The following is a 57,671-nucleotide window of genomic DNA, read 5'->3' on the forward strand; positions in this document are numbered from 1 at the left end:
TTTTCGCGACAGTAAGCGGATTGGGAGAGTCCGCTGTTTCGCCAGTTATCAAGATGCTGCTGTTTTTGCTGTTTGGTATATGGCATGGTTTATTCTCAAGCAGAGGATGTGATGGCGAGAATAATGAAAGGCTTTATTCGCTGCGGCAAGGTGAGGCTACCGGACGCTTACAAATTTGCTGAACGACCATCCCAAAATTGTGTATTGTTAAAAACGGCATTAAACACGGTTGGGGCGTTTATTAGCCCTCGTTGGTTATTGATCCCAATAGAGGCGATTCGACCATCGTCACCACCGGCATCAAGTTGATGGCAACTGGCACAAGAGAGAGTATTGTCTTTCGATAAGCGAGGGTCATGATAAAGGCGCTCTCCCAAAGCTACTTTTCTAGCATCGGTGGATAGCGACTCTGGCACTGGACGCAGGGCAGCTGTACGCAGATGAATCGGTGTTTCAGAATGTGCATAGTTTTCTGCACGTTGCTGTTGGATCCATTTCATCAGCACTGCTCGATCAGCTTCGCTGATATTGGCCGCCCAGTGCATCACTTTGTACAGTTTAGGTGGCATCTCATTATTCTGTAGAACAGCTTCCAGTTTTGCCAGATCAACTTCAGGCACCGGTTGATCATTCTGTAGCGCTGTACGTGTTGCTGCCAAATCAAAATGGCGCATACCTTGTGTGATATCGTGCTCGATGAATTGATCGACTAATGGCAACTGAGTATAGAAGGGCAGTTGTGCTGATCGGGTATGACAATAATCGCAGCCATATTGGGTTAACAGGGTATCAATTCGATTATTAGCAACAGCAGGTAAACGTTGTTGATCATAGTGGTAGACATAACCAACAGTCCCTAGATAGCCAAGTACTGCAATAGTAGAAAACCCCAAAATTATCTTTTTTATCATGCTCTAGCTCCAATGAGTCTATTTATTTATAGCGCAAAGCTATAGTTCCATTACTGCATGAGGTTATCTATCATTTAAATAAACGTTATGAAAAATAGTAGGATAGATAACAAGCGCCTAAGATAACAATTTGACCTGATTAAAATCAATAGAATAAAGCGCAAGAGTGCATATTCAGTCCGAGCATCTGTGACAATGTCACGTCAGCAGGTTAGAGAAAAAAAGCAGTTGCAGTGTGTTGAAGAGATTGACGTGTTGGGTCATAAATCGTGATATGGCAGGGGGAAAACCTGCCAGTAATTTTATGCTTTGGCGCTAATATACTGTCTGATTATTTAGCCGCGCGATGTACATTCAAACCAGCAAAAGATTGGCTGACAGGCATCAGTTCCAATGTATTGACGTTGATCCTGGTTGGCAGTGTGGCGACCCAAAATACCGTTTCCGCGATATCCTCTGGTGTCAGTGCTTCGGTATCGGCATAGACTTTTCCGGCGCGATCGTTATCACCTTTGAAACGCACTTGTGAGAACTCGGTACCACCGGCTAGCCCTGGCTCAATATCGGTAACACGAACCTGTGTGCCATGCAGATCTGCACGTAATCCCAAGCTAAACTGCTTCACAAACGCTTTAGTAGCACCGTAGACATTACCACCGGCATAAGGCCAGTTAGCTGCCGTCGAGCCAATATTAATCACATGACCGACATCACGCTCAACCATCGCTGGTAGTAATGCGCGCGTCATATTTACCAACCCCTTTGTATTGGTATCAATCATGGTTTCCCAATCGTCGGGATTGGCTTTGTGTGCCGGTTCAAGGCCTAATGCTAATCCTGCGTTATTCACCAACACATCAATCTGACGCAGTGCTGTCGGTAACTCTGCAATCGCTTGTTGGATTGCAGCACGGTTACGTACATCGAGCCGTACGATGTGCAGCGCAGTGCCCAACTCCTGCTTTAATGCTTCCATACGTTCAACCCGGCGACCAGCAGCAATCACTTGATGGCCGGCATGAATGAACTTACGTGCGATAGCCTCACCAAAACCGGAAGTAGCACCGGTAACGAAAATGATCATCTTTACCTCAATATTTGCGGATTGTCAGGCTTGGTACTGTAACGCGCTTTGTAAATTGAAGCCAGTTTAGCCCTGGGTCTATCAAGTTACGAAATTCAGTCAGATTCTACTTATCACTACATGAGTGCGCATAATATATATTATGTTAAATTGAAAAATCAGCAGAGATGACAGATTCGCAATAGCTTACCAAGCCAATCTAGACCGAATAGCGCTGGCAACATGGCGTTTTGGTAACAACACGACTCGCAACAGAGTTGTTGTTGCTAAGGCTTGCAATACCCTACCCTGCGTTGTTTACTGACTACATTTATCATTAGCGATTTATTGACTGTAACAACCAGGATAGAACATGCAAAAGATGATCAATGCGATACAGAACTACGCATGGGGCAGCGTCGATGCTCTTAGCAAAATGTACGGCATAGCGAACCCTACAGCACAGCCAATGGCTGAATTGTGGATGGGTGCACACCCCAAAAGTAGTTCATCGGTTGTTGATCTAGAGGGTAATCAGCGCTCTTTGCGAGAGGTGATCAATGCTGATCCGCTTAATCAGTTGGGTGCTGAAGTGGCGCGGCAGTTTGGTGAGTTGCCATTTCTATTTAAAGTATTATGTGCCGATCAGCCATTATCTATTCAGGTACATCCCAATAAGCGCTCTGCTGAAGTCGGTTTTGCCAAAGAGAATGCAGCCGGAATTCCGCTTGATGCGCCACATCGTAACTATAAGGATGCTAACCACAAGCCCGAGCTGGTTTTTGCGCTGACCCCGTTCCGCGCGATGAATGGTTTTCGAGAGTTGACCGAAATAGTGGCACTGTTACAGCCGGTTGCTGATGCACACCAGGATATCGCTGCCTTCTTACAACAACCGGATCTCACTCATCTAGCGACGTTGTTTGCCGCACTGCTGGCAATGAGTGAACAGCAGAAAACTCATGCGCTCAGTCAGTTAAAAAAGGCATTGGTCACTCAATCTGGTGAGCCTTGGGATACCATACGTTTCATTGCCGATTTTTATCCTGATGATAGCGGCCTGTTCTCTCCGCTGCTGCTCAATGTTGTGACACTGTCACCTGGTCAGGCGATGTTTCTTGCGGCTGAAACCCCTCATGCTTATCTGCATGGTGTTGCATTAGAGGTCATGGCTAATTCAGATAATGTGTTGCGTGCTGGGTTGACGCCTAAATTTATTGATATTGATGAATTGTTAGCTAATGTGCAGTTTGATCCACAGCCTGCGTCTGGGTTATTAACTCAACCAGAGCAACGAGGCAATGAACTCTACTTCCCAATTGCGGTAAATGATTTTGCTTTTTCTTTATATACGCTCTCTACCAGTGAATATTTTTTGGCGCAACCCGGCGCCGCAATAGTGTTCTGTCTAGAAGGAAAAGCCGTGTTAGAAACATCTGGGCAGAAGCTAGAATTAACACCAGGCGGATCCTGCTTTATCCCTGCTTGTGAAGTCCCGATTCAGGTAACAGGAAGTGGTCGGATAGCGCGTGTTGGTACCGGCAAGATTTAACTGGTCTGTGTACGATACAGATATCGTCTGCTAGATATATTTTGAAAAAGAAACAGGCAGCTCTATAATCCGTTCACTTACTTATGGCAAGATGTTTCAGTCGGTAGTCTCAGCCAGTCAAGAGGACAGCGGACAGCTGCATCACAAGGCTTAACAAAAAAGGACAGATCAAATCATGAAAAAATCACTAGTTGCTGTTGGCGTCATCGCTGCTCTTGGCGTAATTTGGACAGGCGCAGCTTGGTATACCGGTAAGCAACTCCAGCAACGGCTTCCTTCCAGCTTGCAACAACTTAATCAACAGCTCACAGCGCAATTCCCTGGGGCTAATCTAGCCATCACCGTTGAAGACTATCAGCGTGGTGTTTTTAGCAGCAAGATGCGCCATGTGCTGCATATTTCTTCTGCCGGGCGGTCAGATAAGCAGACTGTCTCTTTTCTGACAACAGTTGACCATGGCCCTTTCCCACAGTCGGAGTTAAAAAGATTCAACTTGTTGCCTAGTATGGCTGCTGCTCATTCTACATTGGAAAATACACCTTATTCTGCTGGCGTATTTAGGATTACTAAAGGGGAATCGCCCTTTACTCTCGATAGCCGTTTCTCGTATGGCCAGACCATGGCTGTGAGGCTGAATATTATTCCTTTAAATTTGGGAGTGGTTAATTTCAGTGGTACAAAAATTAATGTCGACGGCCATTTTGCAAAGAAAACGGGTGAGCTTAAATTCAATCTCAACACGGCTGGATTTGAGCTGCGTGTCAGCAATGGTGAAGATGTGTCAGAACAGATCCTACTGAAAGGGTTAGAGATCAGTAACAACACAGTGAACGGCGCGTTTGGCCTGCCAGTAGGTAAGCAGAGTATTGCGCTGAAACAACTGTCTGTGACTAGAGACGGGGCGGAAAAAGTCGCCATTGATAATTTGAATGTAACAGGCGTAAGCCGAGAAACCGGCGATACGTTGAGCACCTCTGTCGACTACAATATTGCTGCTCTGAAAGTGGATAAGTTAAATGTAGGTGCGATGAAGTTAGCATTGCAGTTTGATAATTTGGATGGCAGCGTTCTAAAAACGGTGCTTGCTGCAATTGATGAATATAAACAAGATGAAATGATGGATGAAGTTTCACTTGGAGCGGTGCTGTCGGAACAGATCAACGCCAACCTTCCTCAACTGTTAAAAAGACACCCTTCTATCAGCATTAAGCCGTTTAACTGGAAGAATAGCCAGGGTGAGAGTAGCTTTAACATGAATCTGGTGTTTCAGCCGGTAGCCGAAGGTGATACCTCTCCGGTCGCATTTATTAAGCAGATTGATTCTAATCTTGCCATCTCAATGCCAATGGCCAAAGAGGCGATGGCGCAGATTACTCAATTACAAGGCCATACTGCTGAAGACTCGCGTCGCTTTGCAGAACATCAGGTTGATCTCTGGACAGGAACGGCTCAAGTACTACAAATGATTCAGTTTGATACTCAAAAACAGAAAATCACCAGCCAACTGAATTACAAAGATGGTGTGGCGAATCTGAATGGTTCAGAAATGACTTTGGAAGAGTTGACCAAGTTGTTCAGCAAGTAATCGCGCAGTAATACTGACAGTAGAAGAGCGCACATAGGGTTTATTTCCCTTGCTGCGCTCTTGTCATTCTGGCGTTACCGCATCAATGTTATTCTGTTACGTTGTCACGCAGAACCGCGATTAATCAGTGTTGGTTGCAGAATAATGCTCTGTATTGGTAGTGTTGTCTGATTGATACGCTGTAATAACCGAGCGGCGGCGCTGTGCCCTACAGCACGTGCTGAGTCGGAGACAAAAGTGAGCGGCGGCTCAGTCATTTCTGAATCTATGGTATCACCAAAACCGATGAGTGCTGCTTGTTGCCCTAAAAAGCTATCCACTCCACCGGAACCGATAGTGCGGCCACTACGCAAAATGCCAAAATAGGCACCCAGGGCAACCGATGCCTTATGGCAAACAATCGCGCTGACATTCGGGTATTGGCGTAACAACTCTTGAACTGCCAGTGCTGCGGCATACTGCTGACAATCACACTCAATAATCCATTCGCTACGAAATGGCAAACCATACTGCATCAGCGTGGCACAGAAGCCGCCGAGTCGCTCAGCGCGAGTGAGCGAATCGCTTCTGCCGCCCAAGTAGGCGATCTGGCTGTGGCCGCGTTTGATCAAAAACTCTGTTGCTATTTTTGCTGCTTGGACATTATCTGGGCGAACTAAATCAACACTCTCGATCCAATTTGAGCGAGCTGCACAAACTAACGGCACCCCCTGCTCTTCTGCACGATTTTTTAACTGATCGATATTGCGTAACCCGCCAGCCAGGATGATGCCGTCAACGCCATGCTCGAGCAGCGTTTCAAGACAACGCATCGCGCCTTTACCGCTACTGCCGCTTTGCGTTAAAAACAGCACATTACCATGTTGATCAAGCAGTTCACTTAATCCTGAGGTCATTTGTGCATAAAAGGGTTCGCAGACATCACGTAAGATCAACCCCACCACACCTGAAGCACTACCACGCAGTGTCGCTGCTTGACGGTTGCGGACATAGCCCAACTGTTCAATCGCCTGATTGACTCGCTTGACAGTAGTCGGCGATATACGCCCTTTGCCGCTAAGCACCAGCGAAACTGTGGTTACTGAGACCTCAGCCTTTCTGGCGACATCATTAATGGTGATTTTTTTGATACTCATCGATTCTGTAAACTACTATTTAGCGTGTTTCTGACCCAATCAAGGGTATACCGAAAATCTTTATCAAGTAAAACGATTTACCTGGTAAGTGAGTTGTTAGCATGACTTTTGTCCTTAATCTGTGACATTGACCGCATTTTTAGTTGGTAAAACGTTTTATCATTTATTTACCTGGACGGGCATAAACCACCATTAATTTATTGTTAGGAGTCATCTGTTATGCCAGCATCTCACAAACAAAAAGTGACGCTTTGGGAGTTTTTCCAGAGCTTGGGCAAGACGTTTATGCTGCCCGTTGCACTGCTCTCATTTTGCGGCATTATGCTAGGGATTGGCAGCTCACTAAGTAGCCGCGATGTGATCACACTGATGCCGTTTCTTGGTCATTCAAGCTTTCAGTTACTGTTTACCTGGATGAGCAAGATCGGTTCTTTTGCTTTTAGTTTTCTACCGGTGATGTTTGCCATTGCAATCCCGTTGGGCATGGCGCGCGAAAACAAAGGCGTGGCAGCCTTCTCTGGTTTTGTTGGTTTTGCCGTTCTCAATTTGGCCACCAACTTCTACCTGACAACTGCTGGGATCCTGCCCAGTAGTGATCCATTGGTGCTGAAGAGCAACAACATTCAAAACATTCTCGGTATTCAATCGATCGACACCGGCATTTTGGGTGCAGTGATCGTGGGCATTATCGTTTATCTGCTACACGAACGTTTTAGTACTATCCGCCTGCCTGACGCATTAGCTTTCTTTGGTGGAACACGGTTTGTCCCGATTATCACTACCGTCGTGCTTGGGTTGTGTGGCCTGCTAATCCCACTTATCTGGCCGTTCTTTGCTGCTGGCATCAATGGATTAGGCCGTATAATCAACAGTGCCGGTGCTTTTGGCCCGATGATCTTTGGTTCTGGGGAACGTCTGTTACTGCCTTTCGGGTTACACCATATTTTGGTAGCACTGATCCGTTTTACTGAAGCGGGCGGTACACTGGATGTCTGTGGCCGTGAAGTCAGCGGCGCACTGACCATTTTCCAGGCCCAGCTCTCCTGTCCAACCACGCAAGGTTTTGCTGAAAGCGCCACTCGTTTCTTATCGCAGGGCAAAATGCCGGCTTTCTTGGGCGGATTACCAGGCGCTGCTCTGGCAATCTATCACTGTGCGAAACCAGAAAACAGACATAAAATTAAAGGATTATTGATTTCTGGCGTGGTTGCGTGCGTAGTCGGTGGCACCACTGAACCGATCGAGTTTCTGTTCCTGTTCGTTGCGCCCTATCTCTATCTGATCCATGCAGTATTAACCGGCCTTGGTTTTACCGTGATGGCACTGCTTGGTGTTACCATCGGCAATACTGATGGTAACGTTATCGACTTCGTGGTGTTTGGTATTTTGCACGGCACAGCGACCAAGTGGTATTGGGTACCGGTGATTGCAGGCCTCTGGTTTGCGGTTTACTACGCGATCTTCCGTTTTTCAATCCAGCGCTTCAACATCAAAACGCCGGGAAGAGAGAGTGAAAGTGCTGCCGCAATGGCGACTACAGCAAGCAGCAATGTTGGTAAGTCTGGTTATGATGTGGTGGCGATATTGGCCGCGCTGGGCGGTAAAGAGAACATCGTCTCTCTGGATAACTGCATTACCCGCTTGCGCTTGTCGGTCAATGAGATGAGCAAAGTGGATGATGCATTGCTGAAAGCCAACCGTGCCATTGGTGTGGTACATCTGAATGAGCATAACTTACAGGTGGTGATCGGCCCACAGGTGCAATCAGTCAAAGATGAATTAGAATCATTGATAGCCAATTCATAATTTCCTCTCTGGGCGTAGCCTGCTACGCCCTTGTTTGGAGTTTCGCATGTTTGATTTTTCCACCACGGTTGACCGCCACGGCACTTGGTGTACTCAATGGGACTACATTGCCGATCGTTTTGGTCGTGCGGATCTGTTGCCTTTCACTATCTCCGATATGGATTTTGTCACTGCCCCCTGTATTGTGAATGCGTTGCAACAACGGATAGCACATGGTGTATTTGGTTATAGCCGCTGGCAGCATGAAGATTTTCTTGGCGCAGTACGGCACTGGTATCAACAGCGATTTCACCACACGATTGACACCTCAATGGCGGTATACGGCCCCTCCGTGATGTACATGGTGGCGCAATTGATCCGTATCTGGTCTTCACGTGGTGAATTTGTGGTTACACATACCCCGACCTATGATGCTTTTTATAAGGTGATTAGCAGTAATCAACGTCAACTGCTGCCATGCCCACTGCATAAGGTCAACAATCACTGGCAGTGTGATATGGCACATTTAGAAGCGCTATTAGCGCGGCCACAGACCCGCATTCTGCTACTGTGCAGCCCACAAAACCCGACCGGTAAAGTGTGGAGTCAGCAGGAACTGATACAGATGGCTGAGCTCTGTGAGCGCCATAACGTGAAAGTGATCAGTGATGAGATCCACATGGACATGGTATGGCAGCAGCATCGTCATACGCCGTGGAGCAAAGTGGCGACCACACCTTGGGCGCTATTTACCTCAGCGTCAAAAAGTTTCAATATACCTGCCTTAACGGGTGCTTACGGTCTGATTAGTGATCAGCATGCGCGTGATATCTATCTGCAAGCATTGAAAAATCGTGATTGCCTTTCCTCGCCTGCCGTGCTTGCCGTGGCGGCACATATTGCCGCTTACCGGCAAGGTGAGCCGTGGTTGGATGCGTTGCGCAGCTATCTGCAAGCTAACTTGGCTTATGTCGCAGAGCAACTCAACCGGGCTTTCCCGATATTGAACTGGCAACCGCCAGAAGCCACCTATTTGGCATGGATTGATCTGCGAGCACTGGAACTTGATGACCATCAATTGCAGCAAGTGCTGATAGAGCGTGAGCAAGTGGCGATTATGCCTGGTTTTACTTATGGTGAAGAGGGGCGTGGTTTTGTCCGTTTAAATGTCGGTTGCCCTCGCAGTAAGGTTGAGACGGGCGTCGCGAAATTAATTTCGGCACTGAAGTTTATGCGCGCAAAACGCGAGTAAGTGTGGTGACGGCTATTAAACTGCCAGTCAGTAGGCTTTGCCCATCTTGGCTCACTGAGTATTCTGGAGCTGCGGTGTTTACCGCAGCTCCTTTTTACTTAACGTGAAAACAGCATTAGAAAGACCAGTTAAAGATGCCTGTCACGCTGTTATCATGACCACTGTTACCCAACATACCCTGATAGGAGACGCTGAGTTTCATATCAGGATGCAGTTCCAATTCCGCAGCAGCCCCGATAATCGCCGCATTCTTTATCTGAGAAACGCCGGTGATCATAAAATCAGTGCTGCCGTTAAAGCGATGCACCGATTGTGGAGTGACCTTGCCATAGGTATGTTGCCAGCCGAGTTGTGCTGACAGAGTTGCAGGTAACACAACTTCACTCAAGCGGTACTCGAAACGTCCACCCAGCGTACTGAAGCTGTTGTTGCTGCTCTGACGACCACCGCTCAATGCAGCCTGTTTACCCTTCTCTGCAAAGCTACCGGTATTGAGATAAACATAGGAAACATTGGCATACGGTTCGATACCGAACCCGTCAAACTGTTGCGGTAAGGCTAGCTCGGCAAAACCATGAACGGCATGTGCGCTTACATCGCTATATAGCTGATCAATGTAACCTTCGAAATTGACTGTACGCTCAACCGTATTGTCGTAATGGCCATACATCACACCAGAGCGAAGTGACAACGAACCAAACTGACGTCCGGCATAAGCACCCACATGGAACGTGTCTCCTGTGCTGCTTGATGCACGCAGTTCAACATCGGCCGAAGTGTGGGCATAACCCGCCAGACCACCAACACGCCACTCACCCAGTTGGGTGTCGCTACCGATGATTAATCCAGCAACATCATGATCTAACGTGGCACCTGTTGTTGCTTTGCCTTCCAGTTTTCCCCATGAACCCCAAGCTTGCATCCAGAAAGCAGAATCAGGAGTTACTGCTTCATCCTGGGTATTGAACCCATTCACTGCCACGGAATCGAAGGCACTGCGTAAGCGATCATTGGCAGCATCGCGAACAAAGCGCGTTTCTTTGGTCATTGAGGATTTTAACGAGGCATAAATTTCGCCAGAGGTTTGATCGAGCGCATTGTCAATTGCGTCAACGCTTGGTAGCAACACCAGTGCCGCATTCAATGGGTTTTCTGCGGTAAACTGATCAAATGCGGTACCTGTGCTCTTCTGGTTTGGTGTGATACCCAGACCACTGATCGATTGGTCGTTACGACGAATTGACAAGTAGAGATCATTCTTCTGGTACTCAGGCGTCATTGACAACAGCGGATTTGAAATCGAGTGCTGTGCAAACTGGCCATTGATGCCCTGTTCAGCATTCAATATGCGATAACGCGTTGCCGTTTTGCTGTAGACGCCCTCTTTGGCTCTGACCTGAAGCTGACCACCATCAAGGTAAGCACTACCAGAAATTGACAGTAGATCTGCTGAATTTTCGGTGATGGTCGGGGAATAAATACCACCATTGGTAAAGCGGGCATTTCCCTTCACCTGAAAGTTATTGTGTGACGCTACAGGGCTATCCATTGCTGCGCCCGCAGGCGTAACTGACGGGGTTTGTAACATCAAACGAGCGCCTTGGCTCAGGGTTAGATCCCCTGCCAACGATGCTGCCGATATATTCAGAATACTGTCATTGGTCGCGCTTAATGAACCGGCTAACGAGGTAGTTAGATTCAATGTCCCCTCGGTGATAGCGAGTTCACCGGTGTAGTCATCTGCTGAGGCGGAGAGGGTTAAGGTACCTTCACCACTTTTCTCTAACTTGCCATTGCCGCTTAACTTACCTTGTAACAACAGGTCGCCCTGTACTACGTCAAGCTCACCGCCCTGTTCTGTAACTTCAATTTCACGTTCAGAGGCGAAGCCCTCATCCACCTGCAAGGTACCGCCATTAAACGTCAGTTTGCCACTGGCAGCACCGAGGTTCTCATCACGCGAAACCTGAATAATGCCATCATTCAGCGTGGTGCCACCGGTGTAACCATTGCTGGCTGAAAGCCGTAACCGCCCTGCTCCATTTTTGGTTAAGCTCTTACCATCCCAACCGGTGCCGGTAAACTTGATGCCCAAATTGTCCTGATCGTTTAACGCAACATCGACATCGAAGGCGCTATTTTCATCGAGCGTGAAGGTACCGGTCGATTCTTGGCTGCTACCTGCGGTCCAAGCCAAACGGGTTCCCAAGATCAGGTCACGGTCACCGTTACCCAGGCTGCGCTGGAACAGCATGAAGTCAGGGCGTTGTACGTTGACTTTTTCAAAACCTTGGATGCCATTTTCTGTCTCTAAAACAGTGTAGGTTTTCCCTTCCATATCACTGGCACGTGTTGGCATATTATCTGGGCCATACAGATCAGTAAACCCGCTAAAATCGAGCGTACTGCCGGTTAAATCAGCACTTTTTGCTTTGATGCCACTGCCATCTCCAACGCTAACACGTAGCGTTGAGTCTGCCTGCTGGGTTAACGCGCCCTTAATGTCGAGATGGCTACCACGATTGAGTACGGTCGTTGCATTCGATTGGGTGACATAGTCACCATTCAGTTGCACATTGTTGGTGTTAGACCAGACCAGTGTGCCTTCTTCAACATTAACATCTCCGCTCAGATCATGATCATTACCTGACAGTGTCAACTGTTGGTTACCGCGTTTGTTCAGCTCGCTGGCCTTAATTGAACCGCTGTAGATCGTCTCTTCACTGTTGTTAAGCACCAATGCCGAGTTACCTACGATTTGTCCACTACCGTTGAGGTTATTGAGCGTCTGTCTTTCAGTATCAAACTCAAGCTTAGCATCGCTATCAATAGTCACTTTATCACTGCTTGCGATGGTGTCTTCAACGGTTAGCTTTAAGGTGCCGGCTTGGATCACCGTCTCACCTTGATAAGTGACCTTTTTATACAACGTTAACAGATCATTACTGGCTTTGATCAGTTTATTGATGCCGGCGATACTGCCGGTAAAATCTTGGCTACCATTAATGGTGAGCTCACCATTACCGACTAGATCACCGCCACCCGTCAATTGATTGATCAATTGATTAAAGTCACCAAAATTCAGTTTTGCACCTTCTTCAACAGTGACTTTATTGCTGTTGGCGATGGCATTTTCCACACTTAAACGTAGTTCACCCTCTTCAACACGGGTTTCTCCGTTGTAGTCAGCCTGCTGAGTCAACTCAAGTGTACCGCTACCGGTTTTGATTAAATCGGCGTCATCAGACAAACTCAGTTCACCATCAAAACGGCTATCTACACTGTTGTTAACGGTCAAATTTGATTGGCCGGTCACCTTCCCGTTGCCTGAAAGGTTATTTAGTTGCTGCTGGTCGGTGCCCAGATCGAGGGTCGCATCCTGGCTGACTTTGACGCTGCTGCTGTTGGCGATAGCATTCTCTGAATTCAGCGTCAGGGTGCCTTGCTGAACATCAGTGACACCGCTATAGTCAGCCGCCCTATTCAGTTGCAAATTACCATCACCAGTTTTGGTTAACCCCGCTCCGTCAGTTAACTTCAACTCGCCGGCGAAACTGGTATCTTCAGTGTTATGCGCGGTTAACGTGGCACTACCGGTGAGGTTACCGGCACCCGTCAGATTATTGATGGTCTGATCGTCTTCGCCAAGATTAAGTGTGGCGTTCTCATCAACGGTCACTTTACTGCTGTTGGCAAGGGTATCTTCAACACCTAAACGCAGTTCTCCCTCTGTAACTCGGGTTTCTCCTTTGTAGTCAGCCTGCTGAGCCAACTCAAGTGTACCGCTACCGGTTTTGATTAAATCGGCGTCATCAGACAAACTCAGTTGACCATCAAAACGGCTATCTGCACTGTTGTTAACGGTCAAGGTTGATTGGCCGGTTACCTTCCCGTTGCCTGAAAGGTTATTCAGTCGCTGCTGGTCGCTGCCCAGATCGAGTGTTGCATCCTGACTGACTTTGACGCTGCTGCTGCTGGCGATAGAATTCTCTGCCTTCAGTGTCAGGGTGCCTTGCTGAATATCGGTGACACCGGTGTAATCAGACGCCATATCGAGTTGCAAATTACCATCACCAGTTTTGGTTAACCCCGCTCCGTCAGTTAACTTCAACTCGCCGGCGAAACTGGTATCTTCAGTGTTATGCGTGGTTAACGTGGCACTGCCGGTGAGGTTACCTGCACCAGTAAGGTTGTTTATTGTCTGCTGCTTGTCGCCCAGATTAAGCGTGGCATCCTCATTGACCGTCACTTTTTTGCTGTTAGCGATCGCATTTGCAGCGTTTAAACGCAATTCCCCCTTTTCAACCAGTGTTTCGCCGTGGTAGTCAGATTGATTTGCCAGTGTCAGTGATGACGTTCCACTTTTAATCAGTTTGGAAATTTGATCGATGATGCCAGAGAAGGTAGTGTCTTGATTGTTATTTAGGGTTAACTCACCGTTACCTGTCAGTTTGCCTTCGCCAGTGAGGTTATTGATTGTTTGCTCTTCGTCGCCTAAATCAAGGGTGCCTGCTGCACTGACGCTAACATTTTTGCTGTTGGCAATCGCATTAGCGGCTTTCAGCTTCAAGGTGCCTGCTTTAATTTCGCTATCGCCGGTATAGTCAGTTGCTTTGTCCAGTTGCAAACTGGCATCGCCCTCTTTGATTAAACCCGCACCTTCGGTTAACGTTAAGTCACCCGAGAAAATGGTGTCTTTAGTGTTATTCACGGTTAAGGTGGCGCTGCCTTCTACGGTACCTGCACCTGATAAGTTATTAAGTTTTTGTTCTTTATCCTCTAAACTCAGTGTCGCAGCTTCATCAACCACCACTTGCTTGGCATTGGCGATCGCGTTAGCGACTTTTAAACGCAAAGTGCCTTCTTTAACTGACCAGTTCGCTGCTTGATTAGCCACTTCGGTGAGTGACCAGGTGCTGCTGCCGATTTTTTGGTACTCTGAAAATCCGGTAAATTTGGAGTTGGTTTCTTTACCAAAATCGAAGTCGCTATCTTCATCACCGGCCAATACCAACGTATCCTGTCCGGTGCCAACCACATTGCCTTCAATTCTTGAACCGTGGTGTAGCTCTAGGCGGTTGCTACCAGAGGTAAAGCGAATCGCATTACCTGTACCGCTGGAAATAGAGCTTGTTCCTCCTTTGATTAACCCATGGTTAATAATGTTAAGATTTTCGCCAGAGATACCATTGCCACCGCTGCTATAATAGCCCGGATCTTCTCCAGCGCCATCACCGCCTTTTATTTCGCCATTGTTGATTAATTTCAGGTCGTTACCTTTAACACCATCGCCGCCTTTTCCTCCTAGGCGCCCGTTACCCGAACCTCCGTTACCTCCCTGGATCGTATGTTGGTTGATAATATCGACAGAGTCACTGATCAGCCCACTACCACCGGCTCCACCATAACCACCGGCACCGCCAGATGTTCCCGTGCCACCACGGCCTCCGTTGCCGCCAGTAATATTTGCTTGGGTGGTAGCACTTTCACCACCAGAGAGATAGGCACCTGCGCCACCACCGCCACCGCTGCCACCATCAGCCGAGATACCATCTTGGTTGGTGAGACTACCACCATTCCCCCCGTTGCCACCGACGATATCATTTGGCATATCTGCAAGGTCTTGGCCATGAAAACCATCACCACCACCACCACCACCGCCAGCCCCTTGTTCTACGCAATCCTCTTTACAGATGTAGGAAGCGCCATTTTTGCCAGATCCTCCCTTGCCATTACTGCCAACGGCGCCACCGGCACCGCCAGCGGTGCCACCTGTTTTATCGGTGGGGTTGGCACCTGCCGCACCTTGGCCACCATTGCCAGCATTATTGCCACTGGAACCCGCCAAGGTACTTGAACTGGCAGCACCACCTTGACTAAGGATCCCGCCACCACCGCCAGCACCGCCTTTGCTGCCATTCTCATTCGGATATACACCCGCACTGGCACCGCCATTACCATCAGCAAAAACACAAGTGGAGAAAACCAGCAGCGCAACTTTAGTGAGCGGAATAATCTTCGGAAATAATGAAGATTTTTGTTTTTTTACTATAGATTTTTCATCAAATGAACTTAAGAAAGTCATTTTCTTTTCCTTAACAAAATGAGCGAGAAATAATCGATAAATAAACGCGAAAACTATACCGTTGTTTATGTTGTATTACAAATGAATACAATAAATTTCGATATATTTTTTTATGTATATGAATGACTCAGCTATAGCGGTAGTGATGATTTGCAAAACAATAAAATTCATACTGTTATGAATAACAAAGGTTTTGTGCATTTATCTTTTATTTTTATCTTTTTTGATATTTTTTTATAGATCAAATATCTTTAAGGTAAGTTTTATTGTGGGTGAGGTGCCAAATAATAAAAAATAGCAGTTAGGTAATGAATAAAGTGGTGGTTATTAGCATGCGATTAATTAAGCTTGTGACAGAATGGCGACGCTACAGATGAGTAAGATTATTCTATTCACCGGTTAGCGTCGTCGGTGGTGTTTGATTATCTGTCAAACGGCGGGTAGTGCGATAGCAGCGCTATTATGTTGTCTAAATGGCCCCATTATTTGTGCTTTATTTCGAGCCTATCCCGCCAGGTTTTGATTGGAGCAGTGAGGTTGGAAAGTCGCCCCCCAGAAAGTACCGTAGTGATATTGCGTACTGACCAGGGAGAACAAAATGGCGCGCAATCTATGAGAGCTACACTGCGTATGGCCGTTGCTGTTTGGCGGAGTAAATACCTAGTTCGAGCAGTTTCATCACGGCAATTGCCTGTTCTACCGTTACCGGATTTGTACCTCGCCCATGAAGTGTGTTAGCAATCGCTGTGTAATAGGCCAAGTAGTTACCCGGTAAGTTGGTGTACGGGCTTTGAGTTAATTGACCATTTTGTGACAACGTCACGATCCCCTGCTGTGGATCGTGACCAAATTGTGCCATAGCCGGAGAGCGAGCCATTTTTAATTGTGCTTCCTGTGGATCAAAACCGTACTTGATGTAACTCCCGTGTGTTCCATGCACAAGATAACGTGGTGTTTCAGCCGCAGCTAACAATGTGCTGTGCAGCACCACTCGGGATTGAGGGTATTTGAGCAGTGCATGAAAGTAGTCAGTGGCGCTTGAAGCTTGGCGTAAACAGCCGAAATCAACAAACAGTGTTTCAGGCATCCCAAATAGTTGCAGTGCTTGATCAAGCAAATGCGGTGCAAGATCGTACCAGATCCCACTGCCATCTCCTGCTTGCTCACGCCAGCGGGTACGTACTTCCGGTCGGTAGCGATCAAAATGGGATTCAAAATAGACCACCTCCCCCAGCGTACCTTGTGCTAATAGCGTTTTGAGGGTCAAAAAATCACTATCCCAACGGCGATTATGAAACACCGAAAGCAGTTTCCCTTCCCGTTCCGCGAGTTGTTTTAGCTGTTCAGCCTGTGACAGTGTCACCGTAAAGGGTTTGTCCACCACCACATGTTTGCCGGCCGCCAGTGCTTGTTGTGCTAAAGCAAAATGGCTATCGTTTGGTGTCGCAATCACAATCAGGTCAATACGACGATCATCGAACAGCCAACGTACATCATTGACTACCTGAATTGCCGGCCAATCGCTATGTACTTTGTCGGCTGAGCTGCTGGCAATAGCGGTTAATTCCATGCCGGGCGTGGCAGCAATCAGCGGTGCGTGAAAAGTTTTACCTGCATTTCCATAACCAAGCAGGGCTACACGGATTTTGTCAACCATCACATCTCCTTAAGAACCTTGACGGTTCAAATTTGTAACCGGTTTCAGAAACCGGTTGCAATCGCATTTCAAGCCACCATAAACTAGACTTAATGTTTTTCATATAGCGAGAGAATAGTCATGTCTGCTTTCCCGAAATCTTTCCTCTGGGGTGCCGCTACTGCCGCCTATCAGGTTGAAGGCGCGCACAATGTAGATGGAAAAGGCCCCTCAATCTGGGATACTTTTTCTCATTTACCAGGTACCACCTATCAGGGTACTAACGGTGACGTTGCCGTTGATCACTATCACCGTTTTCGTGAAGATGTTGCGCTAATGGCAGAAATGGGACTGCAGAGCTACCGTTTTTCTATCTCCTGGCCACGTCTGCTGCCACAGGGGCGCGGAGCCATCAACGAAGCGGGAGTAAAATTCTACAGTGATCTAATAGACGCATTATTGGAACACAATATTGAGCCGATGATAACGCTCTATCACTGGGATTTGCCACAGGCGCTGCAAGATGAAGGCGGTTGGGAAGCGCGTAGCACGGCTGAAGCTTTTGAAGAGTATGCCAGCCTCTGTTATCAGCGTTATGGGGATCGCGTTAAACTCTGGTCAACCTTCAATGAGACAGTCTGTTTTATCGGTTTTGGCTACATCACTGGTGGGCATCCACCAGGTCTGCAAAACCCGGCGCGGGCGATCCAGGCTTGCCATCATGTGTTTGTTGCACATGCCAAAGCGGTGGCAGCTTTCCGTCGCAGTGGCATTGATGGGCAAATTGGTTTCGTCAATGTGTTGCAGACGCACACACCGCTCAGCCAGTCTGCTGAAGATATGGCGGCCTATCACCTGGCTGAAGGTATTTTCACCCATTGGCTCTATGATCCAGTGCTGAAAGGAGAGTATCCGGCCGAGCTGCTTGCTCAGGCACAGGCATTGTGGGGAGTTCCGCAGTTCGCTGACGGCGATCAACAGTTGTTGCGTGACAATATCTGTGATTTTATCGGCTTAAATTACTATAAACGTGAAACTATCGCCGCTAACAACCAAGACTCACACCTGACCATGAACACGTCTGGTGAAAAAGGTCTCGGTCACCAGCAAGGCAATGAGTTTGGCTTCAAAGGCGTGTTCAAATTTGTGCGCAATCCGAACGGGGTCTATACCGATTGGGATTGGGAGATCTACCCGCAAGGGTTGACTGAAGGCATTATGAACATCAAAGCACGTTATGGTGATATCCCGATGTATATCACCGAAAATGGCTTAGGTGCCAAAGATCCGATTGTTGATGGTGAAGTGCTTGATGATGCTCGCATTGACTATTTGCGCCAGCACATTGGTGCGGTAGAGGCGGCAATCGAACAAGGCGCTGATGTGCGTGGCTATTACCCGTGGTCGTTTATCGATCTGTTAAGCTGGCTAAATGGTTTTCAAAAACAGTATGGCTTTGTCTACGTTGATCATGCCAACGGTTTGGCGCGTCAGCGTAAAAAGAGCTTTTTCTGGTATCAGAAACTTATCGCCAGCAATGCTGCTGAGCGCTAACACGCTGCGCGTGCGCCGGTTGCCAGGGGTGTTTGCCACACTTTTTCATCAGATTAGTTAAAAAAGAGCAATATCCCTGCAATTCATAGGTTGTCGTTAAGCCGCCAATTCCCGATAATGGGCGGCTTTTATTTCCGTAGGCATCGCGATGACCGAATATCTGCTGTTGTTTGTAGCCACTGTGCTGGTCAATAACTTCGTCCTAGTGAAGTTTTTAGGGCTATGTCCGTTTATGGGGGTTTCCAAGAAATTGGAAAGCGCCATTGGTATGGGTATGGCAACCACCTTTGTTATGACACTGGCCTCCACTTTTTCTTGGCTTATCAACAGTTTTATTCTTGTTCCTCTCGATTTGGTTTACCTGCGTACCCTCTCGTTTATTTTGGTGATCGCGGTCGCGGTACAGTTTACCGAGATGATGGTACGCAAAACCAGCCCGGCGCTCTACCGTTTGCTCGGTATCTTTCTGCCACTGATCACCTCTAACTGTGCGGTGCTAGGTGTGGCACTGCTGAATGTCAATCTTGGGTATAACTTCCTGCAATCGGTGATTTACGGTTTTAGTGCTGCCACCGGTTTTTCACTGGTGATGGTGCTGTTTGCTGCGATACGTGAACGACTGGCTATGGCCGATGTCCCTGCCCCATTTCGTGGTTCTGCCATCGCGCTGATCACTGCTGGATTGATGTCATTGGCGTTCATGGGCTTTTCTGGTTTGGTGAAACTGCCATGAGCAACCTTTTGATTGCGATCGCTGCATTAGCGTTATTGGGGTTGGTGTTTGGTCTGTTGTTGGGGTTCGCAGCGCGCCGCTTTAAAGTGGAAGAAGATCCGCTAGCTGAGCAGATAGATAAAATTTTGCCACAGAGTCAATGTGGACAATGTGGCTATCCAGGATGTCGCCCATATGCTGAGGCCGTTGCTAACGGTGATCAGATCAATAAGTGTGCTCCCGGTGGTGAACAGGTGATGTTGGCGTTGGCGGATCTGCTTAATGTTGAACCCCAACCGCTGGATGGCGGCGAAGCCGCAGCCAAACCACTGCGCAAAATTGCCTTTATCGATGAGGCGAACTGTATTGGCTGCACCAAATGTATTCAGGCTTGCCCGGTTGATGCGATTGTTGGTGCCACCAGAGCCATGCATACCGTGATTGTTGATCTCTGTACCGGCTGTGATCTCTGTGTCGCCCCCTGCCCGACCGACTGTATTGAGATGAGACCGATCGCGACTACCACCGCTAACTGGCAGTGGGATCTAAAAACCATCCCAGTACACGTTATTGATGTGAAAAACCATGTTTAATCTGTTTCGTTCGAGCAAAAAAGATCGGCTATGGGATTTCGCCGGTGGCATTCATCCCCCAGAGATGAAAACCCAATCGAGCACCGTTCCCCTGCGTCATGTGCCATTGGCTGAGACGTTTGTCGTTCCGTTGCAGCAGCATTTAGGCCCAGCAGGTGAGTTGGTGGTTCAAACGGGTGATCGGGTATTGAAAGGTACACCGTTGACTGTTGGCCAAGGGCGTAGCTTACCCGTACATGCGCCCACCTCTGGCACCATTATTGCCATTGAGCCACGGCCCGTGGCTCACCCTTCGGGTTTGGCTGAACTGTGTGCGATTATCCAGCCCGATGGTGAAGATCGTTGGTGTGATCGTGCGCCAGTGGCTGATTATCGCCAACTGGAAGCGGCGGAGTTACTGAAGCGCATTCAGCTCGCAGGGATTGCTGGTCTTGGCGGAGCAGGATTTCCGACGGCAACCAAGTTAGACACCGGCAAACAGATTGATACCTTAATCATCAATGCCGCCGAGTGTGAACCCTATATCACCGCAGATGATCGCCTGATGCAGGAGTGTGCTGATCAGATTGTCAGCGGTATTTTGATCTTATGTCATTTGTTGACACCACATCGGACACTGATCGGCATTGAAGATAATAAGCCTGAAGCGATCCGTGCATTAACGCACGCGATTAGCGGAGTGACTGAGGTTGATCTGCAACTGCGAGTTATTCCGACCAAATACCCGTCAGGCGGCGCTAAACAACTGACCCGTATTCTGACTGGCAAGGAGGTGCCACACGGCAAACACTCCTCTGCCATCGGTGTATTAATGCAAAATGTCGGTACGGCATTTGCCATCAAACGCGCGATTATCGATGGTGAACCGCTGATTGAACGGGTGATTACCCTCACCGGCAACGCGATCACACAGCCGGGCAATGTTTGGGCCAGACTCGGAACGCCGGTTGAACATCTGCTCAATGTCGCTGGTTATCAACGGCAAACACCCCAGCAGGTGATTATGGGCGGCCCATTGATGGGCTTTACGCTGGCGCAGCTTAATGTACCAGTGGTGAAAACCAGCAACTGTCTACTCGCTCCGACAGCCAGTGAAATTGCCCCGATGCCGGAAGAACAGGCTTGCATCCGTTGTGGCCAGTGCGCGGATGTCTGTCCAGTGCAATTGTTGCCACAACAACTCTACTGGTTTAGTCGCGGCAAAGAACATCAAAAAGCGCGCGAACATAACTTGTTTGATTGCATCGAGTGTGGCGCTTGTGCTTATGTCTGCCCGAGCCACATTCCGCTGGTGCATTACTATCGTCAGGAGAAAGCTGAAATTAATGCGCTGGAACAACAGGCGAATCAAGCAGCCGAAGCAAAAGCACGTTATGAGGCTAGACTCGCCCGTTTGGCGCGCGACAAGCAGGCACGCGAAGAGCGGCATAAAAAGGCTGCGGTAGTGTTACCTGCCACTGATCAGAATGCAGTCCAAGCGGCGTTGGCACGGGTTCGCAGTAAACGGGCTGAGGCCGCAACGGGTTCTGTGATTAGCATCACCGGTTCAGAACCAGACAACCAAGCAGCTATTGCCGCACGTGCCGCGCTGAAAGCAGAGATTAGGCAGCGCAAAATGGCACAAAGCAGTGCAGGCAGTGATAATCAGCCAGCGCAGCCGATTGTCGAGCCGACGGCAGAAACTGCCAGTAGCACCGAGCCAGATGCACGCAAAGCGGCAGTGGCCGCTGCCATTGCACGTGCTAAAGCGAAGCAGAGTGCGCAACTGTCGAAGGCGGCACCAGCAGCAACACAGCCATTAGCGCCGCACGCATCAGCGATACAATCTGATGCCGAACAAACCCATCGTGTCAGTACTGTGAACCAGAGCGCTACACCTGTCGTTGATAATACCGAGCCAGATGCACGCAAAGCGGCAGTGGCTGCGGCGATTGCACGCGTTAAAGCGAAGCAGAGTGCGCAACTGTCGAAGGCGGCACCAGCAGCAACACAGCCATTAGCACCGCACGCATCAGCGATACAATCTGATGCCGAACAAACTCATCGCGTCAGTGCCGTGAACCAGAGCGCTACACCTGTCGTTGACAATGCCGAGCCAGATGCACGCAAAGCGGCAGTGGCTGCGGCGATTGCACGCGTTAAAGCGAAGAAAAGCGCTCAGCAAATTGAATCGCAATCAGTAACGCCCAATGAATCCGAACAGCGCTGATACCTTGCCAGTCTCTTTTAACCAAAGGGGTTATTTATGACCTTCAGGCCCGTGACACCACCAAGCGCCTCTGGCCTACACATTGCCAGCTCGCCGTTTAGCCATAATCGACAAACTACACGCCATATTATGTTATTGGTGATACTGGCCTGTGTGCCTGGTATTGCGGTGCAGGTTCTCTGGTTTGGCTACGGCAGTCTGATCCAACTGGGTTTAGCTATCGTAACTGCCTGGTTGGCCGAGGCAGCGATGTTGGCTTTGCGCAAGCAACCGGTTGTTGCCCATTTACGCGATCACTCGGCGTTGTTGACCGGTTTGCTGCTGGCGATCAGTCTGCCCTCCCTCGCGCCTTGGTGGCTAGTGGTGATAGGCACACTATTTGCGATAGTTATTGCTAAACATCTCTACGGTGGATTGGGACAAAATCTCTTTAACCCCGCGATGGTTGGCTATGTGGTGTTATTGATCTCGTTTCCTGTACAGATGACCCACTGGCTGCCACCGGAGACATTGCGCACGACCACACTGTCGTTTTATGACAGTTGGCAACTGATTTTCACTGGTCACACTTTGCAGGGTAGCACACTGCATCAGTTATCATTGGCGGTCGATGGTATTAGCCAGGCGACGCCGCTCGATAGCATTCGCACTGGCCTGCGTAGTGGCAACACACTTGACCAGATAGTACAGCAACCGATATTTGCTGCACCACTGGCAGGGGTTGGTTGGCAGTGGGTTAATCTCGCTTTCCTATTGGGGGGGCTATTTCTGCTCGCACAGCGCATTATTCGCTGGCAGATCCCGATCAGTATCATCGTCACGCTCACTCTCTGCTCAGGGATTGCTTTTTGGCTGGATCCACAACATCAGGCATCACCGCTGCTGCATCTGTTCTCAGGGGCAACCATGCTCGGGGCATTTTTCATCGCTACCGATCCGGTTAGTGCCGCGACAACACCGCGAGGACAACTGATTTATGGTGTTTTGATTGGGCTGTTGCTGTGGTTGATCCGCCAGTATGGTGGCTATCCGGACGCGCTGGCATTTGCCGTTTTGTTGGCTAACATGAGTGTTCCTCTGCTCGATTACTATACTCAGCCGCGTGTCTATGGGCACAATTAAGGAGCATAGATGCTTGCTGCAATGAGAAAACATGGTATTACGTTGGCACTGTTTGCTGGCATAACCACCGGTCTGACCGCGCTGGTCTATCAATTAACGAAAACTACCATTGCACATCAAACAGCATTACAGCGCCAAGCGCTACTGAATCAGGTACTGCCGGCGGAGTATTACGACAATGACTTACTGGCTTCCTGTTTTATTGTGCGAGATGAGCGCTTGGGTAGCCGAGGAGATCATCGGCTTTACTTGGCGCGTAGACAGGGAGTGCCGGTTGCCGCCGTGGTAGAAGCGATTGCGCCTGATGGTTACTCAGGTGCGATCCATCTGCTGGTCGCCAGTGATTTTCAAGCTACCGTGTTAGGCACTCGGGTGATTGAGCATCGTGAAACGCCGGGCCTGGGTGACAAAATTGAGTTGCGCCATTCATACTGGATCACCCAGTTTAGTGGGCAGCATGTCGATAGCCCTTCAGATCCACGCTGGGCGGTAAAAAAAGAGGGAGGCATGTTTGATCAATTTACCGGGGCGACCATCACCCCACGCGCAGTCATTAATGCAGTCCGCCGCAGCACCCTACTGATCCAGGAGTTGCCAGGCCAATTAACCACGTTGCCAACTTGTGGAGCGCGATGATGAGTGAAGTGAAAGCAACATTAATCGATGGTTTGTGGAAAAATAACCCCGCGTTGGTGCAACTACTCGGATTGTGCCCACTCCTGGCAGTTACCTCTAATGCGACTAATGCACTTGGTTTGGGTTTGGCGACTACGCTGGTGTTGATGATCACCAACGGTTCGGTTTCTGCTTTGCGCCGCTTGATCCCGAGTGAAATCCGTATTCCTATCTATGTGATGATTATTGCTGCTGCAGTCAGCATGGTGCAGATGCTGATTAATGCCTACGCCTTTGGTTTATACCAATCGCTTGGCATCTTTATTCCGCTGATTGTCACCAACTGCATCGTGATTGGACGAGCAGAGGCAGTCGCATCAAGAAAACCGGTAACGCTAGCGCTGATTGACGGTTTGGCAATTGGCATTGGTGCCACGGCGGTGATGTTTGTGCTTGGCGCGCTACGTGAATTGCTCGGCAATGGCACGCTGTTTGACGGTGCTGATAGTCTGCTCGGGAGTTGGGCCAGCGTGCTACGGCTGGAAGTGGTCGCGTTTGATAATGCCTTTTTGCTAGCGATGTTACCGCCGGGTGCTTTTATTGGCCTTGGGCTGCTATTGGCAGCCAAGTTTGTGCTGGATAAAAAAATAGCCGCCTACCGCAGCAAGTTACAGCCAGCAACCGCACAGGCAACCGGTCACCAGAATGCCAATAATCAGAACAGTGGCAAAGGGAGCAGTAATGAACCAACAGAAACGCATTGAGATCTTAACCCGCCTGAAGGCAACTAACCCACAACCTACCACTGAACTGGTCTACAACTCACCGTTTGAATTGTTGATCTCGGTGCTGCTTTCGGCACAGGCCACGGACGTCAGCGTCAATAAAGCGACGGCTAGGCTTTATCCGGTCGCTAACACGCCACAAGCGATGTTGGCATTAGGTGTTGAGGGGGTGAAAAGCTACATCAAGACCATCGGCCTGTTCAACAGCAAAGCCGAGAACATCATCAAAACCTGTAAGCTACTGATCGAACAACATGCTGGTGAAGTACCCGAAGATCGCCAAGCGCTGGAGGCGTTGCCTGGTGTTGGCCGAAAGACCGCCAATGTGGTACTTAACACGGCTTTCGGCTGGCCGACGATTGCTGTTGATACCCACATTTTTCGTGTTTGTAACCGCAGTGGTTTTGCGGTTGGCAAAAATGTGCTACAGGTGGAGGAGAAACTGCTTAAGGTTGTGCCGGCGGAGTTTAAAGTCGATTGCCACCACTGGTTGATTCTGCATGGCCGCTACACCTGCATTGCGCGCAAACCGCGTTGTGGCTCATGTGTTATCGAAGATCTGTGTGAGTTTAGCCAGAAAATCTACCCGTCTGACTAGCCGCTCTTGGCCAGGTGTGTTGCGGCAGAATAGCGATCAATCACCACTATTTCACTATCATCACTAAGGAGTGATCCGTGTCCAGCTCAGCGACTCTCTCATCGTTACTGTCCCATTTTTCTGCGCATCAATCGTTGGCGGCAGCCTTGTTGCCTATTGTGATGCAGAGTGATGATGGCGCTCACGATGTTGCCCATCTACTGCGTGTTTGGAAGAGTGTGCAGCAGATTAGTCAACATGAAGGTGGAGATTTAACCCTGCTGTGTGCCGCAGTGCTGTTGCATGATTGTGTTGCAGTCGAAAAAAACTCGCCACAACGCCATTTGGCATCACAACTGGCTGCCGAGAAAGCAGGCGACATCCTGGCCTCTCTTGATTGGCCAAATGACCAGATTGAAGCGGTTTGTCACGCCATTGCAGCACATAGCTTTTCAGCCGGTTTACAACCGCAAACGCTAGAGGCAAAAATTTTGCAGGATGCTGACCGACTTGATGCGATTGGTATGGTTGGTGTCGCGCGCTGCTTTTATGTTGCCGGACGAATGCACAGCGCGTTGTATGACGTCGTCGATCCCCAGGCTGAGCGACGTGATTACGATGATAAACAGTTTGCGTTAGATCACTTCCCAGCCAAACTGTTTAAATTGCAGCAAGGTTTTCAAACGAGCACCGGTCAACAGCTCGCCGCCAAGCGTAGCGAACAAATGCGCCACTTCGTTGATGCGTTTATGGATGAGATCTGATCTTCAGTGGTGATAGCATTACTGACCATTTAAACCACGGATCGGTTTTACTGAAGCCCAAGAGCGGCAGGAAGGACAGTGCCAGTAGAGCGAATGGGCAGTAAAACCACATTTATGGCAGCGATAACGCGGTTTGGTGCGGATCTGCTCACCGACCATGTCTCGCAGCAGTAGCAGGCTTTCTTTCGCGCGCCCATCTTCTGCATCCGCCAGATGGTAGTTCATTAAGCGATAGAACGCGCGCATGGTTGGGTGACGTCTTAGCTGGCGGTTTAAATAGAGCTGGACTGCATCACGCCCATCACGCTGTTCGATCACATCAGCCAGCATCAACTCAGCACTTACGCCAGCCTGTTCATCAACACAGCGCTGTAGAAAGGTGATCCACTCCTGCCGCTGTTCTGGCAGGTGCTGATAACACTCGGCTAGCATCGGTATAATTTCACTCACTAGCGCTTTATCCTGCTTGAGGACGCGCATCATCATGGTTGCAGCTTTCGTGTACTCTTGTTGAGCGATAAAAATACGGCCCAACATGATCGAAACTCGCGCACACTGTTTGTCTGCCGCAGCCGCACGTTTTAGCAGACTCAATGCTTTATCGAGATCATCACAGCCCATCGCTTGCAGTGCTAACTCACAGTAAAAGTGGGCAATTTCGGCACGCTGTTTATCTTTGCCCAGTTTTACCAGTTTCTCAGCCACTTCGATGGCCTTCTGCCAGTCACTGGTTGCCTGATAGATGACGAGTTGTTGTTGGAGTGCAAACACCCGAAACTCATCTTCATCAATCAGTTGGTTGAACATGTCTTCTGCGCGGTCGTACAAACCAGCGGCCATGTAATCCCTACCAAGCTGCTGGATTGCCAGTAAACGCTGCTCAAAATTAAGCGCAGCACTTTCCATTAACGCCTGATGGATGCGAATGGCGCGATCGACTTCACCACGGGAACGAAACAGATTGCCTAATGTCAGGTGTGCTTCTACCGTGCCGCTGTCATCCTTTAGCATATCAAGAAACAGATCGACAGCTTTATCTTGCTGATTGGACAACAGGAAATTGACGCCTGCCACATACTCACGTGACAGGCGATTGGCTTCCTGCTGTTTATCCTGCTGAGCGCTTCTGCGCCCCATATACCAGCCGTAAGCAGCTGCTACTGGCAGCAGGAGAAACAACAGTTCTAACATGCAGCACTATTCCTTGCTAACCGTAGAGGCGCTAACAGATTCATTAGGGGTGGCAAGCTGTGCTTCAAGTCGTTTGATTTTGCGTTTGGCACGGCCAAGTGCAATGCGGGTGCGCAGATAAAACAGGCCACAAATCAGCCAACCGAGCACAAAACCACAACCAAACAGGATTGCCAACAGTGTCGAAACACGATAATCACCCTGGGCAATCAGGTAGTTAAAAGTCACCACTTGATCATTATTGGAACCCAGTGTGATAGCAATCACGAAGATCATCAGAACTAATAGAAAAAGCAGCAGGTATCTCACATTTTTTCTCGCAATGCCGAGTAAATTGATTAGGTGCTTCCCGAATTGCATCTGCCGTCAAAACAGCCGCTGCAGGCAGGCGTTCAGGAATTATCCGCGAGCGAATTAAACCGCCCTCACCCTGTTTCACAATTGCTCGGCTATAGTAGCATTGTCAGCAACAAGAACAACCACTAATCACCCTTTTAATCGGTGGTTACCGATTTAGCGTGGCCTGTTTTTTGCCGCTGAACCAGGGGCAGAGAGCAGCCAGCGTTGTGCAATCCAATAGGCGAAAGTGACTAATATTCCGCTAATTATTACTGAAGCGACCAAATCTCTCGGCCAGTGCATTCCCAACAACAACCGGCTGGCCATCACACCATTGGCCCAGATCATCAGTACGCTGATCGTTTTGTAGTGTCTGCCTGGCAAGAGTAATAAACTTAACAAAGCCCAACAGGCGGCAAAAACAGTATGACCAGAGGGAAAAGCAAAACTTGTTTCAGCCTGCCAATGTCCCGTTAACCAACTTGGAACCAAGGGGTGAGCCTGTAGTTCGGTTTTCACCAACAGGCTGCGCTGCTGTTTGGGCAGTGCGTAGAACTGCTGCTGATCAATTGCCAGATTGTTGCTCAGCCAAACGACAAACGGACGCGGTTCTCTGACCACCTCTTTCATTACGGATTTAATGCCCAAGCTGGTAGCAACCACAGAAAACAGCAGTATGAGCAGCAGCATTCTTTTCAACAATGAGTCCACTCTATGCCGTAAGCAGTAGAGCAACCAGACCGCGACTAATAGGCTGGTGAGGATCCCCCAAGGGGCTGACACCGTTTCTGTCACCCAATAGAGCAATTTCAATAGCGGGCTCTCTCCGCTGGGCTGCCACCGCCAGCCAGAAAACCAGACGGTTAATGGCAACAATAACAGCAACACGGTACCGAATGTAGTACGCTTTAGTATCTCTAACATGGAATGACCTTTTATAACGCTATGAAAAAATTTAACATCCGTGCTAAAGGAGCCTTGAGGGTGGTAGACGGCTCGCTCGACTGCGCATTACATGGTAAGAACTTCGAGGGCTGATCACCAATAATTATTCGTGCGATTTTCGCCAATCAGTACGGCTTGCTGACCAGGTTGCATCTGCAAACTAACAAGTAGAGTAGTAGAAGTTTATCCGTGTGAATTTTAGTACTGGTCAGTTTCCTGTTCCAGACGTAGGATGCACACAGCAATTTGAGTTGATCTGTTTTTGGGAGAGTTAAATGCAGCTTAAACGTGTGGCCGAAGCCCAGTTACCAACACAGTGGGGTAACTTCCTAATGGTTGGCTTTGAAGAAATAGCAACAGGGCATGACCACGTAGCACTGGTGTTTGGTGATGTTTCCGGTGAAACACCCGTACTTGCACGGGTACATTCCGAATGTTTGACCGGTGATGCTTTTTCCAGTCTGCGCTGTGATTGCGGTTCTCAACTGCAGAGCGCATTGAAGCGGATCGTTGAAGAAGGCAGAGGTGTGTTACTTTATCACCGTCAAGAGGGGCGTAACATTGGGCTGCTGAACAAAATCCGCGCTTATGCGTTACAAGACAAAGGTGCCGACACAGTAGAAGCCAATCATCAGTTAGGATTTGCTGCTGATGAGCGTGACTTTACTCTCTGTGCCGATATGTTCAAGTTACTCGGTATCAACGCAGTTCGGCTACTCACTAACAACCCGAAAAAGGTTGAGATACTGAGTAGCGCAGGGATAAATATTACAGAACGGGTTGCTTTGATTGTCGGGAAAAATCCAAATAACGAGCACTACCTAGCGACCAAAGCGGCCAAAATGGGGCATCTATTAGAACCGAAGTAGCCAACAAATGGCAGATTGCGCAGATATTTTCTGCGCAATCACGATTATTTGACCGGTAACTCCACTTCACGCAACATAGCGTCAACCTCCTCGTTGTTTTTCATCATCACCGCCCTATCCACCACATCACGCGTTAAGTGAGGGGAGAAACGATAGATAAAATCATACATATAGCTGCGAATAAAGGTCGAGCGGCGGAAACCGAGCTTGGTGGTACTACAGGAGAAGATATTACGTGCATCGATACTCACCAAATCACTGTCGACGACAGGATCTACGGCCATACTGGCAATAACCCCCACGCCTAGCCCAAGGCGGACATAGGTTTTAATCACATCAGCATCTGTTGCGGTAAAGACGATATGTGGTATCAGGCCTGCACGATTAAAGGCCATATCCAGTTCAGAACGACCGGTAAAACCAAACGTATAAGTCACCAATGGATACGACGCTAACTCTTCAATGCTGATCTCATCTTTACCTGCCAACGGGTGATCAGGACGCACTACAACAGCGCGGTTCCAGTGGTAACACGGCAACATAACCAGATCTTCATACAGATGCAGCGCTTCGGTAGCAATCGCAATATCGGCAGCGCCCTTCGCTACGGCCTCCGCGATCTGAGTAGGTGAACCTTGGTGCATATGCAACGAGACGCGCGGGTAACGATCAATAAAGCCTTTGATCACAGAGGGAAGTGCATAGCGCGCCTGTGTATGTGTGGTAGCAACATACAACGAACCTTTATCTGGATAGGTGTGTTCACTGGCAACTGCTTTGATAGCATCAACTTTCGACAATACTTCGCGCGCAATGCGCACCACCTCCTGGCCAGCCGAGGTGACTTGGGTAAGATGCTTGCCACTACGGGCAAAAATCTGAATTCCCAGTTCGTCTTCCAACATTCTTACCTGCTTACTGATCCCCGGCTGTGAGGTGTAGAGGCCCTCAGCGGTAGAAGAGACATTCAGGTTATGGTTTACCACTTCAACAATATAACGAAGCTGCTGTAATTTCATATCACCATCCCAGGTTAGACTTCATGATACATCGTTACCAATTTCAAGCTATTCGGGTAAATCAACCACTACCAGCATGGTCGAAAAATTGTGTTAACCGCAATAATGAGCCAATCTGTTGATTAAATAGCTCCTGTATCACACTGCTGTGACAGCATATACAATTTAAGTTTCAATTGTTCACTCTGTTGCAGAGAGATGTTCTAAATTTAAACTTAGTTGATAGCAAAAATACATGTATTTTTTCATTCAATCGATATCATTAACAGAAAATACTCTCTGTTTTAGATTGTCGACAGAGACGCAGAGCGCGAGTAACAGTAATTGCTGGTTATTACTGCTACTATTCTTAGGAGATTTCGCTGAGTAAAACAAGAGATTGTCACTGATCATTTGCTGGTCTTCTGACAAACTTTTACCGTGATTTTGCTATAACATCATAACCAGCCTAACAGCTCACGGAGCAGCCACAGCGGCAAGTTGTGACTTAACCCGTCACAACCCTCTGAAAGTGGCACGATGTCGCCACGTGAGAAACCGTTGCAATCTACCTTTAACCCAAAGGAGTTTGAGTATGTTTCCAGAATATCGTGAGTTAATATCGAAACTTAAATCGAGTCATCCCCGCTTTCAGTCACTGTTCGAGCGTCACAACCAGCTCGACCATCAAATTGTCCGCTTAGAGGGGCCATCGGGTGCCGGTTATTCCGAAGAGGTGGTACGGTTGAAAAAGGAGAAATTACATATCAAGGATGAACTCTATAAAATTCTGAAAAGTGAAGATAAGCCATACAAATAACGGCGTGACAGTGCTGGAGTTAACGCATCACTGGCTGTGGCATCAATCACGTCGGCTTTATGGTTACCGTGGTTTGTGACACGGTAACCATAAAATTGCTAGGTAAGCGACCCATCCTCGCCCTCCCCGCTTACCTAGAAAACAGAGCGGTTGTTTAGATAACGAGCAATTGCACTGAACAGTGAAATTTTGCGTTGACAGCCTCGGAGTAGCCGGATATTATGCGCCCCGTTAACGCAATTCCTCTGTAGTTCAGTCGGTAGAACGGCGGACTGTTAATCCGTATGTCACTGGTTCGAGTCCAGTCAGAGGAGCCAAATTCAGCGCCATCAGCTTAGCAATAAGCTGGTGGCGTTTCTGTTTTCGTGTTTCGACTGCGGTTTTAACGGTTGTTGCCAAGCCATCCCTGTCTAACTGATGCAGCCAATAATGTGCTGCTCAGCGTGGATATGGTGGGCGGTCGAATCCTGTCTCGGGTGGTAAATCATCAAGCCGCGTTGCCAAGGTTACGCGCTAAATCTGCTATCCTGCAACAGAGGGAGTTTAAAACCCTGCTATCAAGATCCGAATGAGGCCCGAATGAGAAAGATCCTACTCAGTATTGTCCTATTACTGATTGCTGCACTACTTGCTGGTTACTATCTGCTTAGCCAGTACGGCATCAGTGAACAGGCTATCAACGCCTATCTACAGCGACACAACGAATACCAACGGCAAATTGGCGTACCGGGCGTGGTCGATACTACTGTCGTGTTGACTAATTTGCGGACAGAAATTGGTCGCAGTGAACCGGATAAAGTGACACTTTCCGCCAATGCCAAGATCAATATCAACTCGTTGCTTGGCCCTCAGAGCAGTGAGATGCAACTGACACTGAAAGCACAGCCGTTTTATGATCGCGAAAAAGGCGCCATCTTTCTTAGAGAGATGACGTTGGTTGATTACCAGCTACAGTCAGAAAAAATGGACGTGATGATGAAAGCATTACTGCCTTATCTGAATCAGTCGCTGAAAGCCTACTTCAACCAAAAACCGGCTTATGTACTCAACCGCGAACAGAGCAAACTACAGGCACTGGCCCACAAGATGGCGAAAGGGCTTGAGGTCAAACCAGGCAAACTGGTTATTCTGCTCACCGATTAACACGTTGCCGTAGATAACCGGTTTATCAGCCGCCATAGCCTAATGATTGGTTTTGGCGGCTCGGTACGGCTTACTCACCATCGGCGGAAGGTTCTGTCAGCTCGGCATACATCGCTGCAATGGCATCGCGGGTGATGATTGCCAGCGTGCGATAAAAAGCCGTGTTGGCATGCGCTTCCACTTTGCCAAGAAAACGGTCACACCAAGGTAACAGAAACTGATCAAAGAGTGTGATTTGCGCTGTATCACTGGCTGTTTGATGATCCTCCAACCAAGAAGCCGCGAGCAGTAGCGCGCCAAAGTGATCGCTGGGCCCTTCAGCCAACGGCATCCCCTGTTGCTGGAGAAAATCGCGCAATAACGCTTCACTCTCCTGCTGATCATACTCGGAACGCACGGGTGGCACACGGCACTCACTACCGATAAACAGTGCATTAAAATCATTGGCAAGTGCAGGCATATCCTGCTGTTTTAGCTTACCTAATAACTGATCTTGCTCCAATGGCCAATGCTGCACAATTTGCCCGCTATTAATCAGCTCAAACAGCGGCGCTAATAGAGGATCTTGTGGGTGACGGTAAAACAGAGAACCTAACACCCGACATACAACAGAAAACTCATTCATGGTTACACCCTATACGGCATAGTTTGCTGATCATTCAATCGCTACAACTGTGCGAACTCTGCGATAGCCGGTCTACCGCGTTGTTCAAGAAAGTTCAATAGACGCCTTGGGCTACCATTTAAAATCCGCTCGGCGGGAAACTGCACCGCATCAATAATCGCTTCACAATGTTCAAACTCCCCCATCGCGAATGCCACATGCGCATCTGAACCCAACGACAGCCAACCGCCGGCATCACGCACCGCAGCCGCCACCTGGCGACAATTCTCTTCGCTGCCTTTGCGTGAATGGGTTAATGAGGAGTTGTTCAGTTCCAGTGCCACCTGATATTTTGCTGCTGCCGCCGCAACTGCCGGAATATCTATCGGATAGCGAGGATTACCAGGATGGCTGATAATATGCACATTACCCTGTGCCATAGCGGCGATCACCGCTTGAGTATTGGTGGCCTGATCTTGTGCTGCAAACACCGCCTCATGAAAACCGGCGATCACCAGATCCATCTCATCCAGCATCATCCCCGTGCAATCAATGTCGCCAGCCACATTTTTAATATTGGCTTCAATACCGCGCAGAATAGCGATGCCATCAACCATTCGCGGCCAAACACGCATATTGATGAAATGCCAGTGATGTGGTGCATCAGTCATATCCGGGCCATGATCCGTAATGGCAAATAACTTGATATTTTTGCGTTTAGCTTCGGCGATATAGTCATGCAACGTGCTGTAAGCATGGGTACTTGCTACAGTGTGCATGTGTAAATCAACAGGATACATCGTTATTTCCTTTTTAAGGTGCCTGGCAAGAGTTTAAGAGAATCAACAGTACAATGGCAACTCACCGCGATCGGTTTATCACAGGCTCAGACAACACCACAGCCACAACCCAATTTCTATTAACGCTATAGGGATAAAAAGCACAGCTTAGGCTTGCCCGCTATGGGGTATTTGCGGGAAAATGCGCGCCAACTGTTGCCACACTCAACCTAACCCATCTGTTGGACAATATGTTTCAAGATAACCCGCTGCTGGCGCAGCTTAAACAGCAACTTCACTCTCAAACTCCACGCGCTGAAGGCGTCGTCAAGGGCACTGAGAAAGGTTTTGGCTTTTTGGACGTCGATGGACAAAAAAGCTATTTTATCCCACCGCCCTACATGAAAAAGGTGATGCATGGCGATCGTATCGTCGCGACATTGCACACAGAAAAAGAGCGTGAAGTGGCGCAACCGGAAACCCTGGTTGAACCGTTCCTGTCACGCTTTGTCGGGCGAGTACAGAAGAAAGATGAACGGCTATTTATTGTGCCCGATCATCCATCGATTAAAGAGGCTGTCGCCTGCCGACCAATACGCGGCCTGGAGCACGATTTTCAGGCGGGTGACTGGGCGGTTGCTGAGATGCGCCGTCATCCACTGAAAGACGGTGACCGTGCTTTCTATGCGGATCTGACCCAATTCATTACCCATGCGGACGATAATCTGGTGCCTTGGTGGGTAACGTTGGCACAACATAATCTCGAGCGTGCGGCGCCCGAGATGGTTGCCGTCACACGCCAGGACGGCTCACTCACACGGGAAGACCTCACTGCATTGGATTTTGTCACCATTGACAGTGCCAGCACCGAAGATATGGATGACGCGCTTCATGTGCAGCAGCATGAAGATGGAACAATCCAGTTAACGATCGCAATTGCTGATCCGACAGCTTATGTCACACCAGGCAGTACTCTGGACAATATTGCACGCCAGCGTGCCTTCACCAACTATCTTCCGGGCTTCAATATTCCGATGTTGCCGCGAGAGTTATCTGATGATCTCTGCTCGCTGCGCCCACATCAACGCCGGCCAGTATTGGCTTGCCGCGTCACCGTTGCCAGCGATGGTTCTTTGGCCGACGATATTGATTTTTTTAGTGCCGAAATCGAGTCAAAAGCCAAACTGGTTTACGATCAACTGTCTGACTGGTTAGAGCAGGGTAGCGGTTGGCAGCCGCCTTCAGAGGCGATCAAACAGCAAGTGTTGTTACTCAAACAACTGGCTGATCGGCTGAGCGCCTGGCGCCAGCAGAATGCACTGGTATTTAAAGATCGCCCCGACTATCGCTTTGTACTTGGTGAGCAGGGAGAGGTGCTGGATATTGTGCAGGAACAGCGCCGCACTGCCAACCGGATTGTGGAAGAGTGCATGATTGCCGCCAACATCTGTGCTGCCACAGTGCTGCGTGAACGGTTAGGTTTCGGGATCTACAATGTCCACACCGGCTTTGATCCACAACTGGTAGCACAAGCAGTCACGCTACTACAGGCTAACAACATCAGCGCAGATGCCGAGCAGTTGTTAACACTGGAAGGCTTTTGCCAGCTACGCCGCCAGTTAGATGCCCAATCCAATCCATTTCTTGATAGCCGTATCCGCCGTTTACAAACCTTTGTCGAAATCAGCACCACACCGGGCCCACATTTTGGCTTGGGGCTGGCTGCTTATGCCACCTGGACTTCACCGATCCGAAAATATGGTGACATGGTTAACCATCGGCTGTTGAAAAGCGTTATCGCCAACCAGCCGGCAGTAAAACCGGGTGATGATGTGATCAGCCAGTTAGTCGAACGGCGCCGTTTAAACCGTCTGGCTGAACGTGATGTCGGTGATTGGTTATATGCACGTTTCTTGCAGACAAAATCTGCCGAACAACAGAGTTTTCATGCTGAAATTATTGATGTTTCGCGTGGTGGCTTACGTGTTCGTTTACAGGAAAATGGCGCTGTTGCCTTTATCCCTGCTTCTCATCTGCATCCAGTGCGTGACGAAATTGTCTGTAGTCAGGAGACTGGCAGCGTACAAGTAAAAGGTGAGGTGATCTATCGCCAAGGCGACAGCCTACAAGTGAAAATTGCCGAAGTACGCATGGAGACACGCAGTGTGATCGCCAAACCGCTACCTTGATGGTGTGCTGTGGCTATTGAACAGCAGTAAACATGCCGATAAGCAACAGGCTGGAGCGAGATTGACCCATCGTTGTCATCTGCTCCAGCCTGTTTGTCTATCTGGTGTGCGGCTTGAAAACAACACCACAGAACAGCATCACGATAATCATACCGACTAGCGTGTGCAGTTAGCTGCCAATGCTGAGATTAACAGCGGCGATCATAGTTCCAGTCGTTCTGCTCCAGTTGCTGGATATTTTCCACCACAATGTCGACCAGAGCCGCCAACATTTTCTGCCCTTTCTCAATACTCGCGAAAGTGGGATCGCCAGTCGCTCCGGTAGCGGAAACTTCTGAAATATCCCAAATCAACTGGATATGCTTGCTGTAGCGTAGTGAGTCTTCTGGCATTTGACGTACTGCTTTAGAGAGATCACACAGTTGTGGACAAACTGCTGCGGTAATAGAAGACTCCCCTTCCCCACCATGGCCCAGACCATTCCAGCCAGCGAAGAAATCAGGCCCGAGACGATCGCCCAAAATTGCCCACCAGGCAGGCAAAAAGGCAAACACCACCTCTTTATGACGCGCCTTAACCTTACGCTGAGCGATCTCCAATGGCGCGATATTGCCATCGTGACCGTTGAGCACAAAAATGTGTTTGATACCGTACTGGATCAGGCTCTCAAACATATCTTCAGCCAGCGCGATCACCGTCTCAAAACGCAGCGTGATAGCCATTGGATTCGCGTTGTAGTGCATCGAGGTACCATAAGGAATACCCGGCAGCACCAGTGTGCGCTCCAGCCGCTGTGCAGCCTGCTGTGCTACCTCGGCAGGAACAAACAGATCAGGCCCTAGCGGCAGATGACCACCGTGGCTTTCACAGCTACCGAACACGGCGATCACGCTATCAATCTGGCGTTGCTGTAGTAATGTCTCCAGTTCAGCGGTGCTGAACTCATTGAGCATAACTTTCTTCATGCTATCTCCTACTGTTTTAGTTCGCTACGCGCGTCAATGACTCTGTTTTAAAACTGATCTATTAATGCTTTGCTGTCATCATTGGGCGGATAAGCGCATAAGTGACGATGGTCAGCAACAGTGCCAATAAACCGGTTGGCCAGTTAGGCAGCACATTGTAGAGAGAGAAAGCCAATCCGGCAGACATACCCAGAACGGCACTGATCACCCCTGCCCAGTTAAAGTTTGGTTGCTTATTCAATTGATCCAACGGATAGTTGCAACGGCGCGAAAGGTAGTAGTCGGCCAACAACGGGCCAGCCAACGGTGGCGCCATCGTACCCAGATAGGTGATGAACTGAGAGAACAGAATTTGATAAAAACCCAACGACCCGAGCAGCGTACCTAAAATACCGACAATCAAGATCAACGTTTTCTTGTTCACCTTAATACCGACTGAATCGAGCACTGGGCCAGTGTAGAGCGAGTTACAGTACAGCTCGGCATCGTTGGTTGTCCAGAGTGACAGTGTCCAAGTAAGCACACCAATTGTCGCCAGAATAACGCTCTTGCCCAGCATCCAGGTAACGTAGTTAGGCATACCTACGGTGACTGTGCCGATATACCCCACCACATTCAACAGCGGATTGGTAAAGATAAAGCACGCCGCCGCACCGAGCAGCACCGCAGTAACCGATTTATTAAAGCGGAACAGGTCGACCCCCATCACGGCACCGGCGATCCAGCTACCGATCACCATCGTAACGGCAGTAGAGAGTGGTAACCCGCTGTTCTGATCAGAACGGGCGATAAACTCCGCTAACCCGCCCCCTTCATGCAGCATAGCAACACCGGTAGTGACCGCAATCAGCATGATGATCGGCGAAACAGGAATGGCAATAATCTCAAGCCCTTTCATGCCATACAACGAAGTAAAGGTAAACAGCAACCCGGCGATCAGGCAGGCGAGAAACACTTCCAGTGTGATCATACTGCCGGTATAGCCATATGCCTCGGGATTAAACACGATGATGCCAGAAGGGTTACCGAGGAACGATCCCCAGATATCACCCACCATGCCGGTGATGGCAGCAAACCAGCCCAAGGTGAGCAGCCCCATTGCGATCATGGGTAAATTGGCACCTAAACGCCCGTAAGAGTAACGGCTGATCAACGCCAGACTTAAACCGGTTCTCTGTGCCATCACCCCCAGCAGTGAAGTGAGAACAAACAGCGCACTCATACCAATCGCAATCGCCAGCAGAGCCTGGGTAAACGGCATCCCTGGCTTGCCGCCGACACCCGCTAAGGTACCGCCAATGAACAGCCCGGTGGCAACATAACCAAAACCGACCCATACCAACACCTGTTTCCAGGTTGGACGACGTGCTGATTGAGGGATCGGGGAAAACATAAAATCCGCGTCTGTTGGCGGAGGAGGTGTCTGTGTATGCTTACTCATTTAATGACCTATCTATTATTTTTATGTACCGGGCTTTCTATAGTTATTAGTACAAAAAACCACGGTAGATGAAAAAAAAACGACCGAAAAATCGTTTAGCAGACATCAGTGTAAATTAACACACGGATTTTTTTGCCTTTTCGATTATCCAGCATTCCCTGCGTGCAGTGGTTCATAAAGTCAAGACCTGATAGCCTGCGCAACGATTTTTATCTTCACCGCACACTGTTCAATGCAGATAACGACACAGGAACTGAGCAGCTCCTGTCTCACGTCAACAGCGCTACAATGCAATCATTTTGTCGAGACGAACGTCAAAATAAATCGCTAACCGTGATAATGTCAAACGCCAATTATGGATTATGCGAGCCAACTTCGGATAAACAGGAGTAAATCCCAAAGAAATCAATGGTAACATTTTGTTATAATTGAAAAGAAAAATCTGTTTAGTTCACGTTTCCTTTGACTTAATTTAACCTTCTGTTAACCATAAAGCTGATTTTTATTAAAAATAAATCCACAAATGTCGTCACTAATCTGTCAGTTGGTCAGGGCGAGATCACGAATGTTCATTGAGCAATAGTTGCATGGAAAAAAGACCAATCTAGAGCATTAAACGCACAAATCTGGTTCCAGACAGGTTATGTATGACTACACACCGACTGCATTGGTTAAAGTTTATGCATTCATGCGGTTGCCCTGGGTGGAAAACGTTTACGCGCTTGCCCTGATATTCCGTATGATGTATTGACGAATCAGTGATACTCATTATTGACCCGTTCGAGGAAAATATTCATTGATTAGGTCATTATAAAGCAACCTATCTACCGTAAAGTCAATGGTATTAGACGAGACTATTCCATGTTGTAATTCTGGAGGGAAATCATCTATTGATGCATAGTTTGTAGGTACCAAGAATCTAAAATAATCTCCCATTTTTGTTTCCCCATCGAAACCAACTGGATAGTCCTCACCATCATAACTTCCTTCAATAGCATGATAAACAAAAAAACCTTTATTAACTGGTAAATTAGCCTCGCTATAGCATCCTGATTTTTTTAAATCTTTCTCTAATTCATTGAAAATATGCTCTCTATCTAGATTGGAGCGTTTACGCCATGCAGAATACAAGTCAACATAAAACCCCCCTTCCTTATTGATTGGATAGCGAATGAAATCCTTTGATTCTTCCCATATATATTCATTTAACTGATCAAGTAATGTTTCAATGTTATCTATGCATAATAATTTCTTGGGTAGATCACCAAAGCAATTATTCACCATCATTGCGATACGCCCATTTTTGTCCATGGCAAACCAAGTAAATATTGTTCCAAACTCTGGAACCCAATTTTCATCTAATATATTCATGATTATTTCCTTTTTGGCCAAGTGATTGAGCAATTGGGACATGGTGGGATAATTGCGTCTGGGAGTATTTCATCCTTTTTCCACATGTCTCTTGGTCTCAATGCTTCTGTGAATTGAATTCTTGAGGGTTCAACTCCTTGTCTGATAAGTTGATCTGCTGCTGATACCTCAGCACAAGTCCCTACTCTATTTTTACAAAAACTAGTGAATTCACCGATTTTAACACCTAACTGTTTTTCAACATAGATTACGGTTTTAGGATGTAATGTTTCCGCAGAAATACGAGCATTACTATTCCCGACAGCAATCTTACCTGTTGTAGAATCGTACGCAGCGACTATTGTGGCAACCTTACCTGCCTGATTTTTAGAAGAAAATTGGTTAATTTCATCCAGTAAATTTTGCCGTGCTCGTCCGATTAGCTGCTGCATATTCCTAGCCTCAGCCCTCCTTTGAGCACGCAAGAACCCCGATGACTCTCTGGCGGCCTTGCTCTTGGCGATATTCTCAAGCACTCGTTGCCTAATAGTCGGATCTGGAGCTAACTTCGTCGGTGCCGTAGCTTTAGCCAAACTCCCCAACCCCACACCCGCAGCCTTTGCCCCATACACCATACCGACAGTATCCTGTACGGTCATCGCGATCCTTGCCCAAGTCGGTCGCGGATCTAGTGCATGTAATGTTGTACTGTTTCTATGTTATGACTGGTTCTTGTTTCTTTTTATCAAAAATATCGAGGAGTCATTGATAAATACATGCACTGACTCCTCGAATGACTATTTTTTAATTTTTATTGTTTGTTTTTTCTATCAAATTACCATCAGTTATGAACCATTCAGTATATGATTGCTCTTCCTCATCATCAATTCTAAAGTAACCATCTACTTTTTCTTTTGCACAAATCTCACTCACCATATCTTTAATGTAATAGATGGCTACACCATTTATATTGGCACCGAAAGAAATAATACTAATCCAATTAATCTCTTCACTTGGATAATGCCAGCATTTTTTATATAGCTCAGTCATCTCTAAAGATAAGGAGTATTTGTTAGAGTTTTTAGCAAAAGATACATTGCTTTCCTTTATTTTTCTCACCTGTTCAAAATCACACTCAATCCATCCTCTTGTTAAAATAAATCTTGACATTCTTAATCTCCTAATCCAATCATTACTTTCCCACCTTTTTCCTCAATATAAGCTCTTATGGTTGGATGTACTCCATATTTAAACCAAAATTGAGCCTCTTTACCTTGTTGATTAGCTAGTTCAATAGTCTTTTTTATTTGCATTCTTGTTGATTTACTAAGGAAGTTTTTTGGTTTATCTACCGCGCTGTAAGTGCGTTTAACTTGCACTATTGCTTTGTCAGTAACAACATCATATTCACGGCCGCCTATAACTTTGGCAGTTCCTCCTAATTTTTTTCGAACAAGATCTTCGTAATGGACATCAAGAGCTTCTCTTACTTTTTGTTGTCTAAAAAGATTTTTTACAGTATTTGTAAGGGTTAATTTCTCACTATTCATTAATCCAGAGGGATTAATGTCATATCTAAGAGGGCTGGTTTTTCTCGTTGAATCTATTTTTGTGCAGAGATTACCCAACCCCACACCCGCAGCCTTTGCCCCATACACCATACCGACAGTATCCTGTATGGTCATCGCAATCCTTGCCCAAGTTGGCAGTTTATCTACGGCCTCTTGGTATTTTCTGGCATATTCCACCGATTCAGCTTGATCCTGTGCCAGCTTGGCCTTCGCTTGCTCAAGAGTGTAGCCGTTTTCGAGCAAACCAATCAACTGATGTGAATAATCACCGATCAATTCGGCATAGTGCGCCATCTCGTCAGGAAATTGTTCGCGTAGGTCGTAGTAGGTTTGGTATTCAGCGTAACCTCGGTAGCTTTCTTGTGCCTGTAACAGTTTTTTGTGTTCTGCCAGACAGGCGGCACTGGTTTCATCTTCACACGCCGTGAACAGATTTTGCTGCTGTTGTGCTGCTTTTTTTACCAGACTAGCCCGTTGTTGCTGCTCATTGGCGTTGAGTGTGCCGATGCTCGCTTTACGATCAAGCGCACTTTTGCGCACCTGATCAGCGGCATTGAGGTAGCCATTTTGAGTTTTACTCGCTGTGCGAGCAGCGATAATTGGGTTGAGCCGAGTAAACAACTGATTGTAGTTTTCAGGTAATGCAAAGTAGCTGTATTCGGTATTGCTGATCAAATGCCGACAACGGATATAGTCATAACGCACACTGATGTGTTCAATCTGTTGTCCGGTTAGGCTGTCCAGATGCAATGCAAACGAGGCAATCGACGCGCCACGCAGCTCAATATGGTAAAACTGCTCCAAAGCACCTGCAGGATTGATACGGTAGAGATAAAAATCGAGAAAATAGCGCTCACTGCTATCGATACCTGCCGCTAATAGCGGTGTTGCTCTATCGAGCGATTTGCTAAAGGTAAGACGACGCGCATAATCCATCGGTTGGCCAATTTCATCCGCAAACAGGGAATGCACAGACATTTCGTTCGGGTGTGCAGCCTGAAAAGCGTTGCCCAAAGAGGCATATGAGCCGCAGTTGCGTGAGATATCTCCTTGTTGTTCACCGATCATGGTGAGATAAATGGGGTAGGACATAGCACAAGGTTCCCTGTTTTATTTATGCCAATCAGAATTTGTTTATAAATCAGTGTATAACTTTGCTGGGCTATTTCCATGATTTTTTATAATGAAAATTGCACCATAACAAGTTATTAAACCAGCAGGGCGGGACCCCACTTTTAAATTGATTGATTTTTAAGCAAGAATGGCCTGCTACGTAAAAAAACACCAAGTTATTCCTGAAATTTCATCAGATTTTATGTGCGGACGCCTAAAGTATAAATATTAAGCAAAGTAGGATCCCGCCCTGGTCAGTTGGTTTACCTTGCTATGGGCGGAGATTTTGCCAGCACGGATTACTCCCCCAACTGACCGTGACCAAATGCGTGTTGCCAATCCTGTGCAAACTGGTCAATGGCCGCCAGCACGGCGGGTGTGCTAATTAGCTGTTCTGCCACATCAACCGGTAATGTGATCGCTTGACAGCCGGCCAGTAGACATTCAACCGCTTGGCGTGCAGTTTTAAAACTGGCTGCTAATAGCTGAGTTTGTGGCGCATGTAAGCTGAGCAATTGCTGTAATTGACCAACCATCTTGACGCCATCACCGCCCTGCGCATCGAGCCGACTCACATAAGGCGCCACATAGTTAGCCCCTGCCAGTGCCACCAGCAGCCCTTGGCCAGCAGCATAAACTGCGGTGCCCAGTGTACTGACCGATTGTGCAGTTAACATTTTTATCGCCGCCAAGCCTTCTGCAGTCGCAGGGATTTTAACCACCAGATTAGTGACCCGCTGTTGTAACCGCAGCGCCTCCTCAACCATTTGATCAGCATGGCTTGCCAGCACCTGGGCAAACAGCCGCCCCTCACCACCGAGAGCATCGCGCAATGCGGGCAGCACTTCCCACAGTGGTTTGCCTGCTTTGGCAATAATAGAGGGATTGGTGGTGACACCTTGCAGTGGTAACACACGTGCTAATCGTTTCACTGCATCGATATCAGCACTATCAAGATAAAGCTCCATATCACACCCCACTGGTTACAATGACGGCCAATTACAGCTCCAGCGTTCACGGCTAACGCTGCAACAGTCGGAAGCTGTCGCTGACGGCTGCCCAACTGGGGCGCTGACACTGTGCGGCAAAGCGCTTGATATTGATGCCATCATGGCTGAGGTGATGCGTGATCACGCCTTCTATCTGCGTAGTGGTGGCGGCTTAACAATCTCGGGAGGCGAACCGTTTATGCAACCTGACGTTGTCGCACAACTGTTAAAACGCAGCAAACAAGCGGCGCTTCATACCGCAGTGGAGTCATCGCTGCATGTTCCCTGGCGTTCGATTAGCTGCGCCCTACCCTGGCTAGATCTAATGCTAGCAGATCTGAAACATGTCGATGCCGCACGTTTTAAACAGTGGACACAAGGATCGCTAGCGCGCGTATTGGATAATTTCCGCCGCCTGGCTGCCAGCAATACCCACGTGATTGTACGCGTACCGCTGATCCCGGATTTCAACGCAGATCGTGATTCAGTGCGTGCGATCATTGATTTTGTTGCAAATGAAACTAACGCCAGCGACATCCACTTTTTGCCCTATCACACCTTGGGTATCCACAAATATGCACTCCTTGACCGCCCCTACACCGCAGCCCGAACCCCGTTAGACGATCCAGAACTGCTGGCTTTCGCACAGGAGTATGCCTGTCGCCAAGGCTTAACAGCGCTATTGCGAGGATAACTTCCATGACAACGCTTGATCTCACCACACTGACTGCACGCATCCAAGCGCACAAGCGCGCACTGATACAGATTGTCACACCGCCAATCTGCACCGAGCGTGCGCAACACTACACCGAAAGCTACCAGCAGCATCAAGATAAACCGCTGCCGGTTCGGCGAGCGCTGGCACTGGCGAATCATCTGGCACAGCGCACCATCTGGATCAAACACGATGAGTTGATTGTCGGTAATCAGGCGAGCCAAGTGCGCGCCGCGCCGATTTTCCCTGAATATACCGTCAACTGGATTGAGCGTGAAATTGACCATCTGGCCGATCGTCCGGGCGCTGGTTTTTCGGTCAGCGAGGCAGACAAGGCAGTCCTGCATAAAATTTGCCCGTGGTGGCGAGGGCAGACGGTGCCACTAATGAGATAACAATGAACGCAAGACAACAACGTATCTTACAACTGGTCAATGACCATTTTCGTATTACAGTCAGTCAATTGGCAGACACTTTTACTGTTTCTGAAGTGACGATCCGTCACGATCTGACGCTATTGGAGCAGCGCGGTTACCTGAAACGGGTACACGGCGCAGCGATCGCGCTGGAGAGTGATGATGTCGATGCACGGATGATGTCCAACTTCACGCTGAAGCAGCAACTGGCACACTACGCAGCAACACAGATTGCTGGCGGTGAAACAATTTTTATTGAAAGTGGCAGCACCAATGCCCTACTGGCACGTCAATTGACGGCTCGCAGCGACATTACCGTGATCACCGTTAGCCACTACATTGCCAACCTGTTAAAACAGGCCGCGTGTGAAGTGATTGTGCTCGGTGGTATCTATCAGAAAAAGAGCGAAACAGTCGTCGGCCCTCTCACCCGCGTCTGCATCCAGCAGGTGTATTTCAATAAAGCCTTTATCGGCATTGATGGTTACCACCTCGAGACCGGTTTTACCGGGCGTGACATGATGCGCGCCGATATTGTCAACGCGCTACTGGCGAAAGGGAGCGAAAATATTATTCTGACTGACTCAAGCAAGTTTGGCCAAATCCAGGCCAACCCGCTACAGCCTATCAGCCAGATCCAGCGCGTGATCACCGATGCACGGCTAGCTCCGGACTATCAACATGCACTGCGCAACTTAGGTATTCAACTCGATCTGGTCAGCGGCTGAACATTGTCCTCACTCGCGACAGCAGCAATCAAGCAAGTGATCGTTCACCATACCGATTGCCTGCATAAAGGCGTAGATAATGGTTGAACCGACGAACTTAAAGCCCTTTTGCTTTAAATCAGCACTGATTTGATCTGAGATAGCGGTAGTTACGGGCACGTCTGCCGAGGTTTTCGGGTAGTTAATCAGCGGTTTATTGTCAACATAGCGCCAAATAAACTGATCAAAACTGCCATATTCACGCTGTAGTTCAATAAAACAGCGGGCATTATTGATTGCAGCCTCGATTTTCCCCCGATGACGGATAATTGCCGGTTCATTGAGCAATGCCACCACGTTCTGTTCATCGTAAGCTGCCACCTTAGCCGGCACGAACTGATCAAACGCGATTCTAAACGCCTCACGCTTCTTCAGCACCGTGAACCAGGACAACCCAGCTTGCATCCCTTCTAGGATCAACATCTCAAACAGCCGGTTATCATCGTGCAGTGGCTTGCCCCACTCATGGTCGTGATAATCGATATAGAGCTGCTGATTGCCAGCCCAAGGGCAACGTGTCACCATCACTCACTCCTTATCATATTCCCAGTTGTTCAGCGATTCGCAGTAGCTGCCGTGAATTCAGTTTAGCTGTCGCGAGTGACAATCTCCTCCCGAGTTAACCGCGAGCGTGGTTAGCCACCGGCCAATTTCACCTTCATCCCTTTCGCTTCCAGCAGTTGTTTCAGCAACTCGCGCTGATCACCCTGGATCTCAATCACGCCATCCTTAACTGCGCCACCACAGCCACATCTTTTCTTCAACTCTGCTGCCAACTGTGCCAGTTCAGCATCCGCCAAATCGATACCGGTGATCACACAAACGCCCTTCCCTTTGCGCCCGCTGGTCTGGCGCTGAATGCGCACAATACCATCACCCTTGGCACGTTCAGCGACCACAGGTTCGGCTTTGATGCGCCCGCCATCGGTTGAGTAGACTAGGCGGCTATTGTTGCCCAGTCGCTGGTTATCTTGCATTGTGAAATCCTTAGCGCAGAGAAGCGCGGAGTGTGGCCAAGGTTGCCGCAGGATCGGCCGACTGGGTAATCGGCCGCCCGATCACCAGATAATCCACCCCACAACTGACCGCTTGACGTGGGGTCATCACCCGGCGCTGATCGCCCAGATCGCTGCCCTCGGGGCGAATGCCGGGCGTCACTAACTGAAATGTTTCACCACAGGCGCGCTTAAGATGTTGCGCTTCCTGAGCCGAACAGACAACACCATCGAGACCACACTCGCGCGTTAAACGGGCAAGATGCTCCGCGTGCTGTAATGGTGTGCGTGCAATACCGACACCATGCAGATCTTCCGCCTCCATACTGGTTAACACAGTAACGGCAATCAGCAGTGGTGCATCAGCACCATAGGCGGCGAGCGCCTGTTTTGCCGCCTGCATCATCCGTGCGCCACCACTGGCATGGAGATTGACCATCCACACCCCCAACTCTGCCGCTGCGGCTACTGCACGGGCTGTGGTGTTGGGAATGTCATGAAATTTTAAATCCAGGAACACGTCAAAGCCGCGTTGCTGAAGGTCACGCACCATCTGCGGACCAAACAGCGTGAACATCTCTTTACCGACTTTAAGACGACAATCACGCGGATCAATCCGATCAGCAAACGTTAACGCGGCATCGCGGCTAGCATAATCAAGCGCGACAATAATCGGTGAGGCAGACGGGGCTTGCTCAGATTTTTCGGTCAATTGCATTGTGGCTACCTTGTGTAAAGTGGAGAGACTGCCAGCAAAATAAGCGTTGAGCATTCTACCTGCCTATGGCTGAAAATCCCAGTTAACAGCCTATTTCATCAACGCGCTTTGGCTTGCCATGCGATTCGCTAACGCGTTACTGACTTGGGGGTAATTGCAGTTTTTGCCAGCCATTAGCGTGCAAACGGACAGTGACAAGCGCACCGAACGGCAGCGCTGCTGCGCACATCGTCGTTCTACCTGTGCTTCCCCACCACCCGCTACGCGACAGACTATACTTAGCGCAATTGGCAGCGCTACCGCTTAATCATCTATGGAGTTTCTATGTCGCTTGATAATAAACCCGCTCGCTCGGCAAGAGCGCCCAGTTACTTGGACGCAATGATCCCAATCATCAGCCTGATTATTTCGGTTGGGGCCTCGGTCACCCTGTTTGGCCTGGATGCGGTCAAGGGGCCGTTGCAGGTCGCGATCATCCTCAGCGCGATGGTGACCGCGATCATCATTCTAAAAAATGGTCACAGTTGGGATGAGATTTCGGAATCTGGGCAGAAAGGGATCTCAAGCGTGGTTGGCGCTATTTTCATCCTGTTTGCTGTTGGTGCATTGATCGGGACGTGGAACATGTCCGGCACCATTCCCACGATGGTCTACTACGGCATATTACTGATCACCCCCAACTGGTTCTATCCGATCGCTTTCCTGGTCTGTATCGCTGTCTCTATGAGTATCGGCAGTTCTTGGACCACGGCGGGCACATTAGGGGTGGGCATGGTCGGCCTGGCTAACATGTTGGGATTATCACCGGAAATTACTGCCGGTGCGGTGATTTCCGGCGCCTATGTCGGTGACAAAATTTCGCCTCTATCGGAGACTACCGTATTGGCTGCCCAGTTGAATGGCGTGGATCTGTATAAACATATTCGGGCACAACTGTGGACAACCATCCCAGCAGCACTGATCACCCTGACGGTATTTGTCTTATTGGGGCTGCATCAGCACAGTGCCTTTGACGAAACTGTCACCAACAATGAACTGACTCGCTTCGATGAGTTGTTTCACATCACGGCATGGAATCTGTTACCGCTGCTATTTCTATTGTTGCTGTCGATTGCCAAAGTCCCGGCTTCACTGGCGATCATGTGTTCGGCACTGCTGGCGGGCATTATGACCTGCTTTATGCAACCCCAAGTGATTGAACGTTTTGTTGCCGAACCAGGTCTGGCAATGCCACTCGCGGCGATCAAGGCTATCTGGATAGCGATGGCGACCGGCTTCCAAGAGAGTTCCGGGATCGAGCAGATCGACATGTTGCTGTCACGAGGCGGAATGGACAGCATGTTATTAACCATCTGGCTGATTATTGGCGCAGTCACTTTTGGCATCATGGTCGATGACTTTGGTTTGCTGAATAAACTGGTTACTCCGCTGCTGCTACGTGCCAAATCTGTCGGTCGGCTATTGGCCTCGGTGGTCGCCACCGCATTTGGTCTCAATATTGCTGCTGGCGACCAGTACATCGCCCTGCTGCTACCGACCCGACTATTTAAGGCTGAATTTGAAAAACGCGATTTGGCTCCGGAAAATTTATCACGTGCCGTTTCTGATGCCGGTATTGTTACCTCACCGCTGGTGCCCTGGAACTCCTGTGGTGCTTACATGGCAGCTGTGCTCGGCGTTTCAACGCTGTCTTACCTGCCATTTGCCATCTTTAACATTGCCGCGCCATTACTCACCCTGGCTCTGGGTATTACCGGGATCAATATCCGTTACCTGGCTAAAGCCAAAGGATAAAGTACATCTACCGTTTAGCACACCACCTGTTGCCGATTGGCGCAGGTGTTAATCATCTTCCCGCTGGCGACCAAGTGGTTGCCAGCCTTCGATATGGCAATCAGCCCTCTGTTGGCTAGCAAGGAGTGAGACATGAAAGATAAAAATGCAGGTGCTGCTGGAAAATGTCCAGTGATGCACCGTGGTGTCACATCGTCCAGTATGCAGACTATGGCGTGGTGGCCCAACGCACTGAACCTAGATATCTTGCATCAGCATGACAGCAAGACCAATCCGTTGGGCGCGAACTTCAATTACCGTGAACAACTCAAGCAACTCGACGTGCAAGCGCTAAAGAGAGATCTCAAAACGCTGCTGACCGATAGCCAATCTTGGTGGCCAGCCGACTGGGGACATTACGGTGGCCTAATGATCCGCATGGCTTGGCATGCGGCTGGCACCTACCGTATCGCTGACGGTCGTGGCGGTGCTGGCACTGGCAACCAGCGCTTTGCCCCGCTCAATTCATGGCCGGACAATGCAAACCTCGATAAAGCGCGTCGTTTGCTGTGGCCAATCAAGAAGAAATACGGCAACAAACTGTCATGGGCTGACCTGATCATTCTTGCTGGCACGCTGGCCTACGAATCTATGGGATTGAAGACCTTCGGTTTTGCCTTCGGCCGTGAAGATATTTGGCATCCCGAGAAAGACATCTATTGGGGATCGGAAAAGGAGTGGCTGGCTCCTACCGGTAGCACAGGCAGTCGCTATTCCGGTGAGCGCGATCTGGAAAACCCACTGGCTGCGGTGATGATGGGCCTCATCTATGTCAATCCGGAAGGTGTGGACGGTAAACCTGATCCGCTTAAGACGGCGCATGATGTGCGTATCACGTTCGCCCGTATGGCGATGAATGACGAAGAAACGGTCGCCTTGACCGGTGGTGGTCACACGGTTGGCAAGGCGCACGGCAACGGCAATGCAGCTAACCTTGGCCCCGCGCCTGAAGGTGCCGAACTGGAACAACAGGGGTTAGGCTGGCAGAACCACACCACACGCGGAGTAGGTCGCAATACGGTAACCAGCGGTATCGAAGGCGCCTGGACTACGCACCCAATGAAATGGAACACGGGCAAGGGGGGCTACTTTGACTTACTGCTACGCTACGATTGGGCGCTAAGCAAAAGCCCAGCGGGCGCTCACCAGTGGGAGCCAATCAACATCGCCGAAGAGGATAAGCCGGTCGATGTGGAAGACCCTTCGATCCGTTACAACCCGATCATGACCGATGCCGACATGGCAATGAAGATGGATCCGCAATATCGTCAGATCGCTGAGCGCTTCCGTGACGATCCCGCCTATTTTGAACAAGTGTTCGCCCGTGCTTGGTTCAAGCTGACACATCGCGACATGGGGCCGAAAGCGCGCTATATCGGCCCAGATGTACCAGCGGAAGATCTCCTCTGGCAAGATCCGGTGCCGACAGGTGGTAAAGATTACGATGTTGCAGCGGTGAAGGCGAAGATCATCGCGGCTGGACTGACAATCAGCGAAATGGTGACGACAGCCTGGGATAGCGCGCGTACTTTCCGTGGTTCGGATAAGCGTGGTGGCGCTAACGGCGCACGCATTCGCCTCGCGCCACAAAAAGATTGGCAGGGCAATGAACCTGACCGTTTGGCTCGGGTACTGGCTATCTATGAACAGATCGCTGCTGACAGTGCGATCAGTATTGCGGATGTGATCGTACTGGCTGGCAACATTGGCATCGAACAGGCCGCTAACGCAGCGGGGATAGCGGTATCGGTGCCATTCTTACCAGGTCGTGGTGATGCGACACAACAGCAGACGGACGTCGACGCTTTCGAGGTGCTCGAACCACTGGCCGACGGCTTCCGCAACTGGCTGAAGAAGGATTACGTCGTCAGCGCTGAGGAACTGCTGCTCGAACGTGCGCAACTCATGGGGTTGACTGCCTGCGAAATGACGGTATTAATTGGCGGAATGCGGGTATTGGGCACCAACTATGCTGGCAGCCAACACGGGGTGTTTACCGATCGTGTCGGTGTACTGAGCAACGATTTCTTCGTCAATCTGACCGACATGGCCTACAGTTGGCAACCAACCGGGCGCAACAGCTATGCCATCATTGACCGCAAAACCGGAGAGACCAAATGGACGGCAACGCGCGTTGATCTGGTGTTTGGATCGAACTCTGTCCTGCGTGCTTACGCCGAGGTGTATGCCCAAGATGATAGCAAGGAGAAATTTGTGCAGGATTTTGTCGCAGCATGGAGCAAGGTAATGAATGCTGATCGCTTTGACCTGTGCTAACCCTAGCTGGTTAAGTGTTGCTCTAGTTTTTAATAAAAACAATTGCTTAACTTGATCGCGTATCTATATTCTTCCCGTTATCAAAGCAACAGCATTGTCTTATGCCTCCCCCTGCGAAGGGGGAGACTGGGCTGGGGTTATTGCAAAATCATCAAATGTGTTAACACCACGCTAACCCTCCCCTTATCAAGGAACTCAGCAGCTTACAACATATCCAGATTTAAAACGATATTGTGCGTGCGGTAAAACGGTTGAGCAGTAACAGGCGGCAAAATAGCACCGATGCAATAAATACCAGAACCAGCAATAATAATTTTAATATGTTGTTATTAAAATCATACAGCATAACAATAAAATGGAACACGCTATAGTGAACGACATAAACCCCGACCATCGCTGGGCTGATAAACTTCACCAAACCGGTAAGCAATTTGCTGGTTATTGTTAGGTTATCGAATAGAATAAAGAGGGCCAAGCTCATCATTACCAGATGGAAATGTTCCAGAATAAACCAGCCAGCAACACTCTTCTGGATATGTGTCGATAGATAAAGTTCATAGAAATACATCGAAATTGCCAGCGGCAGTACCAATAGCTTGGCTGCTCGTAACACCTTTGGTTTTTTAGTAAATTTACGGCCTACTGCCTCACCCAATACGTGCCCTAAGATATAGTATCCGGCCCAGATCCAGATAAATGAATAGTTAGAGATAAAGAGCGGATCATCTTGCGTGTTGATCGGTTTGACCAGATCCAGTATCGCAACAATAAAAATCATGCTGATAAAAACAGCAGCTGTTATTTTTAGGTTTTTTAACCCTTTAACGATAAGCGGGTAAAGAAGATAAATAATCCCCATATTTAGCAGAATGCCATTCTGTAAAATATAACCTTGCTGGATATACTGCGTTTTAATTAGCGATGAGATAATATTCCAGAAAACCATAATTAATATGATCGATTTTATTTTTATTATTACCCCTTTTCTGCCCAAGTTACCCACTTCATCCAAATAACCAATAATCATAAAAAATAGGGGTTTGGCAATTATGGAGAGAAAATAGAGCACGCTCATAATATCGGCGTCTAAAAAACACTCAAAAGAACAGATTTCACTGGTTGAGAAAAAGGTGACTGCACTGAAGCAAGTTAAACTCTTTAATGCTTGCAAGTTGACATTTTTTGCCATGTTATTAATACCTTAAATGCTCTAAATCCCGTTGTGTCGTGTGAGTTTTGGCCTATCCGACGCGGGCTATTTTAGTGGACATCGTATCCCTGAACATAAGTTATCTTTTTGTTTAATCAGCACTGATCACCTAACTCAGCCCAGAATTATAGCATAATAATTCGCAATGATGCCTTGCTGTAGGTTATGTGCGCACAGTATTGGCTAACCGCGTGTTGGTGCCATCAGACAGTTAACAGCCTAGAATCAGCCATCCACTGATTAGCATAGATAGCGCATTTGACGTCCAAAGAATGGTTTTTATCACTAAACTCAGGCTAGACTCTTCAAAATCGGCAGCACCAATAGTACATTGCACCTATTGCACGGTTGCGCAGCAGCTCCACACCACACAAGGCTCGGTTTTATATGTTTTCCATAGAGAAGTCTAACAAACTTGATAATGTCTGCTACGACATCCGTGGCAGTGTACTAAAAGAGGCTAAACGCCTGGAAGAAGAAGGACATAAAGTTCTCAAATTGAACATTGGCAATCCGGCACCGTTTGGTTTTGAAGCACCGGATGAAATTTTAGTCGATGTGATCCGCAACCTCCCCACCGCTCAGGGATATTGTGATTCTAAAGGGCTGTATTCGGCACGTAAGGCGATCATGCAGCATTATCAGGCACGTGATATGCGTGAAGTGACGGTCGAAGATATCTACATTGGCAACGGTGTGTCGGAGCTGATCCTGCAATCCATGCAGGCGTTGCTTAACCTTGGTGATGAGATGCTGGTGCCAGCACCGGATTATCCGCTGTGGACGGCGGCCGTTTCCCTCTCCAGTGGTAAAGCGGTGCATTACCTTTGTGATGAAGAGTCGGGTTGGTTTCCTGATCTGGACGACATTCGCAGTAAAATCACACCGCGTACACGCGGGATTGTCATCATCAATCCGAACAATCCAACCGGAGCGGTTTACAGCAAAGCGCTGCTGGAGGAAATTGTTGAGATTGCACGTCAGCATAATCTGATCATTTTCGCCGATGAGATTTACGACAAGATCTTGTATGACGATGCGCAACACCACTCGATCGCTGCATTGGCGCCTGATTTGCTGACGGTCACTTTTAATGGACTGTCAAAAACCTATCGCGTGGCCGGCTTTCGGCAGGGTTGGATGGTGTTGAACGGGCCGAAAAAACATGCCAAAGGCTATATCGAAGGGCTGGAGATGTTGGCCTCAATGCGTCTGTGTGCCAATGTGCCGATGCAACATGCGATCCAGACTGCATTGGGTGGCTATCAGAGTATCAACGAATTTATCAAGCCAGGTGGTCGCCTGTATCAACAGCGTGAACGCACCTGGCAGTTGCTGAATCAGATCCCAGGTGTCTCTTGCGTTAAGCCGCAAGGGGCACTGTATATGTTCCCACGCATTGATATTAAACGTTTTAATATCCGTGACGATCAGAAGTTGGTGCTGGATCTGCTGTTACAGGAGAAGGTGTTACTGGTACAAGGCACTGCCTTTAACTGGCCTCATCCAGATCATGTGCGGATTGTGACCCTGCCGCGCATTGATGATTTGGAGATGGCGGTTAACAAGTTTGGTCGGTTCCTAGAGCATTACCATCAGTAGCCATCTTATCTCGCTAGGCTAGTCATTTACGTTGTGAGAATGCCCTGTTCAGACCCGCTAAGCGTCACAGTAGCTGGCACTGAGCAGCGGCATGGACACCCTGCCCTATCCGGTCAACGAGAAAACTGAATGAGTCACTTTTTTGCCCACCTGTCCCGTTTGAAACTGATCACCCGTTGGCCACTGATGCGCAACCTGCTAACGGAAAATGTTGCTGAGCACAGTTTGCAAGTGGCGTTTGTTGCCCACGCGCTGAGTGTGATCAAAAACCGCAAGTTTGGTGGACAACTTAATGCCGAGCGTGTCGCTGTGTTGGCGATGTATCACGATGCCAGTGAGGTGTTGACCGGTGATATGCCAACACCGATTAAGTATTACAATCCGCAGATCGCAGTCGAGTACAAGAAAATCGAGCAGTTAGCGCAGCAGACACTGTTGCAGATGATCCCCGAGGAGCTTCAGGCAGATTTTCAACTTATACTTGATGAACAGTGTTGCAGCGAAGAAGAGAGAGCGATAGTCAAACAAGCCGATGCTTTGTGTGCCTATCTGAAATGCATCGAAGAACTTTCTGCCGGTAATAATGAGTTCCAGTTGGCGAAGAACCGGCTGGAGAAGACACTTGAGCAACGTCATAGTCCGGAAATGGATTATTTTATGACGGTTTTTGTCCCGAGTTTTAGCCTATCTCTGGATGAAATCAGTGTTGAAACAAAAGATTGAAGTTTTTAGTAGGCAGTGATAACGCCTCTCCAAGCAGGCGTTATCACTGCTGCCAGTTTGGTTAGTGATGTGCTGTTTCATCAGTGTGCCCCGAGTAGCTCTGAGCAACATCAACGTCGCTATTTGCCAGATTAGATAACAATTTTTGCCAATTATTGGAGAGCACATGCGCATACTGTGGCGAATTATTGCCGGGATCTTCCGTGGAATATGGCGGTTGTTTAAATTAGTGAGGGAACTGGTTATCACCTTGTTTTTTGCTGTGATACTGCTGTTTGGCATTGGCGTTTACTTCTCTTTTCAAAGCAGTCATTCGTCACCAGCCTCACGGGGTGCCCTGTTGCTTGATCTGCAGGGTACTATTGTCGATACACCAGCAACAGATACGCGTTTTCAGCAGTGGGGGCGTGAGCTGTTAGGTGGCTCCAGCCGTCGGTTGCAGGAAAATTCACTGTTTGATCTGGTCGATGCGCTGCGAGCGGCGAAAGAGGATGACAACATTACCGGTATCGTGCTGCAACTGAACGATTTTGTCTCGGCAGATCAGCCCTCTCTGCAATATATTGGTAAGGCGTTAGCTGAATTCCGTGATAGTGGTAAGCCGATTTTTGCGGTCGGTGATAGCTACAGCCAAGCACAATATTTTCTTGCCAGTTATGCCAATAAGATTTACCTGTCACCACAAGGTGCGGTTGATTTACGTGGCTTAGCCACCCATCGGCTGTATTACAAATCGTTGTTGGAAAAATTAAAGGTTAGCACCCACATTTTCCGCGTCGGCAGCTATAAATCGGCGGTTGAACCGTTGATCCGTGATGATATGTCACCTGAGGCGCGCGCAGCAGATAGCCTGTGGTTAGGTGAGTTATGGCAAAACTACCTGAGCACTGTCGCTGCGAACCGCAAGTTGTCACCTAACCAACTGTTCCCAGGCGCGCAGCAGATCCTGCGTGGATTGCAGGCGGTTAATGGTGACATGGCGCAATATGCCCTTGATAACAAATTGGTTGATGCGTTAGCTTCGCGACCGGAGATTGAGCAGGCATTAAGCAACAGGTTTGGCTGGAATAAACAGCGTAATGCCATTAATGCCACCAGTATTTATAACTACCGCATCAAGCCAAAGCTGGAACAACCCGCCGAAATTGGTGTGATTGTTGCCAATGGTGCCATCATGGATGGCACTCAGAGTGCGGGCAATGTTGGAGCCGATACCATCGCAGAGCAACTACGCCAGGCTCGTTTTGATTCGAAAATCAAGGCATTGGTGCTGCGAGTTAATAGTCCGGGCGGTAGCGTCAGTGCCTCTGAAGTGATCCGCAGCGAGTTGGCTGCGCTGCGTGCAGCAGGTAAACCGGTCGTGGTGTCAATGGGCGGCACTGCCGCTTCTGGTGGGTACTGGATCGCGACTGCCGCTGATCATATTGTTGCTAGCCCCAGTACGCTTACTGGATCGATAGGTATTTTTGGTGCGATTAATACGTTTGAAAATAGCCTAGAGAGTGTGGGGGTGTATACCGACGGCGTCAATACTTCACCATTGGCAGATTTGAGTGTCACCAAGACATTGCCGCCAGAGTTTGCCCAGATGATGCAGTTGAGTGTTGAGCACGGTTATCGGCAATTTATCAATCTGGTCGCTACTGCGCGCCATATGGATGCAAAGCAAGTTGATGCCATTGCCCAAGGGCGTGTCTGGACCGGAAGAGAGGCGAATAGACGTGGATTGGTCGATCAACTGGGTGATTTTGACGATGCGGTGGCAAAAGCAGCCGAATTGGCGAACATAACGCAGTGGCAATTGGCTTGGTTTAGCACGCCAGTCAGTATGCTGGATCACTTCTTTAGCCAGTTGGGGATTTCGGTCAATGCGGTACTGCCGCGCGCAGTGTTGGCAATGTTACCCGCGCCGTTGGCGAGCTTAGGCGATGAAGTTAGGCAACAGGCTGAGTTGTTTCAGCGGCTGAATGATCCACAGCATCGCTATGCTATCTGTCTAACTTGTGCGGATGTTGAGTAGTCTCTGTGTGCGTTCTGTTGGTGACAAGGAGCGTCACCCGACTTCAGTTGGCTGGTTGTAGTTCAAGTTGTCTGCCGGTTAGATGTCACTCGAATTATTTAGGCCATAACATTACCTTTTAATAAATAAGAAAATATGCAAAAGAAATCTATTTACGTCATCTATACTGGCGGCACCATTGGTATGTTACATTCGGAAAATGGCTATGTCCCTGCGGCTGGGCATCTACAGCAGCAACTGGCGCAAATGCCTGAGTTTCATCGTCCTGAAATGCCACACTTTACCCTGCATGAATATGATCCACTGATCGACTCTTCCGATATGACGCCCGAAGATTGGCAGTTGATAGCCAACGATATTCAGCACAACTACGCCAATTATGATGGTTTCGTCATTTTACATGGCACTGACACTATGGCTTTCACCGCTTCCGCGCTCTCTTTTATGCTGGAGAATTTAGCCAAGCCAGTGATCGTGACCGGTTCACAGATCCCGCTGTCAGAGTTACGTTCAGATGGGCAAGCCAATCTGTTAAATTCACTCTATCTTGCAGCAAATTATCCGATCAGCGAAGTGGGGTTATTTTTCAACAACAAGCTGTTTCGTGCCAATCGCACCACTAAAGCTCATGCCGATGGTTTTGATGCTTTTGCTTCACCGAACTTTGCACCACTGCTAGAAGCGGGGATCCATATTCGCCGTCAATCGTGCCTCTCATCACCAGAGCCCAACGGCGCGTTAAAAGTACACCAAATCACACCACAACCGATTGGGGTGGTGACCATCTACCCTGGTATCTCGGCAGAGGTGGTACGCAATTTCCTGCTACAGCCGGTCAAGGCGTTGATCTTGCGTTGCTATGGGGTGGGCAATGCACCACAGAAGCCGGAATTACTCGATGAACTGCGCGCTGCAACTTTGCGCGGTATTGTGGTGATCACACTGACACAATGTATCTCCGGGCGGGTCAATATGGGGGGATATGCTACCGGCAATGCGTTGGCTCAGGCGGGTGTGATCAGCGGTTATGATATGACGGTTGAGGCGGCGTTGACTAAATTGCACTACCTATTAAGTCAATCACTCACGGCAGAACAGATCCGTCAGCAGATGCAGCAGAATTTGCGTGGTGAACTGACACTGGAAGATTGAT

The 57,671-nt window shown here is 48.7% G+C and carries 48 protein-coding genes, 1 tRNA gene and 1 pseudogene; 27 read left to right on the forward strand and 23 right to left on the reverse strand.

Going from position 1 to position 57,671, the window contains the following annotated elements:
- The 3 genes from tnpA to ydfG all read right to left on the reverse strand — a co-directional run.
- A partial coding sequence (tnpA, locus tag EOJ37_RS15055; protein WP_420820626.1) for an IS66 family insertion sequence element accessory protein TnpA occupies nt 1–86 on the reverse strand: 86 nt, incomplete at its 3' end.
- An 81-nt stretch (nt 87–167) separates the two neighbouring features.
- Entirely contained in the window at nt 168–911 is a 744-nt protein-coding gene (locus EOJ37_RS07360; RefSeq protein ID WP_240651678.1) for a cytochrome c peroxidase, read from the reverse strand.
- Between the two features lie 331 nt (nt 912–1,242).
- Nucleotides 1,243–1,995, reverse strand: a complete 753-nt coding sequence (gene ydfG / locus EOJ37_RS07365) for a bifunctional NADP-dependent 3-hydroxy acid dehydrogenase/3-hydroxypropionate dehydrogenase YdfG (protein WP_127959286.1) — start codon at nt 1,993–1,995, stop codon at nt 1,243–1,245.
- Nucleotides 1,996–2,347: 352 nt separating this feature from the next.
- Between ydfG and manA the strand changes: the two genes are divergently transcribed.
- Together manA and EOJ37_RS07375 are read left to right on the forward strand one after the other, a co-directional pair.
- Nucleotides 2,348–3,526: a mannose-6-phosphate isomerase gene (manA, locus tag EOJ37_RS07370; protein ID WP_127959287.1), complete on the forward strand. Its 1,179-nt coding sequence runs from the start codon at nt 2,348–2,350 to the stop codon at nt 3,524–3,526.
- A gap of 175 nt (nt 3,527–3,701) precedes the next feature.
- A complete protein-coding gene (locus tag EOJ37_RS07375) occupies nt 3,702–5,111 on the forward strand; it encodes a YdgA family protein (protein WP_127959288.1) in 1,410 nt (469 codons plus the stop codon).
- Nucleotides 5,112–5,215: 104 nt separating this feature from the next.
- Here the strand turns inward: EOJ37_RS07375 and malI are convergent, their stop codons facing one another.
- Complete coding sequence (gene malI, locus EOJ37_RS07380) at nt 5,216–6,247, reverse strand: Mal regulon transcriptional regulator MalI (RefSeq protein ID WP_127959289.1); 1,032 nt, start codon at nt 6,245–6,247, stop codon at nt 5,216–5,218.
- A 219-nt stretch (nt 6,248–6,466) separates the two neighbouring features.
- Between malI and malX the strand changes: the two genes are divergently transcribed.
- Together malX and EOJ37_RS07390 are read left to right on the forward strand one after the other, a co-directional pair.
- Nucleotides 6,467–8,053: a maltose/glucose-specific PTS transporter subunit IIBC gene (gene malX, locus EOJ37_RS07385; protein WP_127959290.1), complete on the forward strand. Its 1,587-nt coding sequence runs from the start codon at nt 6,467–6,469 to the stop codon at nt 8,051–8,053.
- 46 nt (nt 8,054–8,099) lie between these two features.
- Entirely contained in the window at nt 8,100–9,284 is a 1,185-nt protein-coding gene (locus EOJ37_RS07390; protein WP_127959291.1) for a MalY/PatB family protein, read from the forward strand.
- A 115-nt stretch (nt 9,285–9,399) separates the two neighbouring features.
- On the opposite strand, the gene EOJ37_RS07395 is transcribed toward EOJ37_RS07390, so the two are convergent.
- Both EOJ37_RS07395 and EOJ37_RS07400 read right to left on the reverse strand, forming a co-directional pair.
- Nucleotides 9,400–15,369, reverse strand: coding sequence for an autotransporter-associated beta strand repeat-containing protein (locus EOJ37_RS07395; protein ID WP_127959292.1), 5,970 nt, complete (start codon nt 15,367–15,369; stop codon nt 9,400–9,402).
- Between the two features lie 619 nt (nt 15,370–15,988).
- Nucleotides 15,989–17,026, reverse strand: coding sequence for an oxidoreductase (locus tag EOJ37_RS07400; RefSeq protein WP_127959293.1), 1,038 nt, complete (start codon nt 17,024–17,026; stop codon nt 15,989–15,991).
- A 120-nt stretch (nt 17,027–17,146) separates the two neighbouring features.
- Here EOJ37_RS07400 and EOJ37_RS07405 point away from each other — a divergent pair, with 120 nt between their 5' ends.
- From EOJ37_RS07405 to EOJ37_RS07445, 9 genes are all read left to right on the forward strand, one after another.
- Nucleotides 17,147–18,559: a GH1 family beta-glucosidase gene (locus tag EOJ37_RS07405; RefSeq protein ID WP_127959294.1), complete on the forward strand. Its 1,413-nt coding sequence runs from the start codon at nt 17,147–17,149 to the stop codon at nt 18,557–18,559.
- 148 nt (nt 18,560–18,707) lie between these two features.
- Entirely contained in the window at nt 18,708–19,292 is a 585-nt protein-coding gene (gene rsxA, locus EOJ37_RS07410; protein ID WP_127959295.1) for an electron transport complex subunit RsxA, read from the forward strand.
- Nucleotides 19,289–19,864 carry an electron transport complex subunit RsxB gene (gene rsxB, locus EOJ37_RS07415; RefSeq protein ID WP_127959296.1) on the forward strand — a complete coding sequence of 192 codons (576 nt, stop codon included), beginning with the start codon at nt 19,289–19,291 and terminating at the stop codon, nt 19,862–19,864. The genes rsxA and rsxB overlap by 4 nt, the downstream gene beginning before the upstream one ends.
- Nucleotides 19,857–22,073: an electron transport complex subunit RsxC gene (rsxC, locus tag EOJ37_RS07420; RefSeq protein ID WP_127959297.1), complete on the forward strand. Its 2,217-nt coding sequence runs from the start codon at nt 19,857–19,859 to the stop codon at nt 22,071–22,073. Before rsxB ends, rsxC begins: the two co-directional genes overlap by 8 nt.
- 36 nt (nt 22,074–22,109) lie before the next feature.
- Entirely contained in the window at nt 22,110–23,195 is a 1,086-nt protein-coding gene (gene rsxD / locus EOJ37_RS07425) for an electron transport complex subunit RsxD (protein ID WP_127959298.1), read from the forward strand.
- Between the two features lie 9 nt (nt 23,196–23,204).
- A complete protein-coding gene (gene rsxG / locus EOJ37_RS07430; protein ID WP_127959299.1) occupies nt 23,205–23,831 on the forward strand; it encodes an electron transport complex subunit RsxG in 627 nt (208 codons plus the stop codon).
- The gene (locus EOJ37_RS07435; RefSeq protein WP_127959300.1) at nt 23,831–24,574 is read left to right on the forward strand and encodes an electron transport complex subunit E; all 744 of its coding nucleotides are present in this window, start codon (nt 23,831–23,833) and stop codon (nt 24,572–24,574) included. Before rsxG ends, EOJ37_RS07435 begins: the two co-directional genes overlap by 1 nt.
- A complete protein-coding gene (gene nth, locus EOJ37_RS07440) occupies nt 24,552–25,193 on the forward strand; it encodes an endonuclease III (protein ID WP_127959301.1) in 642 nt (213 codons plus the stop codon). Before EOJ37_RS07435 ends, nth begins: the two co-directional genes overlap by 23 nt.
- Nucleotides 25,194–25,270: 77 nt before the next feature.
- Nucleotides 25,271–25,936 carry an HD domain-containing protein gene (locus EOJ37_RS07445; protein ID WP_420820625.1) on the forward strand — a complete coding sequence of 222 codons (666 nt, stop codon included), beginning with the start codon at nt 25,271–25,273 and terminating at the stop codon, nt 25,934–25,936.
- Between the two features lie 18 nt (nt 25,937–25,954).
- Here EOJ37_RS07445 and lapB read toward each other — a convergent pair whose 3' ends face one another.
- The 3 genes from lapB to pgpB form a co-directional block, all read right to left on the reverse strand.
- Nucleotides 25,955–27,127, reverse strand: coding sequence for a lipopolysaccharide assembly protein LapB (lapB, locus tag EOJ37_RS07450; protein WP_127959302.1), 1,173 nt, complete (start codon nt 27,125–27,127; stop codon nt 25,955–25,957).
- A 6-nt stretch (nt 27,128–27,133) separates the two neighbouring features.
- Nucleotides 27,134–27,436 (reverse strand): LapA family protein, encoded by a 303-nt coding sequence (locus EOJ37_RS07455; RefSeq protein ID WP_127959303.1) that lies wholly within the window; start codon nt 27,434–27,436, stop codon nt 27,134–27,136.
- 204 nt (nt 27,437–27,640) lie between these two features.
- The gene (pgpB, locus tag EOJ37_RS07460; RefSeq protein ID WP_127959304.1) at nt 27,641–28,390 is read right to left on the reverse strand and encodes a phosphatidylglycerophosphatase B; all 750 of its coding nucleotides are present in this window, start codon (nt 28,388–28,390) and stop codon (nt 27,641–27,643) included.
- Nucleotides 28,391–28,686: 296 nt separating this feature from the next.
- Between pgpB and ribA the strand changes: the two genes are divergently transcribed.
- Complete coding sequence (gene ribA, locus EOJ37_RS07465) at nt 28,687–29,280, forward strand: GTP cyclohydrolase II (protein WP_127959305.1); 594 nt, start codon at nt 28,687–28,689, stop codon at nt 29,278–29,280.
- A 44-nt stretch (nt 29,281–29,324) separates the two neighbouring features.
- Here the strand turns inward: ribA and cysB are convergent, their stop codons facing one another.
- Nucleotides 29,325–30,299 carry an HTH-type transcriptional regulator CysB gene (gene cysB / locus EOJ37_RS07470; RefSeq protein WP_127959306.1) on the reverse strand — a complete coding sequence of 325 codons (975 nt, stop codon included), beginning with the start codon at nt 30,297–30,299 and terminating at the stop codon, nt 29,325–29,327.
- A gap of 574 nt (nt 30,300–30,873) precedes the next feature.
- Between cysB and EOJ37_RS07475 the strand changes: the two genes are divergently transcribed.
- From EOJ37_RS07475 to EOJ37_RS07485, 3 genes are all read left to right on the forward strand, one after another.
- Complete coding sequence (locus EOJ37_RS07475) at nt 30,874–31,098, forward strand: HP1242/YdcH family protein (RefSeq protein ID WP_127959307.1); 225 nt, start codon at nt 30,874–30,876, stop codon at nt 31,096–31,098.
- A 241-nt stretch (nt 31,099–31,339) separates the two neighbouring features.
- A tRNA-Asn gene (locus EOJ37_RS07480) sits at nt 31,340–31,415 on the forward strand.
- A gap of 262 nt (nt 31,416–31,677) precedes the next feature.
- A complete protein-coding gene (locus EOJ37_RS07485; RefSeq protein WP_127959308.1) occupies nt 31,678–32,241 on the forward strand; it encodes a lipoprotein in 564 nt (187 codons plus the stop codon).
- A 70-nt stretch (nt 32,242–32,311) separates the two neighbouring features.
- Here EOJ37_RS07485 and EOJ37_RS07490 read toward each other — a convergent pair whose 3' ends face one another.
- Together EOJ37_RS07490 and EOJ37_RS07495 are read right to left on the reverse strand one after the other, a co-directional pair.
- Nucleotides 32,312–32,866: a TorD/DmsD family molecular chaperone gene (locus tag EOJ37_RS07490; RefSeq protein ID WP_127959309.1), complete on the reverse strand. Its 555-nt coding sequence runs from the start codon at nt 32,864–32,866 to the stop codon at nt 32,312–32,314.
- A gap of 41 nt (nt 32,867–32,907) precedes the next feature.
- Nucleotides 32,908–33,645, reverse strand: coding sequence for a phosphatase (locus tag EOJ37_RS07495; protein WP_127959310.1), 738 nt, complete (start codon nt 33,643–33,645; stop codon nt 32,908–32,910).
- Between the two features lie 230 nt (nt 33,646–33,875).
- Between EOJ37_RS07495 and EOJ37_RS07500 the strand changes: the two genes are divergently transcribed.
- Nucleotides 33,876–35,813 carry an exoribonuclease II gene (locus EOJ37_RS07500; RefSeq protein ID WP_127959311.1) on the forward strand — a complete coding sequence of 646 codons (1,938 nt, stop codon included), beginning with the start codon at nt 33,876–33,878 and terminating at the stop codon, nt 35,811–35,813.
- 188 nt (nt 35,814–36,001) lie between these two features.
- Here the strand turns inward: EOJ37_RS07500 and EOJ37_RS07505 are convergent, their stop codons facing one another.
- From EOJ37_RS07505 to fsa, 7 genes are all read right to left on the reverse strand, one after another.
- Nucleotides 36,002–36,778, reverse strand: coding sequence for a creatininase family protein (locus EOJ37_RS07505; protein WP_127959312.1), 777 nt, complete (start codon nt 36,776–36,778; stop codon nt 36,002–36,004).
- Between the two features lie 61 nt (nt 36,779–36,839).
- Nucleotides 36,840–38,171 (reverse strand): purine-cytosine permease family protein, encoded by a 1,332-nt coding sequence (locus EOJ37_RS07510; RefSeq protein WP_240651679.1) that lies wholly within the window; start codon nt 38,169–38,171, stop codon nt 36,840–36,842.
- Between the two features lie 816 nt (nt 38,172–38,987).
- The gene (locus EOJ37_RS07515; RefSeq protein ID WP_127959314.1) at nt 38,988–39,590 is read right to left on the reverse strand and encodes a hypothetical protein; all 603 of its coding nucleotides are present in this window, start codon (nt 39,588–39,590) and stop codon (nt 38,988–38,990) included.
- Nucleotides 39,591–39,592: 2 nt separating this feature from the next.
- Nucleotides 39,593–40,228: a hypothetical protein gene (locus tag EOJ37_RS14830; RefSeq protein ID WP_240651680.1), complete on the reverse strand. Its 636-nt coding sequence runs from the start codon at nt 40,226–40,228 to the stop codon at nt 39,593–39,595.
- Nucleotides 40,229–40,373: 145 nt separating this feature from the next.
- A complete protein-coding gene (locus EOJ37_RS07525; RefSeq protein WP_127959315.1) occupies nt 40,374–40,739 on the reverse strand; it encodes a hypothetical protein in 366 nt (121 codons plus the stop codon).
- A 2-nt stretch (nt 40,740–40,741) separates the two neighbouring features.
- Complete coding sequence (gene tssD / locus EOJ37_RS07530; RefSeq protein WP_127959316.1) at nt 40,742–42,232, reverse strand: type VI secretion system tube protein TssD; 1,491 nt, start codon at nt 42,230–42,232, stop codon at nt 40,742–40,744.
- A gap of 320 nt (nt 42,233–42,552) precedes the next feature.
- Nucleotides 42,553–43,221, reverse strand: coding sequence for a fructose-6-phosphate aldolase (fsa, locus tag EOJ37_RS07535; protein WP_127959317.1), 669 nt, complete (start codon nt 43,219–43,221; stop codon nt 42,553–42,555).
- On the opposite strand from fsa, the gene EOJ37_RS07540 reads away from it, so the two are divergent.
- The 3 genes and pseudogenes from EOJ37_RS07540 (at nt 43,220) to EOJ37_RS07550 (ending at nt 45,101) form a co-directional block, all read left to right on the forward strand.
- Complete coding sequence (locus EOJ37_RS07540; RefSeq protein ID WP_127959318.1) at nt 43,220–43,936, forward strand: glycyl-radical enzyme activating protein; 717 nt, start codon at nt 43,220–43,222, stop codon at nt 43,934–43,936. The two genes, fsa and EOJ37_RS07540, sit on opposite strands and share 2 nt — an antisense overlap.
- A gap of 5 nt (nt 43,937–43,941) precedes the next feature.
- Nucleotides 43,942–44,337, forward strand: a pseudogene (locus EOJ37_RS07545) (pyruvate formate lyase family protein); the annotation flags it as partial.
- 17 nt (nt 44,338–44,354) lie between these two features.
- Nucleotides 44,355–45,101, forward strand: a complete 747-nt coding sequence (locus EOJ37_RS07550) for a DeoR/GlpR family DNA-binding transcription regulator (RefSeq protein ID WP_127959319.1) — start codon at nt 44,355–44,357, stop codon at nt 45,099–45,101.
- Between the two features lie 9 nt (nt 45,102–45,110).
- On the opposite strand, the gene EOJ37_RS07555 is transcribed toward EOJ37_RS07550, so the two are convergent.
- The 3 genes from EOJ37_RS07555 to pyrF form a co-directional block, all read right to left on the reverse strand.
- Nucleotides 45,111–45,662: a DNA-3-methyladenine glycosylase I gene (locus EOJ37_RS07555; protein ID WP_476707480.1), complete on the reverse strand. Its 552-nt coding sequence runs from the start codon at nt 45,660–45,662 to the stop codon at nt 45,111–45,113.
- A 113-nt stretch (nt 45,663–45,775) separates the two neighbouring features.
- On the reverse strand, nt 45,776–46,117 hold the full coding sequence (gene yciH / locus EOJ37_RS07560; protein ID WP_127959321.1) for a stress response translation initiation inhibitor YciH: 342 nt from the start codon (nt 46,115–46,117) through the stop codon (nt 45,776–45,778).
- A gap of 10 nt (nt 46,118–46,127) precedes the next feature.
- Nucleotides 46,128–46,853 (reverse strand): orotidine-5'-phosphate decarboxylase, encoded by a 726-nt coding sequence (gene pyrF, locus EOJ37_RS07565; RefSeq protein WP_127959322.1) that lies wholly within the window; start codon nt 46,851–46,853, stop codon nt 46,128–46,130.
- A gap of 324 nt (nt 46,854–47,177) precedes the next feature.
- Between pyrF and nhaC the strand changes: the two genes are divergently transcribed.
- Nucleotides 47,178–48,647, forward strand: coding sequence for a Na+/H+ antiporter NhaC (gene nhaC, locus EOJ37_RS07570; RefSeq protein WP_127959323.1), 1,470 nt, complete (start codon nt 47,178–47,180; stop codon nt 48,645–48,647).
- Between the two features lie 132 nt (nt 48,648–48,779).
- On the forward strand, nt 48,780–50,963 hold the full coding sequence (gene katG / locus EOJ37_RS07575) for a catalase/peroxidase HPI (protein ID WP_127959324.1): 2,184 nt from the start codon (nt 48,780–48,782) through the stop codon (nt 50,961–50,963).
- Between the two features lie 220 nt (nt 50,964–51,183).
- Here the strand turns inward: katG and EOJ37_RS07580 are convergent, their stop codons facing one another.
- Nucleotides 51,184–52,152 (reverse strand): acyltransferase family protein, encoded by a 969-nt coding sequence (locus tag EOJ37_RS07580; RefSeq protein ID WP_127959325.1) that lies wholly within the window; start codon nt 52,150–52,152, stop codon nt 51,184–51,186.
- A gap of 408 nt (nt 52,153–52,560) precedes the next feature.
- On the opposite strand from EOJ37_RS07580, the gene EOJ37_RS07585 reads away from it, so the two are divergent.
- The 4 genes from EOJ37_RS07585 to ansA all read left to right on the forward strand — a co-directional run bounded on the left by EOJ37_RS07585 (nt 52,561) and on the right by ansA (nt 57,670).
- The gene (locus tag EOJ37_RS07585; RefSeq protein ID WP_127959326.1) at nt 52,561–53,775 is read left to right on the forward strand and encodes a pyridoxal phosphate-dependent aminotransferase; all 1,215 of its coding nucleotides are present in this window, start codon (nt 52,561–52,563) and stop codon (nt 53,773–53,775) included.
- A gap of 129 nt (nt 53,776–53,904) precedes the next feature.
- Entirely contained in the window at nt 53,905–54,498 is a 594-nt protein-coding gene (gene yfbR / locus EOJ37_RS07590; RefSeq protein WP_127959327.1) for a 5'-deoxynucleotidase, read from the forward strand.
- A 166-nt stretch (nt 54,499–54,664) separates the two neighbouring features.
- On the forward strand, nt 54,665–56,518 hold the full coding sequence (gene sppA, locus EOJ37_RS07595; RefSeq protein ID WP_127959328.1) for a signal peptide peptidase SppA: 1,854 nt from the start codon (nt 54,665–54,667) through the stop codon (nt 56,516–56,518).
- 135 nt (nt 56,519–56,653) lie between these two features.
- Nucleotides 56,654–57,670, forward strand: a complete 1,017-nt coding sequence (gene ansA / locus EOJ37_RS07600; RefSeq protein WP_127959329.1) for an asparaginase — start codon at nt 56,654–56,656, stop codon at nt 57,668–57,670.
- The last annotated feature ends 1 nt before the right edge of the window (nt 57,671 follow it).

Origin of the sequence: Serratia microhaemolytica (assembly GCF_004011885.1) — a bacterium.
In the GTDB taxonomy this organism is placed as follows: domain Bacteria; phylum Pseudomonadota; class Gammaproteobacteria; order Enterobacterales; family Enterobacteriaceae; genus Serratia_G; species Serratia_G microhaemolytica.

What these genes read in the sequence shown, in the direction of transcription:
- EOJ37_RS07515 (WP_127959314.1), bottom strand. Translation starts at nt 39,590, where the DNA reads ATGAATATATTAGATGAAAATTGGGTTCCAGAGTTTGGAACAATATTT.
- ribA (WP_127959305.1), top strand. Translation starts at nt 28,687, where the DNA reads ATGCAGCTTAAACGTGTGGCCGAAGCCCAGTTACCAACACAGTGGGGT.
- fsa (WP_127959317.1), bottom strand. Translation starts at nt 43,221, where the DNA reads ATGGAGCTTTATCTTGATAGTGCTGATATCGATGCAGTGAAACGATTA.
- EOJ37_RS07505 (WP_127959312.1), bottom strand. Translation starts at nt 36,778, where the DNA reads ATGAAGAAAGTTATGCTCAATGAGTTCAGCACCGCTGAACTGGAGACA.
- EOJ37_RS07510 (WP_240651679.1), bottom strand. Translation starts at nt 38,171, where the DNA reads ATGTTTTCCCCGATCCCTCAATCAGCACGTCGTCCAACCTGGAAACAG.
- EOJ37_RS07500 (WP_127959311.1), top strand. Translation starts at nt 33,876, where the DNA reads ATGTTTCAAGATAACCCGCTGCTGGCGCAGCTTAAACAGCAACTTCAC.
- rsxG (WP_127959299.1), top strand. Translation starts at nt 23,205, where the DNA reads ATGCTTGCTGCAATGAGAAAACATGGTATTACGTTGGCACTGTTTGCT.
- malX (WP_127959290.1), top strand. Translation starts at nt 6,467, where the DNA reads ATGCCAGCATCTCACAAACAAAAAGTGACGCTTTGGGAGTTTTTCCAG.
- rsxB (WP_127959296.1), top strand. Translation starts at nt 19,289, where the DNA reads ATGAGCAACCTTTTGATTGCGATCGCTGCATTAGCGTTATTGGGGTTG.
- rsxA (WP_127959295.1), top strand. Translation starts at nt 18,708, where the DNA reads ATGACCGAATATCTGCTGTTGTTTGTAGCCACTGTGCTGGTCAATAAC.
- EOJ37_RS07435 (WP_127959300.1), top strand. Translation starts at nt 23,831, where the DNA reads ATGAGTGAAGTGAAAGCAACATTAATCGATGGTTTGTGGAAAAATAAC.
- EOJ37_RS07525 (WP_127959315.1), bottom strand. Translation starts at nt 40,739, where the DNA reads ATGTCAAGATTTATTTTAACAAGAGGATGGATTGAGTGTGATTTTGAA.
- lapB (WP_127959302.1), bottom strand. Translation starts at nt 27,127, where the DNA reads ATGTTAGAACTGTTGTTTCTCCTGCTGCCAGTAGCAGCTGCTTACGGC.
- pyrF (WP_127959322.1), bottom strand. Translation starts at nt 46,853, where the DNA reads ATGCAATTGACCGAAAAATCTGAGCAAGCCCCGTCTGCCTCACCGATT.
- EOJ37_RS07580 (WP_127959325.1), bottom strand. Translation starts at nt 52,152, where the DNA reads ATGGCAAAAAATGTCAACTTGCAAGCATTAAAGAGTTTAACTTGCTTC.
- cysB (WP_127959306.1), bottom strand. Translation starts at nt 30,299, where the DNA reads ATGAAATTACAGCAGCTTCGTTATATTGTTGAAGTGGTAAACCATAAC.
- EOJ37_RS07390 (WP_127959291.1), top strand. Translation starts at nt 8,100, where the DNA reads ATGTTTGATTTTTCCACCACGGTTGACCGCCACGGCACTTGGTGTACT.
- rsxD (WP_127959298.1), top strand. Translation starts at nt 22,110, where the DNA reads ATGACCTTCAGGCCCGTGACACCACCAAGCGCCTCTGGCCTACACATT.
- yciH (WP_127959321.1), bottom strand. Translation starts at nt 46,117, where the DNA reads ATGCAAGATAACCAGCGACTGGGCAACAATAGCCGCCTAGTCTACTCA.
- EOJ37_RS14830 (WP_240651680.1), bottom strand. Translation starts at nt 40,228, where the DNA reads ATGACCGTACAGGATACTGTCGGTATGGTGTATGGGGCAAAGGCTGCG.
- EOJ37_RS07475 (WP_127959307.1), top strand. Translation starts at nt 30,874, where the DNA reads ATGTTTCCAGAATATCGTGAGTTAATATCGAAACTTAAATCGAGTCAT.
- nth (WP_127959301.1), top strand. Translation starts at nt 24,552, where the DNA reads ATGAACCAACAGAAACGCATTGAGATCTTAACCCGCCTGAAGGCAACT.
- rsxC (WP_127959297.1), top strand. Translation starts at nt 19,857, where the DNA reads ATGTTTAATCTGTTTCGTTCGAGCAAAAAAGATCGGCTATGGGATTTC.
- katG (WP_127959324.1), top strand. Translation starts at nt 48,780, where the DNA reads ATGAAAGATAAAAATGCAGGTGCTGCTGGAAAATGTCCAGTGATGCAC.
- EOJ37_RS07395 (WP_127959292.1), bottom strand. Translation starts at nt 15,369, where the DNA reads ATGACTTTCTTAAGTTCATTTGATGAAAAATCTATAGTAAAAAAACAA.
- sppA (WP_127959328.1), top strand. Translation starts at nt 54,665, where the DNA reads ATGCGCATACTGTGGCGAATTATTGCCGGGATCTTCCGTGGAATATGG.
- EOJ37_RS07585 (WP_127959326.1), top strand. Translation starts at nt 52,561, where the DNA reads ATGTTTTCCATAGAGAAGTCTAACAAACTTGATAATGTCTGCTACGAC.
- EOJ37_RS07405 (WP_127959294.1), top strand. Translation starts at nt 17,147, where the DNA reads ATGTCTGCTTTCCCGAAATCTTTCCTCTGGGGTGCCGCTACTGCCGCC.
- tssD (WP_127959316.1), bottom strand. Translation starts at nt 42,232, where the DNA reads ATGTCCTACCCCATTTATCTCACCATGATCGGTGAACAACAAGGAGAT.
- EOJ37_RS07550 (WP_127959319.1), top strand. Translation starts at nt 44,355, where the DNA reads ATGAACGCAAGACAACAACGTATCTTACAACTGGTCAATGACCATTTT.
- manA (WP_127959287.1), top strand. Translation starts at nt 2,348, where the DNA reads ATGCAAAAGATGATCAATGCGATACAGAACTACGCATGGGGCAGCGTC.
- EOJ37_RS07490 (WP_127959309.1), bottom strand. Translation starts at nt 32,866, where the DNA reads ATGAATGAGTTTTCTGTTGTATGTCGGGTGTTAGGTTCTCTGTTTTAC.
- EOJ37_RS07485 (WP_127959308.1), top strand. Translation starts at nt 31,678, where the DNA reads ATGAGAAAGATCCTACTCAGTATTGTCCTATTACTGATTGCTGCACTA.
- EOJ37_RS07495 (WP_127959310.1), bottom strand. Translation starts at nt 33,645, where the DNA reads ATGTATCCTGTTGATTTACACATGCACACTGTAGCAAGTACCCATGCT.
- ansA (WP_127959329.1), top strand. Translation starts at nt 56,654, where the DNA reads ATGCAAAAGAAATCTATTTACGTCATCTATACTGGCGGCACCATTGGT.
- nhaC (WP_127959323.1), top strand. Translation starts at nt 47,178, where the DNA reads ATGTCGCTTGATAATAAACCCGCTCGCTCGGCAAGAGCGCCCAGTTAC.
- ydfG (WP_127959286.1), bottom strand. Translation starts at nt 1,995, where the DNA reads ATGATCATTTTCGTTACCGGTGCTACTTCCGGTTTTGGTGAGGCTATC.
- EOJ37_RS07375 (WP_127959288.1), top strand. Translation starts at nt 3,702, where the DNA reads ATGAAAAAATCACTAGTTGCTGTTGGCGTCATCGCTGCTCTTGGCGTA.
- pgpB (WP_127959304.1), bottom strand. Translation starts at nt 28,390, where the DNA reads ATGTTAGAGATACTAAAGCGTACTACATTCGGTACCGTGTTGCTGTTA.
- EOJ37_RS07360 (WP_240651678.1), bottom strand. Translation starts at nt 911, where the DNA reads ATGATAAAAAAGATAATTTTGGGGTTTTCTACTATTGCAGTACTTGGC.
- malI (WP_127959289.1), bottom strand. Translation starts at nt 6,247, where the DNA reads ATGAGTATCAAAAAAATCACCATTAATGATGTCGCCAGAAAGGCTGAG.
- yfbR (WP_127959327.1), top strand. Translation starts at nt 53,905, where the DNA reads ATGAGTCACTTTTTTGCCCACCTGTCCCGTTTGAAACTGATCACCCGT.
- EOJ37_RS07400 (WP_127959293.1), bottom strand. Translation starts at nt 17,026, where the DNA reads ATGGTTGACAAAATCCGTGTAGCCCTGCTTGGTTATGGAAATGCAGGT.